48 protein-coding genes (2 of these 48 running past the window's edge) are annotated in these 57,671 nt (G+C 65.2%); 21 read left to right on the plus strand and 27 right to left on the minus strand.

Annotated features, from left to right (window positions below; translation table 11 throughout):
• On the plus strand, positions 1-1,740 hold the 3' portion of the coding sequence (locus SR3_RS00485; protein WP_068079884.1) for a phospholipase D-like domain-containing protein. It extends 126 nt beyond the left edge of the window; only the last 1,740 of its 1,866 coding nucleotides appear in the window; its start codon lies beyond the left edge, outside the window; the stop codon is at positions 1,738-1,740.
• Between the two features lie 43 nt (positions 1,741-1,783).
• Here SR3_RS00485 and SR3_RS00490 read toward each other — a convergent pair whose 3' ends face one another.
• Both SR3_RS00490 and SR3_RS00495 read right to left on the minus strand, forming a co-directional pair.
• Positions 1,784-2,668 carry a tyrosine-protein phosphatase gene (locus SR3_RS00490; RefSeq protein ID WP_068079533.1) on the minus strand — a complete coding sequence of 295 codons (885 nt, stop codon included), beginning with the start codon at positions 2,666-2,668 and terminating at the stop codon, positions 1,784-1,786.
• Between the two features lie 24 nt (positions 2,669-2,692).
• Entirely contained in the window at positions 2,693-5,044 is a 2,352-nt protein-coding gene (locus SR3_RS00495; protein ID WP_068079535.1) for a TonB-dependent receptor, read from the minus strand.
• Positions 5,045-5,104: 60 nt separating this feature from the next.
• Between SR3_RS00495 and SR3_RS31040 the strand changes: the two genes are divergently transcribed.
• On the plus strand, positions 5,105-5,314 hold the full coding sequence (locus SR3_RS31040) for a hypothetical protein (RefSeq protein WP_157098551.1): 210 nt from the start codon (positions 5,105-5,107) through the stop codon (positions 5,312-5,314).
• A gap of 246 nt (positions 5,315-5,560) precedes the next feature.
• Here SR3_RS31040 and SR3_RS00500 read toward each other — a convergent pair whose 3' ends face one another.
• The 6 genes from SR3_RS00500 to SR3_RS00525 form a co-directional block, all read right to left on the minus strand.
• Complete coding sequence (locus SR3_RS00500; RefSeq protein ID WP_068079536.1) at positions 5,561-6,376, minus strand: iron-containing redox enzyme family protein; 816 nt, start codon at positions 6,374-6,376, stop codon at positions 5,561-5,563.
• On the minus strand, positions 6,358-7,749 hold the full coding sequence (locus tag SR3_RS00505) for a cytochrome P450 (RefSeq protein WP_068079538.1): 1,392 nt from the start codon (positions 7,747-7,749) through the stop codon (positions 6,358-6,360). Before SR3_RS00505 ends, SR3_RS00500 begins: the two co-directional genes overlap by 19 nt.
• Positions 7,746-8,798, minus strand: coding sequence for an alpha-hydroxy acid oxidase (locus SR3_RS00510; protein ID WP_068079540.1), 1,053 nt, complete (start codon positions 8,796-8,798; stop codon positions 7,746-7,748). Before SR3_RS00510 ends, SR3_RS00505 begins: the two co-directional genes overlap by 4 nt.
• An 11-nt stretch (positions 8,799-8,809) precedes the next feature.
• Positions 8,810-10,369 (minus strand): NAD(P)-binding domain-containing protein, encoded by a 1,560-nt coding sequence (locus SR3_RS00515; RefSeq protein ID WP_218018733.1) that lies wholly within the window; start codon positions 10,367-10,369, stop codon positions 8,810-8,812.
• A gap of 152 nt (positions 10,370-10,521) precedes the next feature.
• Positions 10,522-13,152 (minus strand): glycosyl hydrolase, encoded by a 2,631-nt coding sequence (locus SR3_RS00520; protein WP_068079542.1) that lies wholly within the window; start codon positions 13,150-13,152, stop codon positions 10,522-10,524.
• On the minus strand, positions 13,152-14,477 hold the full coding sequence (locus SR3_RS00525) for a glycoside hydrolase family 28 protein (protein ID WP_068079544.1): 1,326 nt from the start codon (positions 14,475-14,477) through the stop codon (positions 13,152-13,154). The genes SR3_RS00520 and SR3_RS00525 overlap by 1 nt, the downstream gene beginning before the upstream one ends.
• Before the next feature lie 90 nt (positions 14,478-14,567).
• Between SR3_RS00525 and SR3_RS00530 the strand changes: the two genes are divergently transcribed.
• Positions 14,568-16,190 carry a glycosyl hydrolase family 28 protein gene (locus SR3_RS00530; protein WP_218018734.1) on the plus strand — a complete coding sequence of 541 codons (1,623 nt, stop codon included), beginning with the start codon at positions 14,568-14,570 and terminating at the stop codon, positions 16,188-16,190.
• Between the two features lie 36 nt (positions 16,191-16,226).
• On the opposite strand, the gene SR3_RS00535 is transcribed toward SR3_RS00530, so the two are convergent.
• On the minus strand, positions 16,227-16,850 hold the full coding sequence (locus SR3_RS00535; RefSeq protein WP_068079546.1) for a glutathione S-transferase family protein: 624 nt from the start codon (positions 16,848-16,850) through the stop codon (positions 16,227-16,229).
• A gap of 75 nt (positions 16,851-16,925) precedes the next feature.
• Here SR3_RS00535 and SR3_RS00540 point away from each other — a divergent pair, with 75 nt between their 5' ends.
• From SR3_RS00540 to SR3_RS00555, 4 genes are all read left to right on the plus strand, one after another.
• A complete protein-coding gene (locus SR3_RS00540; protein ID WP_068079548.1) occupies positions 16,926-17,648 on the plus strand; it encodes a helix-turn-helix transcriptional regulator in 723 nt (240 codons plus the stop codon).
• Positions 17,649-17,829: 181 nt separating this feature from the next.
• The gene (locus tag SR3_RS00545) at positions 17,830-18,516 is read left to right on the plus strand and encodes a TadE/TadG family type IV pilus assembly protein (protein WP_068079550.1); all 687 of its coding nucleotides are present in this window, start codon (positions 17,830-17,832) and stop codon (positions 18,514-18,516) included.
• On the plus strand, positions 18,510-19,139 hold the full coding sequence (locus SR3_RS00550) for a TadE/TadG family type IV pilus assembly protein (RefSeq protein ID WP_068079551.1): 630 nt from the start codon (positions 18,510-18,512) through the stop codon (positions 19,137-19,139). The genes SR3_RS00545 and SR3_RS00550 overlap by 7 nt, the downstream gene beginning before the upstream one ends.
• A gap of 11 nt (positions 19,140-19,150) precedes the next feature.
• Complete coding sequence (locus tag SR3_RS00555) at positions 19,151-20,845, plus strand: TadE/TadG family type IV pilus assembly protein (RefSeq protein WP_068079552.1); 1,695 nt, start codon at positions 19,151-19,153, stop codon at positions 20,843-20,845.
• A gap of 6 nt (positions 20,846-20,851) precedes the next feature.
• On the opposite strand, the gene SR3_RS00560 is transcribed toward SR3_RS00555, so the two are convergent.
• The 5 genes from SR3_RS00560 to SR3_RS00580 form a co-directional block, all read right to left on the minus strand.
• On the minus strand, positions 20,852-21,565 hold the full coding sequence (locus tag SR3_RS00560; protein WP_068079554.1) for an SDR family NAD(P)-dependent oxidoreductase: 714 nt from the start codon (positions 21,563-21,565) through the stop codon (positions 20,852-20,854).
• Positions 21,558-22,802: an MFS transporter gene (locus SR3_RS00565; RefSeq protein ID WP_068079556.1), complete on the minus strand. Its 1,245-nt coding sequence runs from the start codon at positions 22,800-22,802 to the stop codon at positions 21,558-21,560. Before SR3_RS00565 ends, SR3_RS00560 begins: the two co-directional genes overlap by 8 nt.
• A 104-nt stretch (positions 22,803-22,906) precedes the next feature.
• Positions 22,907-23,665, minus strand: a complete 759-nt coding sequence (locus tag SR3_RS00570) for an SDR family NAD(P)-dependent oxidoreductase (protein ID WP_068079558.1) — start codon at positions 23,663-23,665, stop codon at positions 22,907-22,909.
• On the minus strand, positions 23,665-24,186 hold the full coding sequence (locus SR3_RS00575) for a cupin domain-containing protein (protein ID WP_068079560.1): 522 nt from the start codon (positions 24,184-24,186) through the stop codon (positions 23,665-23,667). The genes SR3_RS00570 and SR3_RS00575 overlap by 1 nt, the downstream gene beginning before the upstream one ends.
• Positions 24,183-25,127: a fumarylacetoacetate hydrolase family protein gene (locus SR3_RS00580; protein WP_068079563.1), complete on the minus strand. Its 945-nt coding sequence runs from the start codon at positions 25,125-25,127 to the stop codon at positions 24,183-24,185. The genes SR3_RS00575 and SR3_RS00580 overlap by 4 nt, the downstream gene beginning before the upstream one ends.
• 183 nt (positions 25,128-25,310) lie before the next feature.
• Between SR3_RS00580 and SR3_RS00585 the strand changes: the two genes are divergently transcribed.
• Genes SR3_RS00585 through SR3_RS00595 form a run of 3 tightly spaced genes read left to right on the plus strand, consistent with a single transcriptional unit; the run spans position 25,311 to position 27,193 of the window.
• Positions 25,311-26,462, plus strand: coding sequence for an alpha/beta hydrolase (locus SR3_RS00585; protein WP_068079568.1), 1,152 nt, complete (start codon positions 25,311-25,313; stop codon positions 26,460-26,462).
• Between the two features lie 3 nt (positions 26,463-26,465).
• Positions 26,466-26,873, plus strand: coding sequence for a VOC family protein (locus tag SR3_RS00590; RefSeq protein ID WP_068079570.1), 408 nt, complete (start codon positions 26,466-26,468; stop codon positions 26,871-26,873).
• Between the two features lie 11 nt (positions 26,874-26,884).
• Positions 26,885-27,193: a putative quinol monooxygenase gene (locus SR3_RS00595; protein WP_068079572.1), complete on the plus strand. Its 309-nt coding sequence runs from the start codon at positions 26,885-26,887 to the stop codon at positions 27,191-27,193.
• A gap of 241 nt (positions 27,194-27,434) precedes the next feature.
• Here SR3_RS00595 and SR3_RS00600 read toward each other — a convergent pair whose 3' ends face one another.
• The 4 genes from SR3_RS00600 to SR3_RS00615 form a co-directional block, all read right to left on the minus strand.
• Positions 27,435-28,493 carry a VOC family protein gene (locus tag SR3_RS00600; RefSeq protein WP_068079574.1) on the minus strand — a complete coding sequence of 353 codons (1,059 nt, stop codon included), beginning with the start codon at positions 28,491-28,493 and terminating at the stop codon, positions 27,435-27,437.
• Between the two features lie 226 nt (positions 28,494-28,719).
• On the minus strand, positions 28,720-29,928 hold the full coding sequence (gene pcaF, locus SR3_RS00605) for a 3-oxoadipyl-CoA thiolase (protein ID WP_068079576.1): 1,209 nt from the start codon (positions 29,926-29,928) through the stop codon (positions 28,720-28,722).
• 13 nt (positions 29,929-29,941) lie between these two features.
• The gene (locus tag SR3_RS00610; RefSeq protein WP_068079579.1) at positions 29,942-30,592 is read right to left on the minus strand and encodes a 3-oxoacid CoA-transferase subunit B; all 651 of its coding nucleotides are present in this window, start codon (positions 30,590-30,592) and stop codon (positions 29,942-29,944) included.
• A 13-nt stretch (positions 30,593-30,605) separates the two neighbouring features.
• The gene (locus SR3_RS00615; RefSeq protein WP_068079580.1) at positions 30,606-31,289 is read right to left on the minus strand and encodes a 3-oxoacid CoA-transferase subunit A; all 684 of its coding nucleotides are present in this window, start codon (positions 31,287-31,289) and stop codon (positions 30,606-30,608) included.
• A gap of 112 nt (positions 31,290-31,401) precedes the next feature.
• Between SR3_RS00615 and SR3_RS00620 the strand changes: the two genes are divergently transcribed.
• Positions 31,402-32,184 (plus strand): IclR family transcriptional regulator domain-containing protein, encoded by a 783-nt coding sequence (locus SR3_RS00620; RefSeq protein WP_068079582.1) that lies wholly within the window; start codon positions 31,402-31,404, stop codon positions 32,182-32,184.
• A gap of 32 nt (positions 32,185-32,216) precedes the next feature.
• On the opposite strand, the gene SR3_RS00625 is transcribed toward SR3_RS00620, so the two are convergent.
• A complete protein-coding gene (locus SR3_RS00625) occupies positions 32,217-33,395 on the minus strand; it encodes a PrnB family protein (protein ID WP_068079890.1) in 1,179 nt (392 codons plus the stop codon).
• A gap of 10 nt (positions 33,396-33,405) precedes the next feature.
• The gene (locus SR3_RS00630) at positions 33,406-34,539 is read right to left on the minus strand and encodes an aminotransferase class V-fold PLP-dependent enzyme (RefSeq protein WP_068079583.1); all 1,134 of its coding nucleotides are present in this window, start codon (positions 34,537-34,539) and stop codon (positions 33,406-33,408) included.
• A 173-nt stretch (positions 34,540-34,712) separates the two neighbouring features.
• On the opposite strand from SR3_RS00630, the gene SR3_RS00635 reads away from it, so the two are divergent.
• Entirely contained in the window at positions 34,713-35,177 is a 465-nt protein-coding gene (locus SR3_RS00635) for an Lrp/AsnC family transcriptional regulator (RefSeq protein ID WP_068079585.1), read from the plus strand.
• Between the two features lie 215 nt (positions 35,178-35,392).
• Here the strand turns inward: SR3_RS00635 and SR3_RS00640 are convergent, their stop codons facing one another.
• The 5 genes from SR3_RS00640 to SR3_RS00660 form a co-directional block, all read right to left on the minus strand.
• Positions 35,393-36,214, minus strand: a complete 822-nt coding sequence (locus SR3_RS00640) for a hypothetical protein (RefSeq protein WP_068079587.1) — start codon at positions 36,212-36,214, stop codon at positions 35,393-35,395.
• Entirely contained in the window at positions 36,214-37,878 is a 1,665-nt protein-coding gene (locus SR3_RS00645; protein WP_068079589.1) for a hypothetical protein, read from the minus strand. The genes SR3_RS00640 and SR3_RS00645 overlap by 1 nt, the downstream gene beginning before the upstream one ends.
• Before the next feature lie 19 nt (positions 37,879-37,897).
• Positions 37,898-39,520 carry a tannase/feruloyl esterase family alpha/beta hydrolase gene (locus SR3_RS00650; protein WP_068079591.1) on the minus strand — a complete coding sequence of 541 codons (1,623 nt, stop codon included), beginning with the start codon at positions 39,518-39,520 and terminating at the stop codon, positions 37,898-37,900.
• A gap of 29 nt (positions 39,521-39,549) precedes the next feature.
• Complete coding sequence (locus SR3_RS00655) at positions 39,550-42,411, minus strand: TonB-dependent receptor domain-containing protein (RefSeq protein ID WP_068079593.1); 2,862 nt, start codon at positions 42,409-42,411, stop codon at positions 39,550-39,552.
• Between the two features lie 83 nt (positions 42,412-42,494).
• On the minus strand, positions 42,495-43,763 hold the full coding sequence (locus tag SR3_RS00660) for an MFS transporter (protein ID WP_068079595.1): 1,269 nt from the start codon (positions 43,761-43,763) through the stop codon (positions 42,495-42,497).
• A 58-nt stretch (positions 43,764-43,821) separates the two neighbouring features.
• Here SR3_RS00660 and SR3_RS00665 point away from each other — a divergent pair, with 58 nt between their 5' ends.
• Positions 43,822-45,024, plus strand: coding sequence for a cytochrome P450 (locus SR3_RS00665; RefSeq protein ID WP_245653665.1), 1,203 nt, complete (start codon positions 43,822-43,824; stop codon positions 45,022-45,024).
• A 78-nt stretch (positions 45,025-45,102) separates the two neighbouring features.
• Positions 45,103-45,786 carry a GntR family transcriptional regulator gene (locus SR3_RS00670; RefSeq protein ID WP_068079599.1) on the plus strand — a complete coding sequence of 228 codons (684 nt, stop codon included), beginning with the start codon at positions 45,103-45,105 and terminating at the stop codon, positions 45,784-45,786.
• 57 nt (positions 45,787-45,843) lie between these two features.
• Here SR3_RS00670 and SR3_RS00675 read toward each other — a convergent pair whose 3' ends face one another.
• Both SR3_RS00675 and SR3_RS00680 read right to left on the minus strand, forming a co-directional pair.
• Positions 45,844-46,815: a dienelactone hydrolase family protein gene (locus SR3_RS00675; protein ID WP_245653667.1), complete on the minus strand. Its 972-nt coding sequence runs from the start codon at positions 46,813-46,815 to the stop codon at positions 45,844-45,846.
• Positions 46,816-46,901: 86 nt separating this feature from the next.
• A complete protein-coding gene (locus SR3_RS00680) occupies positions 46,902-47,897 on the minus strand; it encodes a LacI family DNA-binding transcriptional regulator (protein ID WP_068079601.1) in 996 nt (331 codons plus the stop codon).
• 77 nt (positions 47,898-47,974) lie between these two features.
• On the opposite strand from SR3_RS00680, the gene SR3_RS00685 reads away from it, so the two are divergent.
• The 7 genes from SR3_RS00685 to SR3_RS00715 form a co-directional block, all read left to right on the plus strand.
• Entirely contained in the window at positions 47,975-49,153 is a 1,179-nt protein-coding gene (locus tag SR3_RS00685; RefSeq protein ID WP_068079603.1) for a cytochrome P450, read from the plus strand.
• Positions 49,150-50,271 carry a CapA family protein gene (locus SR3_RS00690; RefSeq protein ID WP_068079604.1) on the plus strand — a complete coding sequence of 374 codons (1,122 nt, stop codon included), beginning with the start codon at positions 49,150-49,152 and terminating at the stop codon, positions 50,269-50,271. The genes SR3_RS00685 and SR3_RS00690 overlap by 4 nt, the downstream gene beginning before the upstream one ends.
• Positions 50,268-51,296 carry a hypothetical protein gene (locus tag SR3_RS00695; RefSeq protein WP_068079605.1) on the plus strand — a complete coding sequence of 343 codons (1,029 nt, stop codon included), beginning with the start codon at positions 50,268-50,270 and terminating at the stop codon, positions 51,294-51,296. Before SR3_RS00690 ends, SR3_RS00695 begins: the two co-directional genes overlap by 4 nt.
• 64 nt (positions 51,297-51,360) lie before the next feature.
• Positions 51,361-54,024: a TonB-dependent receptor plug domain-containing protein gene (locus SR3_RS00700; RefSeq protein WP_068079607.1), complete on the plus strand. Its 2,664-nt coding sequence runs from the start codon at positions 51,361-51,363 to the stop codon at positions 54,022-54,024.
• Positions 54,024-55,583: a tannase/feruloyl esterase family alpha/beta hydrolase gene (locus SR3_RS00705; RefSeq protein ID WP_068079609.1), complete on the plus strand. Its 1,560-nt coding sequence runs from the start codon at positions 54,024-54,026 to the stop codon at positions 55,581-55,583. The genes SR3_RS00700 and SR3_RS00705 overlap by 1 nt, the downstream gene beginning before the upstream one ends.
• Positions 55,584-56,960 (plus strand): MmgE/PrpD family protein, encoded by a 1,377-nt coding sequence (locus SR3_RS00710; protein WP_068079611.1) that lies wholly within the window; start codon positions 55,584-55,586, stop codon positions 56,958-56,960.
• A gap of 1 nt (position 56,961) precedes the next feature.
• Positions 56,962-57,671 carry the 5' portion of an alpha/beta hydrolase family protein gene (locus SR3_RS00715; RefSeq protein ID WP_068079613.1) on the plus strand. It continues 667 nt past the right edge of the window, so 710 of the gene's 1,377 nt are visible here — the first part of the coding sequence; the start codon lies at positions 56,962-56,964; the stop codon falls past the right edge of the window.

The raw sequence follows: 57,671 nt of genomic DNA on the forward strand, positions 1-57,671 counted from the left end.
GCCGGTTTTACCATCCGCTATTCGACGCCCGATGGCAAAAGCCACTATCTCTGGAACAGCCTGGTCTACGAACATCCCGAAAATCATGCGCAGGTGGATGGCGAGCCGCCGCAATCGACGGCCAACGCCCCCATTCACAAATTCCGCTGGGTGCATGTTCCGGGCGTGATCCATCAGGGCGATACGCCCATGGCGGGCAACTACCTCTATGAGGTGACGCCGCGCTTTTTCGATGAGAACCAGCATATGCTGCCGCTCGATCATGCGCGGACGGCGCGGGTGGATGTGCAGGTCGGGCCGTTCCGCAAGGGCAATCTGGCGCTGGGCTTTACGCGCGGTTTCGTGCAGTCGGAGGCCTTTGTGCATCGCTTCGGCAAGGATGCGCTGCTGCGTCCCGCCGGGCATGAGCTGATCTTCGATACGTCGGCTCAGGCAGGCACGGGGCCTCTGGATGGAGAGCCCTATAGCTTTGCTCAGGCCTATCAGTGGCTGGGCTTTACTGCGCGCGATCTGGTCTTCGATCTGCTGCAGGCGGTGGAAACGACCGAGGGGTTGACGCTGGATGTCTTCGCCTATGATCTGACCGAACCGGATTTTATCAATGCGCTGGTCCGCCTGGCCGCCAAGCCGGGCAAGCTGCGGATCATTCTGGACAATGCCGCGCTTCACCACGCCGCAGACGGCAGCAAGCCAGAGGATCAGGCCGAGGCGCTGATCGCCAGGGCGGCGGGCGATGCCCAGGTCATCAAGCGCGGCCATTTCGCCCGCTATGCCCATGACAAGGTGCTGGTGGTCAGCGATGCCAGCGGACCGCTGAAAGTGCTGACAGGCTCGACCAATTTTTCGGTGAACGGACTTTACGTCAATTCCAACCATGTGCTGGTGTACGATGACCGGGAGGTGGCGGGCTGGTACAAGGGCGTGTTCGATGCCAGCTGGGATCAGGATGTGAAAGCCGCTGCCTTTATCGCCTCGAACTGGTCAACGGGTACGTTCACCACATCGGCAAGCGAGACGCCCAAAAGCGTGATCCGTTTCTCGCCGCATACGCAGGATACGGCGCAGGCGATTTTAGACGATCTGGTGACGCGGGTGAATGCTGAGAAGGATGCGCCAGCCGGGCAGGCTTCGGTGCTGTTCGCCGTGATGGCGCTGAATGAGGCCAAGGATGTGGTCTATCAATGCCTCAACGCACTGCATGCCGTGCCGGGCATCTTCAGCTACGGCATCTCCGACGCGCCCGAGGGTGTGACGCTCTATCCGCTGGGGCAGGATCACGGCGTGCTGGTCACCGGCAAGCCGGGCACCACCGATCTGCCCGCGCCCTTCGATCAGGTGCCGCCCATCCGCGAACATCAGGTCCATCACAAATTCGTGGTCTGCGGCTTCAATCGCCCCGATGCGGTGGTCTATTGCGGCTCTTCCAATCTGGCCGAGGGCGGTGAGCATCAGAATGGCGACAATCTGATCGCCATCGCCGACACCGACATCGCCACCGCCTTCGCCATCGAGGCGCTGGCGCTGGTCGATCATTTCGACTTTCTCGACGCCTATTCGAAGAACGCCAAGGCATCAGGCACCGATGCGCCCGCTGGGCCGGCCAAGGCGGCGGCGGCTCAAGCGGTCCACTGGTATCTGGGCACCACGGATCTGTGGATGCACAAATATTTCCAGCCGGGCGATCTGCACAATCTGGATCGCGAGCTGTTCGGGGCGGAAGTGGCGCCGGCCCACGCGTGACAGGGTACGGCGGCAGGCTGAAAGACCTGCCGCCGCCGGAACCTTACTGCGTGTACATGCTGCGCAGGCGCGTCAGATCGGCCTTCGACAGGCCCATCTCGTCGCGCAGATAGCCGTCCGCGCCGCCGGGGTGCTGGTCGATCACCTTGAAGGCCGCTTCGATATAGCTGCGATCGGCGGCCATCATGGCGCGCAGCACCTCGGGCGGCATCTTGGCCATGGCGGCAAGGCTGGGGTTGTTGGTCCTGGTGCCGGCATGCATCATCTTGCTGCCATCCAGATAACGGTTGGTGAGCAGATAATCCTCGATCACCGTCTCGCGCGGCACGCCCAGCGATGTCAGCACCAGCGCCGCGGCGATGCCGGTACGGTCCTTGCCCGCCGTGCAGTTGAAAGCCAGCGGCACGCGATGCGCCAGCAATTCGCCGAACATGCGGCGGAACTGGCCGTTGAACTGGGTCAGCATCATCGGATAGCTGGTGGCCATGGCGGCGCGGCCCTCTTCCGCCGTCCAATGGGCCATGTCGCCCTTGGGCAGGCTCTGCGCCATGTCGAGATGGTAGTCGTCGCTCAGCACCTTGGGGGCGTGGGCGGCGGGCCAGTTCACCGGCTCGGCGGCGCGCTCGCCGGTGTCGCGGAAATCGCAGACCACACGGATACCGCGCTTTTCGAGATAGGTGTAATCGGCAGGCGTCAGCCCGGCCATCGCGCCCGAGCGGAACAGCACGCCCCATTTGACGGTGCGCCCGTCCTGCGTGCGATAACCGCCCAGATCGCGGAAATTGCGCCCGCCCTGCAGCGGCAGCAGGCGCTGATGCGCGGCGCTCTCCACCTTGGCAGCGGGCTGGGCCAGCGCCTGAGGCGCCAGCGCGGGCGAAGCAACCAGCGCCAGCGCGCCCAGCAGCGTCAAAGCATTACGATAGATCATGGATCATCTCCTCAGCGAAGGATTTCAGAACTTGACGTTGGCTTCAAGGCCGTAGGTGCGCGCCTCATTGAACATGCCATAGGTGCCCAGATACTGGCTGTAGGCCTTGTAGAAGACATGCTGCTCATTGAGCAGATTGCGCGCCCAGGCCGAGATCGTCAGCCGCGCACCGCTGCCCGCCATGGCGATATCGGCCAACGCCAGACGACCGTTCATGATAAAGCTGGGATCGCCCTTGGGCTGGATGGCGGGCGCCGGATCGTTGGCGCTGACATAGAAGCCATTGTCGTAATTGGCGTCGAGATGCAGGCGCAGCTTCGCGCCCCGCAGCGGCATCTCATAATCCAGCGAGCCGCTGGCCGACTGGGTGGGCGTGTAGACCGGATAGATCTTCACCGGCGTGGAATTGATGACCGAAACGCCGCCCGACACCACCGGATAGGGGTTGGCGGTGTTGGGAATGTCGACATGGTTGTAGGCATAGCTGGCATTCAGCGTCAGCCCCGGCAGCGGGTTGAGCGTCAGCTCCGCTTCCACGCCGCGCAGATGGCCGGTGCCGGGCGCATTGGTGGTTTCCAGCGTGGTGCGGTTGCTGTTCTGCAGCACGCCATTCACATATTGCAGATAGCTGGCCGAGAAATCGACCTGCACATTCTTGTAGGTGCCGACATAGCCCGCCAGATTGAAGCGCGCGCGGTGGTTCCAGAACTCGGTCTTGGCGCCGATCTCGAACATGGAGACGGTTTCGGGATTGAAGGGCGCATAGGTCAGCGAGCGCGAATTGGCCCCGCCCGACTTGTAGCCCGTGCTCCACTTGCCATAGAGATGCACGTCGCGCGTGGCATCCACCGCCAGATTGATCATCGGATCGACCCGCGACCATGAGGCATTGAGATTGACCGGCGCCACCACGCCCGACACGCTGACCGGCGTGGCGCCGTTGATGGTGAAGAGCTGGCCCACCTTCTTGTCATTGCTGTAACGCAGACCACCGGTCACATGCAGAATGTCACCCGCGACGGCGGGCGTGTAGGTCGCCTGGGCATAGGCGCCGTAGCTGTCGGTCTTCACATGGCTGGCGCGGTCGATGGTGACGGTGTTGTAATCAACCGACAGCACCGTGGCCGACGTGCCATTCGCGTTCCACTGCATGGTGTTGGGGGCCTGCGCATTGTCCTGCACGCGCTCTTCGTAGAACAGGGCGCCGGCGGCGAATTTCAGGCGGGGCGTCTCGCCGATGATCTGCAGCTCTTCGCTGGCCTGATTCTGGCGGAACTGGGCAAGGCTGGCGCGGCTGAAGGTACCGCTGGGGCTGTAGACCGAGAGATTGGCCGAGCCATTGTCATACTGCGACTGGGTCAGTTCGCGATAGGCACTGATCGATTTGAGCGTCAGATGCGGCTGCACCTGCCAGTCCAGCGTCAGGCGATGGCCGCTGGTCTTGCCCACGCTGGGCAGTTCCGGCACGCCCACCGTGGCGACCGAGGCACGCCTGGGCTGCAGCGGCTGATCGGGCGCGCGGGCCAGAGAGCCCGCCGAAAGCGCCTGCACATAGGCCGAGGTGGAGGCATCATAGGAGGTGTCATAGGAATAATCGGCGCTGAAGTTGGGCGCAGGCTTCCACAGGGCCTCGGCATGCAGGCCGCGCTTGTCATAGGCGCCGAAATCCGAAGCGCCGGCCAGCGGGTTCTTCACCAGCCCGTCGCGATGGGCGATCACGCCATCGACCTTCACGCTGACATTGTGGAATTCGGGCAGATCGATGTGGGTTTCGGCCTTGTAGCTGCCGTAATTGCCCGCGCCCACCGTGGTGTTCATCGCGAATTTGCCGCTGGGCTTCTTGGTGGTGATGCTCACCGCGCCGCCTTCGGTGTTGCGGCCGAAGAGCGTGCCCTGCGGGCCTTTGAGCACCTCGATGCTGTCCACATCGAACATGGCGGTGCCGAGACCTTGGGCGCGGCCCATATAGACGCCGTCGATGTAGATGCCCACGCCCTGGTCGCGGGCGGGCTGGTTGCTGTCCGACAGCACGCCGATGCCGCGAATGTTGAGGATCAGCGCCGAAGGACGCGCGAAGAAGGGCGCGACGCGCAGCGAGGGGATCGCCCCGTCGCCCAGATCGAGCAGCGAGGTAACATGGCGGTTGGCCAGATCGTCAGCCTTGAGCACCGAGATCGAGATCGGCGTCTTCTGCAGGCTCTCGGGGCGCTTTTCGGCGGTGACGACGATATCGGTCAGGCCCTGATCGGCATCGGCTGCGGCGGCGGCCGGGGCGGCAGGCTCTGCAGCATGCGCGGCGGCGGGCATGGCACAGAGCGCCAGCGCAAGCGCGGTGGAGGTCGGTAACAGGCGGCTGACGTGACGATGGGCGAGCATATGTATCCCTCATGGCGACCGGTTGCGGGAAGGTCTCCTCCCGTCGATTCGCAGCCCCAAATGGAACGTTTGTATTTCAACCTTGTGACGGTTGCCGCACAGGCTGGAACATCTGTATTCAGCTTGGTCATGTGCAAGGGAGGCGGCATGCGGCGCCAGTACGCCCAGCTTGAGGCTTCACGCCTCGCTGTTCCGGAATGCATGCGCAATACCGATAAAATTATCGATACATCAATCTATTATCGCGTCACGATGACTTACAGGCCGTAACGAAAGAGGGCGCTGCTGCGGCACCCAGATCGGGCAGAAATTTCGCCATCTGCGCTCGCACCCCGCGTAGCAACACGGGCATGCCACTCCAAAATCCCTGCTGCCGTGCCGCTGCTATGGAACAGATGTTTCTCAAGGGAAGCCGCGAGACGGCGCGTGATGCTGCATTGGAACGCTTGTCTGGCCTCGATATCAGTGCGCCCCAACCTCACGTTCGGGCATGACTGGCGCAGGATATGCCACGTCTTACGCCCCTGCCCCGACCGGCGCCGCGCGGGCGACCAGCCTGTCCAGATAGCGTTCTGACGTATAGAGCGCGACCGCCAGCCCCCGCGCAATCGCCGCCTTCAGCGCGGGATTGGCGGCGATTGCGGGGGCGATCACCTCCTCGATCCATTCGCGGGCGTGGTCCTCGTCGCAGGTCATATGGAGGTCGACGAATTCCCTGTCGTGATCGTCGAAGCCAAGGCGGCGAAGGCCCCTGTTCATCCCGGCAAGCCGGTAAAGCGCGACCGCCTCGGTCATGTAAAGCGCGCCGACAAGCGCCCATGGGGCGCGGTAGAAGCCATGGTAGAAGATCAGCGTGCGCTCGGCGAGTTCGGGATAATCTTCAAGGCGCAGACCATCGCCGGCCCGCGCCTTCAGCGCCATCATCAGGCGGCGCATCAGATCGGCGTGAGGGACGGGATGCTGCTCATCCGCAATGTTGCGTTGAAGCGCATCGCGGGCGGTCTGCAGAAACTGCACCTCCAGCGCCCGGGCGGCCAACGGAAGGAAAGCCGGAAAATGCCTGTTTTCCAGCATAAAACCGGCGAATTCCTCCACCGATACACGATCGGCCAGCAGATGATACCAGCCATGACGATGCGCGGGGTGATCGAGCACCAACTGTGTCCAGCGCTCCACCGGTTCATCCTGCAACCTCGCAGCGAGGGGAGCGGCGCGGTCCAGCGCATCGCACCACCATGCCTGCAACCCTGTGGCATCCCCGGCGCTTAACGCCCCTTGCGGAAAAGCGGCGGCGCAACGGGCCAGAAGATCGCTCAGGGGGATGGCGCGCATCGGGTTTCTCCTGCGGGATGTGCCTGATGGAAGGGACAGCGCTGCGCCCCCTCGAAATGGTGTGTGGCAAGGCCCTCGCGCCTTGCGTGAAGCACCATGATGGTGCCCAGAACCAGCTGCTTCATGCCCCGCCCCACATCCTCCCAATGGTCGCGGATACGCAGCCATGCCAGCAGCAGCCCCACCGCGCGCGCCGGAACCGGCCGGGCGCGAGGCACCAGAATGCAAGGCCCGCGATGCGGGATCGGGCGCGTATGGCTCACCGAACTCTCGCAGCGAAAGCGCTCCAGCAGAGCGCGGGCAGCGGAGCGCATGGTGACCAGCGCGATGGCATGGGCCGGGCAAGGCCGGTTCTCGTTCACGCCGAAAGGAATATAGGTCTGGTTATGCCCGGCGATCCCTTCCCAGCGATCAGGATCGAAACGGTCGGGGTCGATAAAGCCGCTGCGCTGGTAATCGGCATAGTTGAAGCACAGCACCGACCCTGTGGGCAGTGTCCGGCCCGCCACATCGATGGGCGCCTGCGTGATGCGATGGGCGATGCCGAACAGCGGGAATTGCCTCAAGGTTTCGGCGATCACGCGGTCCAGCAGGCGGTCATCGTCCAGCCCGGACAGCACCCGCGCCTGCACCGCAGGATGCCGCGCCAGCGCCAGCATCAGATGCGTCATCGCTTCCGACATTTGCACCACGGCGGTGTTGAAGAACACACCTTGCAGATAAAGCGCCTGCTCCTTCAGCGTCAGCGTCACCGGCAGGCGACCGATCAGCGCGCCCTCCCGCAGGCGCTGTTCCAGCCATGCGGTCAGGGCTTCACGGCGGCGCATATGGCGCAGGCCCGATCCCTTGAGGGCGGTGACCACATCGTCGGCATGGCCCACGATCAGGTCGCGCACCGCGGGCGGGCAAGGCTTGCCGAACACCAGTTCGTGGTAGAAACTCGCCCAGACCGGCATCATCAGATCGCGCAGGCGGATCAGATGCAGATCGTCCCGCCCCTCATCCAGCACCTGCCGCATCGAGCGCGCCGCCAGATCGCCAGCCTTGTCCTTGCGCATGGCGAGGAAGCGCCGCGTCGCCTCCGCCACATCCTCATAGCGCTGGCCCGGTTCCAGATGCTCCTGGTGAACATCGGCCCCGGGCGAGAGCCAGTACCAGAACAGATCCGACAGAGCCGCCCCCTTGCTGCGTCCACTGGCCGCGGGATGAGCATAAAGCGCGCGAAACTGGCTGACCGGCACCAGAGGCCCGGGCACGGCGATGCCTTCCTCACCATTGACCCGCGTAAACACCCAGCCGCGCAGGCGAATGATGGCGGGCGGCAGCCAATAGGGCAGGCCGATCAGCAGCAGGGCAAGGCCCAGCCAGATCATGACCACGCTTCCCGCAGCAGCAGCGAGGGATCGAGATCGGCAGGCGAACCACAGCCGCACAGTGTCAACGTGTGCCTCAGATCGTCCTGCAAAGCGTCCAGCAGAGCCGCCACACCCGCCGCGCCGCCCGCCGCCAGAGCCCAGATCACCGGGCGCCCGATGGCCACAACATCGGCCCCCAGCGCCAGCGCTTTCACGATATCGGCGGCTCGCCTGATCCCACCGTCAAAGACGATGGGCACCTGCCCCGCGACCTCCTGCGCGATGGCGGGCAGCAGGCTGAGCGTCGGCGCCACGCCATCCAGCTGCCGCCCGCCATGGTTGGAAACGTAAATCCCATCCACCCCATGCTCGATGGCGAGCCGCGCATCGTGTGGATGCATGATGCCTTTGAGCAATATCGGCAGCCCCGTGCGTGCCCGCAGCCATTCGATATCGTGCCATGAAAGCGTGGGCGAAAAGGCGATCTGACGCGGCGGCGCACCGGGGGCTTCCCGCATGTTCTCGCAGGCAAAGCCGGATGGCAGATCGGTGAAATCATGAACCTGATCCCGCTTCCTGCGCCCGAAAACAGGGGAATCCACCGTCACCACCAGCGCCGGGCATCCGGCGGCCTCGGCGCGGCGGATCAGAGTTTCGGTCAAGCCAAGGTCGGGCTGGATATAGAGCTGAAACCAAGGGCACACGCCCGAAGCCACCGCGACCGCTTCAATCGCCTCGGTGGCGGCAAGGCTGAGGATCATCGGAATGCCCGCCTTCGCCGCCGCCCATGCCGTGCCGCTCTCGCCATCGGCATGGGCGAGGCGGTGGAAGGCCGTAGGCGCGATCACCAAAGGCATCGACATCGGCTGGCCCAGCAAACCGCCCGTCAGATCGGGCACGCCCGCGCCTCTCAACACGCGGGGCGCAAGGCTGTAGGCGCGATAGGCGCGCTCATTGGCCTGCAACGTCCATTCCTCGCCCGCGCCGCCCGCAACATAGTCGTAGATGGCCGGATCGAGGCGGCCACGGGCTTGCGCCTCCAGCGCGGCGATGTCGAGAGCGGCCATCGCGGCCTCCCTCAGACCGCCACCTCGGCGGGGGTGAGCATGCGTTTGAAGAAAGCCTCAAGCGGCTCGCGGTGATGCGGCCACACCCAGTCATTCTCAAGGTTTTCAGTGACGTGATGGGTGGCCAGCAGCGCGCCATCCTGCCACGCCCGCACCACGGGATGGAGATATTGCCCCTGCGCCGCCCGCTCGGGATCGTTCTGGGCGATGCGGGTGACGTTGAGGTCGAACGGGTCGACCTTGTCGTGATCGGGCCCATATTCCAGCGTGATGGTGAAATGCATGACATCGCCCGCCAGAGCGCCATCGGCCACCAGATCCATCGGCATTTCCTCACAATAGCAAGCACTGCCATCAGGCAGGATGCGGATCACATCGCCCAGAAAGCCGAACTGCTGCCACAGCGCCGAGCTGCGGTTGACGCGGGCGATCACCGCCTCCATCAGCACATCGGCTTCGGGTTCCAGCACCTCATGCGGCCATGCCACGCCGTGATAGCGCTCCTCCAGCACCCGGCTCAGCGCGCGAACCGCATAGCGGAAACCATGAATGAAGCCGCTGGTGGATTTTTTGAAATCGCGCATCTGGGTCAGCGTGCCCGCGAAATAGAGGCCGGGCACATTGGTGGATTCCCATGCAGGCGTCTGCTCGGGGAAGCGGTCCTTGATGACCAGTTTGGGGCGGATGGCGGGGTCAAAGATATCGGCGTCGAAGCGGAATCCGGTGCAACCGATCACGCGATCATAGCGCAGATCCTTCAGCACCTCGTTCACGCGGCTGAAACTGACTGTGACGGTGTAGCCGGACTCCTCCTTCGCGATGTTGACGATCTCGCCATCGAGCAGCGCATTCTGCGATTTCAGCTGATAACTGTCGAGCAGATTGTTGTTCACCGCCCGCAGATGGCCCACGAAATGCGTCTTCCACGCAAACCGGATCGGGCTGGGCCCCGCGACATGGATGACAGCGGCGGTTTCCATCAGATTATCAGCGGTTTCGAAGGCGGAATTGGCCTTGCCGATGATCAGCACGCGCTGGTTGGTGAAATCCTCGGGATCGACGGAAACGTCTGCATATTGCTCGATGCTCTCGATGCCGGGGATCGGCGGGATATAGGGCTTTGATACGCCCGTGGCGATGATCAGGCGTTTGGCCCGCCAGCTTTTGCCCTGTTCATCGGTGGCGATAAAGTCGCCGCTCTCGTCCTGCCGGGTGATATGGGTGATGCGCGTGTCATAGGCGACATTCAGCCCCAGTTTCTCTGCATAATCGGCCAGATAGCGCACCAGCACATCGGCAGGTGGGAAATAGCGCGGCGAATAGCGGGTGAAGAGCAGGTCCGGATCGTCGCTGAGCAGCGAATTCCAGTCCATGCGCAGATTGTGCTCGGGGTCGCTGCTGCCGGTATGCACCTTGTTGATGGAGATCAGCTTGCGGTGGCGGGGATAGCTCTGGAAGAATTGGCCCGGCGTGGGCCCGGCCTCGAGAATCTGATAATCGCGCCCGGCGCGCTGGAGGTGATAACCCAGTTGCAGACCAGCAGGCCCGGCACCAATGATCAGATACTCCACAAGAATCCTCCAGCCTGCATCGACATCCGGTTTCCCTGCCAACGCGGCAAAGGGACAACCGGGCATCATGCGGCACCGCGAAATCGATGGAGCGGCATCTGGTTACGGCAAAATTCCCGAAGGCATGGAACAGGCCCCCTTCCCGCCCGCCTTCACTGCGAGAGCAGGGTGATCGGGCCGCTCAGACCCGAAGGCTGCGCCGTGATACGATCCTGATCCTGGTCCTGAAATCTTTCGCCATAGCGCAAGGTCAACAGGCGGCGGTCCGCAGGAGGGCGCCCCGCCAGCGCATTGACCGCGCCATTCATCACCATGATATCGATCCGATTGCGGCCCTTGCGCAGCGCTCTGGTGATATCGAGCCGATAGGGCGGCGCCCAGAGCGTCCCCATGATCTCGCCATTGATGCGAATGATGGCGGCTTCGCGCACCGGGGAGGCGATCTCGGCCTGAGGCCTTGCGGGCGTTCCCTGCGGCTGGGGCAGCTTGGTGGGGCTCCCCAGATCGAGCAGCATGGCATGGCCCGCAGGCAGGTTTCGCAAGGTGAAGCTGCGCCGGTAATGCGCCGCGCCCGATATGGGGCGATCTTCGGGGTTATCCGTCCATGGTGCGATCCTCGCCAAGGTTTCCTGACGCGTGGGCAGCGCAAGGCTCCAGTTGGCGGAGAGGTCGAGGAGCGGCAGGGGTTCTTGTTCGGGAGTTATGGGCGCGGCGAAACCTTTGCCAAGCATCAGCACACGCGATTCATAAGGCGCCAGCCGCAAGGTGACAGGGCCCGCAGCGACGCCTTGCCTTGTGCCGGTCATCGGGTTCCACAAGGCGCCACCTTCCCGATCTTCCGCAAAATGGGCAGAGGTTTCAAGAGGCTGTTGGCCAGTGTTGACAAGGAAGTAGAGATCGCCGCCCGCAACCTTGCGCCGCACCACACCCAAGGCAGGCTCGGGCCGGGGCAGGATCACGTCCTGCGTGGCGAGGTGCTGCAGCGTGCCGCCCAACCCGGCTTCCGGCACGATCCGCACGGCTTGACCCAAACTCTGCCCGATCTCGCGCACCCTCGCGGTGGCCTCGGCCTGATCGCTTAGCCCCCCGGCCACAGCCGGCAGATGATCGAGGGCGACCAGCTTGCCGCCCGCCTGCACCCAGTTCTGGATCGCCTGAAAGGCCTCAGGATCGATGCGTTTCATGGGGGGCAGGATCAACACTTGCGCGCTCAGCCTGCCTTTGCGGATGGCGGCGGCGTCAATAAAGTCGAAGCCGAAACCGGCGTCCAGCACCGCGCCGATCAGGCTGCCCGGCACATGCAGCTTCATCGCCTTGTCCGCCGAGGCGTAATCGGGCGACATGGCGGCGAAGACATCCTCGGTGGGCAGATAGATCGCCACCTTGTTGGCGGGCTCGCCCGCGCGCAGCAGGGCGCTGACCCGCGTGAGATAGGCCGTCACCGCAGGCATCGCCGGATACCATGGGTTGTGATCGTTGAGCGAGGAGGCCGCATAGAAGGCCCAGCCCGGCTCCGCCGCGCCGGGCGGCGTATAGGGCCAGCCATGGCCGACCAGCTGGTTGATCCCTTGCAGGAAATGCCGATCCGCCTCGATCTTCATATCGAGCGGGGTGGCGGCCCATGTCGGGGAATGCAGCCATGTCCAGACTTCGGAAGACACCACCGGGCGGCCATAGAGATGCGCCGCCGATGTCGCCCAGCGGGTGGAGGTGAAGCTGCGCCAGTCGGCGCCCTCGCCTTCCGGCAGGGTGACCAGCGCGTTGGATGACAGCGTCGGCGGCGGAAAACCATAGACCTGGGCGCGAAAGCGGGTGTTGTGGCTTTGCGCCCATGCGGCGATCGGCGCCAGATAGCGCTCGTCCACCAGTTCGGAAAGGGTGCGGGACCAGTCATAGCGCACCGCCTCGCTTTCAGCGCTGTTCCGGATCAAAGCCGGGAGATGGTCGAGCACATCGTAACCCCGCCGCGCCCGGAACTGCTGGGGCAGATCGCCGGTCCAGTTCGAACCATAGGCCTCCAGACTGTCGGAGAACATGGCGTAAGGTGGCTGATCCCTGGGGAAAGCCTGAAGCAGCCGGTCGCCCACCACCGCCAGATGGCGCTGCACCGCCGAGGCATCGACATGATCGATCACGAAGCCCTCCGCCCCCACGGCGGCGCGCTTGACCTGCTGGCCGGTGCGGCTGGCCATGGCGAAATCGATCCGGCGCGGGTTTGAGGCGCTCGACAGACTCGCGCAGCCATTGGCCAGCGTGATGCGGCGGCCATCGGCATAGGCGGCCAGCAGTTGCTCTCCGGCTTGCGGCGCGGGCGCACAGACCGAGGTCTGGCCCTGCCCCAGATCGACAGGCACCATGCGAAGCATCGAGGCCGCCTCCGTCACCGGCACATGCGGCCCGCCAAAGGGCCAGCCCGAGCCGATCGTCACATCGATCCGCATGCCTTGTCGGCGCGCCGTTTCCCCCGCATGGGCAAGGCGGGCGATAAAGGCGGCGGAGAGATAGGGCAGATTGACGATGCCATGCGCCGGATCATCAGGCGAGAGCGGATAGGTCGGCTGCACCTCGAAACCGCCGAAGCCGCCGGATTGCATCGCGGTGATCTCGCGGTCGATTTCCTTGTCCTCCACCGCAGGGCCGAACCACCACCAGCGGACCATCGGACGCGCCTCGGCAGGAGGATGGAGGAAGGTGCTCCACAGATCGGGGGTTGCGGCACTGGCAGTGTTCGCCACCATCGAAACCGCGAGCGCGATGGCCAGCGATGCTGCCTTGCAAGCCATCAGTTCGCCGCCTTGGCCGGGGCGGCGATGGGCTGGCCATTCACCACCACATGGCTGAAGGCCACATCAGCGCCGGAAACGGGCAGATTGTCGCCCTTCCGCACATGGATATCGATGTTTTCGAGCCTGACGCCGGTGACCGCGACATGCGGATCGGGCCGCACCTCGCCCCATGCGCCGAAGGTGCCCGTGATGCCGCTCAGCAGCACATTGCGGACCTGCGAATGCGGCGGCGCGCTGCCTTTCAGATCGAGATATTGGGTCCATGGCCGGATCAGCAGGATGCGCCCGCCCTCGCTGGCCAGATGGATGCGCCGCAGCGTGATGTTCTCGTAAAGCTGCGGCGTATCGGCGCGCAATTTGAGCATCAGCAGATTGATCGGCCCGCTGACCGTGCAATCCTCGATCTGCACATCGCGGACGACCGTCGCCTCGCTGCCGCAGGAGAAGGCCTGATGGCCGCGCTTGAAGGTGCAGTGGCGGATCTGGATGCGCTCGACCGGAGGGCTGGCTTTGTCCTCCGGCGCCTGGAGGCCTTTCGAGCCTTTGGCGGCAATGCAATCATCGGTCACGGAGAAGAAGCAGCCCTCCACCAGCACATCCTGACAGCTGTCGATATCGATGCCGTCACTGCTGGGAGCCCATGCGTAATCGTCGGGCACGAGGAAGCGGGCGCCGCGCACCGTGACCTTTTGGCAAGCGTAGAGATGCAGGTTCCAGAACTGCGAATCCTTGAAGGTGACGCCCTCGATCAGCACGTCTTGTGAATTCTGGATCAGGGCCAGTCGCGCGCGGTCGATGCCGATGTTGGGAAAGTTGCCGGGGTCTTTCGCCTGTTCGCGCAAGGCCCAGAACCGCTCCCAGATCGCCATGCCGGAACCATCCAGCACGCCTTCGCCGGTGATGCGCAGGCCGTCGCAGCGCTCGGCGTTGATCAGGGCGGGGGTGAAATGCTCCTCGAAGTGGCCTTCGATGCGGGTGCGACCGCGTGGAAAGTTGGCCATGTCAGTGGTGCATTTCAGCACGCTGCCGCGCTCCAGATACAGATGGACCTTCGGCTTGAGGAAAAGCGCACCGCTCAGGAAGGTGCCTTGCGGGATGATCAGCGTGCCGCCGCCTGACTGCGCCAGATGATCGATGGCCGTCTGAATGGCGGTGGTGCAGAGCATGCGGCCATCCGGCTGCGCCCCGAAATCCACGACCGAAACCGAGCGTTGTTCCAGGCTGGTCGCAGCCGGTCCCCGGCTGGCGGGCCAGAGGGCGAGCGAGGCCAGCGTGAACCCCCGGCGTGACAGCAGCGGGGCCGTGGTCTGGCGCTTGGGCATCCTTCTCTCCTGTCTTTTCGTTGCGGCCAGTCTATTCATTTTTTGTGGCCATGCTACACAATATGATACCCGGTCTCAAATTGAGGGAATATGAGCGCCATGCTCACCATCGACAAACGCGGCCTGTTGCTGGGTTCGCTCGCCAGCGCCGCCGCCTTCGGGCCGCTGGGCAGAGCTGCGACAGCCCCCTCTCCGCAAGGTGCCACCGGCGATCTCAAGCTGATGAGCCCTCCCGCCGCGCAGACCGCCGACAGCATCGCCGCGCTGTGGGACAAGCCTCAAGGCGTAGCCGTCGAGCGCTATGAGATCCATCTGGACGGCAAGCTGGCCGGAACCTCGCATTTCACCGATTACACGCTGGAAGGGCTTGCTCCGGCAAGGTCTTACGCAATCGCGGTCACGGCCTATCTTGCCGATGGCCGGGTGCTGCGCAGCCCGATCCTGTCGATCGCCACCAAACCCCGGGGGACATGGCATGCCATCACCGCCTTCGGAGCGGTCGGCGATGGCCAAACCCTTAACACCAGGGCCATCCAGACGGCGATCGATGCCTGCGCTCCGGGCGATACGGTGCGCATCCCCAAGGGTATCTTCCTTTCGGGCGCGATCATCCTCAAAAGCGACATCACGCTGCATCTCGATGAAGGCGCCACCCTGCTGGGCAGCACCGATCCGCAGCATTATCCGATCATGCGCTATCGCTCCGAAGGCACGGAAAAGCCCTGTTACGCCAGCCTGATCAACACCGCCGACGCCAAAGGCGCCCGCTGGCGCAACATCGCCATCACCGGCGCGGGAACCATCAATGGCAATGGCGCCGCCCTGCGCCAGAACGAGCTGGCGCAAAAAGCCGCCGAGCGCGGCTGCGTCATCTGCATCCGCGATACGGACGGGGTTTATCTCAAGGGCATCACGGTGCGGCAGTCGCCCTTCTGGTGCGTCCATCCGATCTATTGCGACGGGCTGACCGTCAATGGCGTGAGCATCCACACCAAATATGACGAGGCAGGCAAACCCTACCCCCATATGGTCAATGGCGACGGGCTCGATCCGGATTCCTGCCGCAACGTCTTCATCTTCAACAGCCATATCGCCAGTCAGGACGATGGCATCGCCCTGAAATCGGGCCGCGATGCCGAGGGCCGCGCCGTGGGCATCCCCACCGAGAATGTGCGGATCAGCCATTGCCGTTTTTCCAGCGGTTTCGGCGTCGCCATGGGCAGCGAGATGGCAGGCGGGCTGCGCAACGTGCTGGTGGAAGACTGCAGCTTCGAAAACACCTTCAGCATCGCCAGCGTAAAAGCGCCGCGTGGCCGGGGCAATGTGATCGAGAACGTCACCTATCGTGACTGCACCCTTACCTACGCCAGCGACGAGCATCGCGATGGCAGATGGTTTCGCGGCGCGCTCTATGTCGATCAGTTCTATGGCGAGGTCGATCCCGATCCGCATGCCGCCCGCCCGCGTGATGCAGGCACGGCGATCATCCGCAACATCACCTTTCAAAACATCAGGCTGGACACGGTGGGCGGGCATGCCATCTATCTGGCGGGCCTGCCGGAAAGCCCCTTGCAGAACATCCGTTTCGAGAATGTCATCGCCAAAGGCGCCCAGGGCTTTGTGGCCTACAATGTGCGAGGGCTGGTGATGGATGGCCTTGCCGTCGAGGCGCGTGACGGCAAGGCGATGGAGGTCGTCAATGTTTCGGCGTGAGGGGCGGGATCGGCGCGCCGGTCCCGCCCCCTTCGTTCAATCCACCAGCGCCGCCGCCTGTTGCAGGCCAGACGCATCGTCCAGCGCCAGAGCGCGCTTTGCCGCCGGGCGGTTCTTGCAGCGCTCGACATAGGCGTCGATCACCGCGCTCTCGGGGAAAGCCTTGCGGCCGAAGTTCAGGGCGCTGGCGACCAGCACATCGGCGACGGAGAAGTGGTCGCCCAGCAGATAGTCGTGATGCTCCAGCCGGGTCTCCAGACGCTGCATCACCGCCGCATGATCGCGCTGCTTGAGCGGCGAGGCCGCCAGAGCGCCGGACATCGCCGCGAACATCGCCTGCTCCATCTCGCAGGCATACCAGCCCAGCCAGCTGCAATAGGGCCCGCGCCATGCCGAGCCGATGGCAGGCGCCAGACCGGCCTGCGGAAAGGTGTCGCCCAGATAGAGCGCGATGCCCACCGATTCCGTGATCAGCGCATCGTCATGCTCGATGGCGGGCACGCGCTGGTCGGGATGGGGATTGGCGGGATCGGGATCGCCCTGCCCCGTCATCGGGCGGAAGATGGAGACCGGCTGGATGGTGTAATCCACACCCAGCTCTTCCAGCAGCCAGACGATGCGCGAGGAACGGGATTGCGGCGCGTGGTAAAGCGTGATCATGAGAGGCCTCCTGTTGGTTGCAGCCCCCTTGTGCGCCACCCCTGCTGACAGCATACTGTCAGCAGGAGAAGACCGATGCGCCGTGCCGACAGATTGTTCCAGATCATCCAGATTTTGCGCCGCTCCACCCGGCCCGTCACCGCGCAGGACATGGCGCGGGAGCTGGAGGTCTCGCCCCGCACCATCTATCGCGACATCGCCGATCTGATCGGCCAGCGCGTGCCGGTGCAGGGCGAGGCGGGCTTCGGCTACATCCTCGAGGACAGTTTCGACATGCCGCCGCTGATGCTCACGCCCGAGGAGATCGAGGCGGCGGTGCTGGGCGCGCAATGGGTGATGGGGCGCGGCGATCCGGCGCTGGCCGGCGCGGCGCGGGATCTGATCGCCAAGATCACCTCGGTGGTGCCCGAGCATCTGCGCGCCGTCATCGCCCATCCCGCCACCGGCGTGCCGACACGGTCCTCCCCGGCCCCTGACGGCATCGACCTGGCCCGCGCCCGCCTGTGGATCCGCGAGGGCCGCAAGCTGGCCATGACCTATCGCGACGAAAAGGGCGCCGTCAGCGAGCGGGTGATCTGGCCGGTCATTCTGGGCTATTTCGAAGCAGCGCTCATGCTGGCCGCATGGTGCGAGATGCGGCAGGATTTCCGCCATTTCCGCGCGGACCGTATCCTCTCCACCCGTTTTCTGGAGGACCGCCACGGCCAGCGCCCCGGCGAATTGCGCCAGCGCTGGAAGCGCAGTCTGGACAGCAGACCCGAGCGGCAGAGACCTTCAGGGCCTGCGGGAAAGTCCTGATAATCTTGCCATCGCGTTCACCATCATAAACCACTTCCACCAAGCACTAAGGTAGTTTCCACAGGGTACGCCTTCAATCAATAACGAGGCCCTTGCGTTATGACCCCCTCACGGTTCGTATAAAAAGGGTCGGTCATTGACCAGAGGGTTAACAGGGCGGTGTTCATCTGCCGGCGCGGGCGTGGCCCGGCGCAGCGGCAAACGCCTGTGGCAAGCGCTGCTGGCGGACACATCCGGCGGCCCGGCCATCGAATTCGCGCTGGTGGTGCCCGCCTTTATCGCCCTGCTTCTGGGCATTCTGCATATCGCCCTGATCTATCTGGCGCAGGAAGGGCTGGAAACCGCCGTCGAGGCCGCGTCGCGCCTGATCCTGACCGGCAATGCCCAGACGATGCAACTGGGCAGCGGCACCTCGGCCTACACCGGCATGAGCTCCAGCGATTTCAAGACCGCCGTCTGCAATGGCCTTACCGGCAAGGATTCCAGCGGCAACAGCGTCACCTATGCCAGCGCGCTGCCGCCCTTTCTGGCCTGCAGCCGCCTCTATGTGAATGTGCAGATCATGCCGGCGGGCTGCACCAGCCCCACCGTCAGCACGCCCACCTTCAACTACACCAATGGCGTGCTGACCAGCAACAGCACCAGCTACGGCAATTCCAGCTGCGACGGCACCACAACCAGCAATTCGGGGCTGAGCGGATCACAGAACGATCTGGTCGTGGTCCAGCTTGCCTATCTCTGGCCGACGATCTCGGCGCCGCTGGGGCTGAACTTCATCAATCAGGCCAACGGCAACCGCCTGCTGGTGGCGACCTCTGTGGTCACCGTCGAGGGCTATGCCTGCGCCACGGGATCGACCACATGCTGAGGCGCCCCGCAAAAAGCCCGCGCCTGATCCATGACCGGCGCGGCACGGCGATGATCGAATTCGCGCTGGCCCTGCCGCTGATGCTGACCATGTTCGTGGGCGGCTATGTGCTGGCCGACATGATCTCCTGCGCGCGCAAGGTGACGGTGGCGACCCGCGCCCTCGCCGATCTGGTGAGCCGCAACGTCTCGCCCTCCTCTCCGGTCACCGCCGCGCAGCTGACGACCTATCTCAACTCCGCGCAGCTGGTGATGACGCCGATGCCCGCTGCGGTCACCCGCCTGCAGATCACCGAATTGCGGGTCTGCGACGCCACCCATGCCTATGTGGTGTGGAGCCAGGCCCAGAGCGCGGGCGCCACGGTGGCCTCCACCTTCACGGCGGGCAGCGTGGTGTCCATCCCGGCCAGCCTGATCACCTCGCCGATGGTGCCCACCTCGGCCGATGGCTCCAACGTGTGCAGCAACACCACCGCCGCCGCCAACAAGACGGTGGTGGGCACCGCCGGGGGTTATCTGTTCTACGGCCAGATCTCTTACGCCTACACGCCGCCCATCGGTTTTGGTTCGCTCATCACCACGACGCTGGGCGATCAGGACTATATGATCCCTCGTCTGCAGTAGACCCGCACGCCATGACGCAGCCCACTCGCCCTTCACCGCTCCACCTGCTGATCGACGGCCTGCGCCGCCTTGCCCGGGGGCTGCGCGCGGACAGACGCGGCAATGTGATGTCGATCATGGCCTTTGCCGCGATCCCGCTGATCTTCGCGATCGGTTTCGGACTGGATTACAGCCGGGCGCAGAAGCTGCAGACCAAGATGAACGCCGCCGCCGATGCCGCGGTGCTGGCCGCCGTGGTGCCGCAATTGCTCAACCAGAGCGACGCCATGGCCCAGACCGCCGCCCAGAACATGTTCGACCAGCAGGTCGCCGGTCTGCCGGGCATGACCACCGTGGTCCGCACCGTCACCATCACCAGCACCGTGTCCGCCACGCTGGGCCGGTTGCGCACCGCAAAGCTGGTCTACACCGCCAAATCCACCAACTTCTTCGGCGGCGTGCTGGGCGCGGCCACCCTGCCCATCGGCGGCACGGCGACGGCAAGCGCCTCGCAGCCGCCCAGCATCAATTTCTACATCGCGCTCGACACCTCGCCCTCGATGCTGCTGCCCACCACGTCCACGGGCATCAGCAATCTGATCGGCGGCGCCATCTGGCAGGGCGAAATGGCCTATTACGGCCGCACCGACGGCTGCGATTTCGCCTGCCATTCCAACAACATGCATCAATGGAACGCGGGCACTTACGTGATCGACACCAGCTCGCGCGCCATTTACCTCAACAACAGCTCCTCCAGCGGCACCAACCCCTTCTTCCGCGTGGACTGCTCCGGCAACGTCTTCAACAGCAGCGGCACCAAGCTGGGCACCAGCGGCACGATCGTGGGATCGGCGACCTATTGCGGGGGCTACAGCCCGCTGCCCAATCCGGTGGTGCTGTCCTATGTGCCCACCGGCCAGGTTCTGCCCACCACCGTCTCGGTGAATTTCCCCGACACCTGGTGGCTGGCGCAGAATTACAGCAAGGTCAATCCGGGGCAATCCGACATCAACCTGCGCACCGATGACGAAGGCACGGCGGCGGCAGGCGTGATCCAATACGCCTATAACATCCAACAGCAATTCGCCACCGCCACGGTGCCGCCGGTCTACAAGATGCAGTTCTTCACCTTCAATGTGGGCAATCCGGCGGCGCTCTCCACCTCGCCCTTCGGCACCATGACCAATGTGTCCACCTTGCAGAGCGCGACCTTCCCCGATCTGGGCGCGCAGGCCCCGCTGATGGCCGCCAATGGCAGCTGGACCAACATCCTGACCGTCACCGGCAATGCCGACACCAATTTCACCTATATGTTCAACTGGATGCAGTCCACCATGACGGCCTCGGGGACCGGCACGCCGGCCTCGCCCCAGAATGTGCTGCTGATCGTCACCGACGGCGCGCAGAACAACAACACCGGCGACGGCATGGGCCAGCTCAACGCCAACAACATCGCGCAATGCGCCGCGATCAAGGCCACCGGCACGCGCATCGCCATTCTCTACACGCAATATCTGCCCGCCACGATCAACTACACCAAGCACCCCACCTTCAACAGCTTCGCCGCCAACAATGTACCCTATATCCAGCAGCAGCTGCAGGCCTGCGCCAGCCAGAACACGGATGGCTCCTACCTGTTCCAGACCGTCTCGACCGACGGCAATGTGTCGACCGCTCTCAACAGCCTGTTCGCCATGGTGGTGCAATCGGCCAAGCTGGTGCGCTAAGCGGTCCTACCAGCCGGTGGCTCCGGCATCGATGGGAATATCCGCTGCTGTGACATAGCGCGCCTCATCGCTGCCCAGCCAGACGGCGGCCCAGCCGATGTCGCCCGGTTCGCCCAGCAGCTTGAGCATGTTCTTGGCCAGCACCCTGTCCTTCAAGGCCGGATCATGGTCGAGATGTCGCTGGGTGGCGGCGGTGCGGATGAAGCCGGGGGCGATGGTGTTGGCGCGAATGCCATGCGGGGCGCCCTCCATCGCCAGCTGGCGCGTCATGGCCAGCACCCCGCCCTTGCCCGCGCAATGGGCCAGAGCAGGCGAACCCTCCAGCGCATGGCGGGCGTTCGCGCTGGCGAAGTTGATGACGCTGGCCCTCCCGCTGGCCTTCAGCCACGGCCACGCCGCCTGCGTGGGCAGGAAAACGATATCGAGTTCGCCTGCCAGCGTGGCCTTCCAGTCGGCATAGGTCAGCGTCTCGATCCAGTCGAAGATCGCAAAGGCGGCCGCGTTCACCAGTATATCGATCCTGCCATGCTCCTGCCCGATGGCGGCGAAGAGCGCCTTCACCGCCGCTTCGTTCAGAAGGTCGCAGTCACGGTCGGCGCCTTGCCGGTCGACGCCGATGACCGTGGCGCCCTCCTGCCGGAACAGCGCCGCCACGCCCTGCCCGATGCCATTGCCCGCCCCGGTGACGACCGCCACCTTGCCCTTCAGGCGATCAGCCATGCGCCATTCCGTTCATCTTGATAGGCTGCTCGATCCGGCCAATGCGTCCCGCCACCAGCAGCACGACAAGCAGACCGATCATCGCCCCGCCCGACATCACCACAAAGGCTGACAGCAGGCCCCCCGTCCGTTGCGCGGCGAAGGTCACCACCACCGGGCTGAGGAACTGCCCCATGGCAAAGGCGGCCTGCCACAGCCCGGCGCCGCGCCCGCGAATGTCGAAAGGCAGCAGGCTCATCGCCCAGACCAGCAGGGTGGGCAGCAGCATCCCCGCGCCCAGCTGGTTGCAGAAACAGCCGATCAGGAAGCCGCCGGGGGCCGCAGCCTTCCCCATCATCAGAAAACCCACCGCGAGCAGCGCGAATTCCAGCACCAGCAGGCGCTGCACCGGCCAGCGCCCGATGCGCGAATAGATGAAGGTGCCCAGCGGCACGCCCACGCTGGCGATGGAGGTGAGGAAACCGGCACGCGCCGGATCGGTGATACCCAGCACATGCAGGCCGCTCGCGGCCTGGATCTGCACGGTGTAGAAGAACACCGAGCCATAAAGCGTGATCGCCATGATCACCGCGATGCGCCGCCATGGGAATTGCGCCCAGCTCGCGTTGCGGGGCGCTTCGGCCTTACCGTGATCGCTCGCCTTGGGATCACGGGTGAAGGCCATCACCAGCGCCATCATCAGCAGCGCTGAGCTGTAGACCCAGAAGGGCGTGCGCCAGCCATGCGACCCCAGCTGCCCGCCCACATTGAAGAAGACCAGCGCCGACATGGAGGCGAAGGCCGTCTGCCCCGCCAACCATTTGTCACGCGCGGCGCCGTGGTAATAGTCGCCGATCATCGTGGTGGAGAGGACCATGATCAGCGCCTCGGCCAGCCCCACGCCGACGCGGCTGATCAGGATCGCCGTCAGATCATGCAGGAACACCGGAGCGATGCCCACGATGCCATAGACCACGAAGCTGGCCAGCAGCAGGCGGCGGCGCCCGAAATAATCCCCCATCATCCCCGCGATCGGCGAGAACAGCGCCACGCAGAGCGCCGGGATCGTCAGGATCATCGGCACCCAATATTCATAGCCGGGCACGGCGCTGAAATTCTGCATGATCTGCGGCAGAATAGGCGCCAGCAGCACGATGGCCATGGTGGACAGCGTGATCGGCAACAGCAGCGACAGGCCGGTCATCACCGTCACCTGCCTGCCGCCCGATCCCGCCGGCGGGGCTTGATCCGCAGGCATGAGTCTCCCTTTCGATTATGGTTTCATGCAGACACGCCTTTATCGCGCCGCTGTCGAATTCACTCTAGCGTTGCCTGGCCATCCACGGAACGGGATGATGGCGCTTAGCTGCCGTCGGTGATCAGCGTGCCGCCATCGACCACCAGATTGTGCCCGGTGATAAAACCGGCGGCGCTGCTGGCCAGGAAGATCGCCGCCCCCGCCACCTCCTCCGGCGTGCCGGGGCGGCGCAGCGGGGTCATCGCCATGCGCCGGGCCATGAAGCTTTCGTTTTCAAGCAGAGGTCTGGACAGTTCGGTGGCGATAAAACCGGGCGAGATGGCGTTGACCCGCACGCCTCTTGGCCCCCATTCCACCGCCAGATTGCGCGCCAGCTGCGCCACGCCAGCCTTGGCCAGGGCATAGGCGTTGATCGCCCCATTGCCGCGCAGACCCGACAGGCTGGACATCAGCACCACGCTGCCCTGACGCTGCGCCATATGCGGCAAGGCAAGGCCGGTCAGCACCACCTGACTGCGCAGGTTGATCGCCATGACGCGCGCGTAATCGGCCATATCGATAGTTTCAAACCGCCCGGGCCGCCCGGTAATCCCGGCGTTGCAGACCAGAATGTCCAGCCCGCCCAGTTCCGCCACCGTGCCCTCGACCAGATGCTCCAGCGCGGCGTCATCGGATACATCGCAGGCGATGCCCGGCATGCCCAGCTGCGCGGCGACCCGCGCCGTGTGCTCAGCATCCTCGCTGGAGAGCATCACGCGCGCGCCCGCAGCGATCATGCCCTGCGCGATGGCGAACCCGATGCCGCGGGTCGAACCGGTGATCAGGGCGGTGCGGCCCCTCAGCCCGAAGTCCGGCATGCTCATCAATGTGCAGCGTGTTCTGGCTTGGCCTCATCCAGTGGCTGGCCGTCATGCAGATAGGCCGGGGCCTCGATCAGGATGAAGGCGATGCGGCACACCGTGTCGGTGGTGTTGCGCCACAGATGATTGGTGCCGCGCTGGATGATGATGCCGCCTTCGCGGATGGTCTTCTTGCGGCCATCCTCCAGCTCCAGCTCGATTTCACCCTTCAGCACGATGCCATAGTCGATGCTGTTGGTGCGGTGCATCGGGCTCTGCTTGCCGGGCAGCATATCGGTGATGCGGATCACGCTGCCGCGCTCCAGCGTGAGGCCTGTGGGCAGATCGCGCCCGTCGCGTTCGTCATTGTTGTCGGCGGGCACGGTTTCGGTGGCCCAGATGGTGAGGAAGCTGGCGTCGCCCGAGGCGATCATTTTTGTGGGCGTGATGTCCTCGGATTTGAAGATGGCGCGGCCATCCTCATTGTGCCCGGTGACCACGCGCTGCACGGCAGGCAAGCCGCTGTCGGAGAGGATGTCGCTCATGCCTTGATGACCTTCTGTTCGATGATGCCGAAGGGCGAGGCGCCCGTGGGGGTGACGGCTTCCATGCGCACGCTGTCGCCGAAAGCCATGAAATCGGTGCGCGGCGCGCCTTCGTCGACGATCTCGATCCCGCGCCGCTCGGCGATGCAGGAGGAGCCGATCTCGCGGAAATTCTCGTTGGAGACGGTGCCAGAGCCGATCACCGTGCCCGCCACCAGATCGCGGGTGCGCGCGGCATGAGCGACCAGTTCGTGGAAGCCATGGCCCATCGGTTCGCCGCTGGCCGCGCCGAAACGCTTGCCGTTCCAGTCGACCAGCAGGTTGAGGCAGACGCGGCCCTTCTTCCAGGCCTCGCCCAGTTCATCGGGCGTGACGGCAAAGGGCGCCATCGAGCAGGGCGGCTTGGCCTGCACCCAGCCAAAGCCGGTCTTCATCTCCGGCCCGGCCAGCTTGCGCAGCGACCAGTCGTTGATCTGCACCACCAGCCTGATGTATTTGAAGGCATCCTGCGCCGTGGTGCCCATCGGCACGGCGTCCACGATCACGCCGAATTCGCCCTCGAAATCGATGCCCAGATCCTCATCGGGAAAGCGGACATCGTCATGGGGGCCGTAGAACCGGTCGGACACGCCCTGATACATCAGCGGGCGCTCTGTCTTGAGCGGTTCGACCCCCAGCACCTTGTCCATCAACGCGCCATGGCTGGCAAAGGCCGAGCCGTCGAGCCACTGCCACGCGCGCGGCAGAGGGGCAGCCAGTTGGGCGTGATCCAGCGCCTGTGGGAAATCCGTGATCGCGGCCAGTTCGGCCGACACCCGATCCCATTGCTCCAAAGCCTGTTGCAGCGTGCCCACCGGGGCCTGCGCATAGCTCTCGCCATCGGGCGCGATCACGACCAGACGCCCATCGGCGGTCCCGTCGCGCACAGTTGCCAGACGCATCTTTCTCTCCCATCTCGAACGTGAGGGTCAGGCTAACGGCGCAGGCGGCGGGCAGCAAAGGCATCGCATCAATAGTGTGCCATCGATCCTATGCGTTGGTCCGCGCGGGAAGAGACGTGGCAGGACGCCGGGAAGACATGTTTCGCCCCGTCCATGCCGGGCGATAGATCTAAGGATATGAGGATGTTCGAACCCTTCCCCGGCAATTACGTCTGGAATCTGGCCACCAATCTGGCGCTGGTCTGCGGCGGCAACCACGGCGAGATCGACGAAGCCTGCCGCCCCGTGCGCGAGGCCGCCAAGTCGGGCGCCGATGCCGGTTCCGCCGCCCTGTTCGACAGCTGGATCGCCGTGGCCGATCAGGTGACGAAGAATGCCGACGCCGATCTGGTCGATGGCTATGCCCTGTCCGCAGGCACCAAATATCTGCGCGCCAGCGGCTATTACCTCGCCGCCGAACGCATGCAGAGCCGCGATTACGCGCCGCGCTGGGCGGCCTATGACAAGGGCATGGAGCTTTACCACAAGGGCTCCAGACTGCGCGGACTGCATGTCGAGAAGGTCGAGATCCCCTATGAAGGCTCCAGCTACACCGGCATCTTTGTCCATGATGGCAGCGGCACGCCGCGCCCCACGCTGGTGTCGGTCAATGGCCTCGATTCCATGAAGGAGCAGGTCAATATGGCGGGCCATGGCGCCTCCAATCTGGAGCGCGGCATGAACACGCTGTTCCTCGACCAGCCCGGCACCGGCGAGGCGATCCGCAAACGCAATCTGCCCGCCGTCTATGACGCCGAGCGCTGGGGCAGCCCCGCCTTCGACTATCTGCTGACCCGCAGCGATGTGGACCACCGGAAGATTGGCATCTTCGGCCTCTCCTTCGGCGGCTATCACGCGCCGCGCATCGCCGCCAACGATCCGCGCTATGCGTTGTGTGCCGTGATGGGCGCCAACCACGTCTGGGGCCAGCGCCAGCGCGAGCGGGTGACGAACGAGGGCGAAAACCCCGTGCCCCATTACTGGGACCATGTGCTGTGGGTCTTCGGCTTCGAGGACCGCGACGCCTTCCTCGATTACGCCGACCAGATCACGCTCGACGGGCAGGTCGAGAAGATCAGGGTGCCGTTCCTCATCACCCATGGCGAAAACGACCGCCAGATCCCCGCCTTCAACGCCCGGCGCAGCTACGATCAGGCCGTGAACAGCCCCGACCGCCATCTGCGCATGTTCACCAAATCCGACTTCGAAGTCGAGCATTGCGGGGCTGACAATGGCACCGGCATGCGCGACTATATCGCCGACTGGTGCGCCAAAACCTTCGCGAAGATGGGATAATCCATGGCCGATTTCACCTTTCACCACGGCGGAGTCTCCGTGCCCAGCCTCGACGAAGCGCTGGACTGGTACGGCAACGTTCTGGGCTTCGAGCTGGAAAAGCGCTTCACCATCGAGGCCGCGCGCAGCCGCACCGCCATGGTCAAAAAAGGCCCGCTGCGCTTTGAGATCTTCGAGGTTGAGGGCGCCGCCCCCCTGCCCGAGGATCGCCGCCACCCGCCCAGCGATCTGAAGACCCATGGCAACAAGCATGTCGCCTTCCGCATCGCCGATCTGGAGGTTTTCCTCGCCGAGATGGAGGCCAAGAAGGTCGATATCGCCTTCGTGGTGCGCGAGAGCTTCGGCAAGGGTTGCTTTATCCGCGATTGCGCGGGAAACCTGATCGAATTCGTCGAAGAACCCAACGATTGAGAGCCCCCGTCATGGTCACAGAAATCGCCCGCCTCACCATCGACCCCGCCCGCGCCGCCGATTTCGAGGCCGCCGTGGCTCAGGCCGAGCCTTTGTTCCGGGCCCATCCAGGCTGCACCGGCTTCGCTCTGGAACGGGTGGTGGAGAAGCCCGAGGTCTATCATCTGGTCGTCGGCTGGGTGAGCGTGGAGGCGCATCATGACGACTTCCGCTCCACCGAGGCATTCCAGCAATGGCGCGCCCTGGCGGGGCCGTTTTTCGTGGCCGCGCCTGAGGTGGTGCATTTGCGGTCGGTGATCGGACATGTAGAAGTGAAGTGACAAGCAGGGGGCGTTACGCCCCCTGCACCCCCATGACGTCTCCCGACGCCAAGGCAATGGCACACCAATGGTGCGCCCCACCTATCCACCTGCACGACACAAGGCGCCGCAGGCAGGCATGCCCGTCATTTAAAAGCCTGCGGCGCAGCGGCGTTGCTCTATGGCCGAACCCTGCGCGCAACGTAGACAAAAATGGGAGCGCGAGGGTGTAACACCCTCGCATTGCCCCTTCCAAATCCTCTTAAATCGCATGCTCATCGTCTTGGGTCAGCTGAGCCAGCGCCCCTTCGACAGCCCCTTTCTTGCGATAGGGCTCAAAGCTTTTGCGCTCGGCATCGAAGTGCATATCCCACGGAATATCCGCCCCCCGGAAGATCGGCGGCGCATTGTTCGCCCACAGCAGCGAGCCAAAGCGGAAGTCCCAAGCCCGCGGCACCCAGTTGTCATCGAGGTAGTCGGTGTCGGCGTGATACTCGGCTTCTCCGGCGTGGCCGGGCATGTCGCAATAATAGTAGATCGCGCTGGAGATGCGGTGACGGGAAATGCCGCCGCTGGAGTTCATCGACTCATTCTTCCAGCCCTTGGCTTCCATGATGTTGGCGCCCAGCATCACTTCGTCGATATCGTCCATGCCAAAGGCGATATGCATGAATTTGAAGTGGTCCGGGGCGATGGGCAGGTCGCAATTCACCCAGAAAATCGAGTGATGCTCAAAGGTGCCCGGCGCGCGGGAGAAGATGCCCACGCCGCGCGAATGGTCGATGTAGCGGAAGCCGAGGTGGCGTTCGTAGAACTCGAAGCTGCCGATGTAATCGGGCGAGAAGAAGACGACATGGTTGATCGTCTTGGGGATGGCGCGCTGCCGCCAGATGCGGTGCTGGTTGAAGCGCGGATGGCTGGCGGGCGTGTTGACAGGGCTGGCTTCCGACACAAAGGCCCGCTTGGCCCAGACGCGCAGGGCGATGGGCTGGCCATCGGGGCAGACGGCGTGGACGGTGCCATCGGCATCGCGGGTAACAGCAACTTCGGTGGCGAGACTGGCGGCAATGGCCTCCAGATCGTCCTGCGCGCGCACGCCCCAGACGGTTTCCTTCAACCCGTCGCCGGGGAAGGGATCAGGCGATGGCAGGCGCGCATCGCCATGCCGCAGGATCACAACACGGCTGCCCGAGGCGAGGCGGAACACCGCTTCATCCTGCGTGATGCTTTCCACCGGCAGGCCGAAATCGGTCCAGAAGCGGGCGTGCTGCGCCACATCCGCAACGCCGAAGACGGCGCTTTCTACACCCAGAATGCTCATAACATCTCCCAAGACTTTAGGCCTTGTTTATGGCGGGGAGCGAGCCGGGGCAGAAACGCAAAGCATCGAAGCCGAACTATTTGTGGAACCGCTACATGGCGAACCCACTCTTTCGAAGAGGTTCGCTACAGGCCCCTCCCCACCGGATCGCCGGCGGGGAGGAAGAGCCATCGTTGAAATGCTTTTGGAGAGCGGCACATGCGCGGCACTCCATAAGCGGCAGCGCTCAGACCCGCTCGACCGCCAGCGCCAGGCCGATGCCTACGCCCACGCACAGCGTGGCCAGCCCGCGTTTGCCGCCGGTCTTCTCCAGCTGATGCACCAGGGTCAGCGCCAGACGCGCGCCAGACATGCCCAGCGGATGGCCCAGCGCAATCGCCCCGCCATTGGCATTCACCTGCGGCGCATCGTCCGCCAGCCCCAGATCGCGCATCACCGCCAGTGACTGGCTGGCAAAGGCCTCGTTCAGCTCGATGGCGTCGAAGTCGCTGATGGTCAGGCCCAGCTTCGCCATCAGCTTGCGCGTCGCCGGGATCGGGCCGATGCCCATCACCCGGGGCTCCACCCCGGCCGAAGCAAGGCCCAGAATGCGCGCGCGCGGGGTCAGCCCATGGGTCTTCACCGAAGCCTCGCTGGCGATGATCAAAGCCGCCGCGCCATCGTTGATGCCCGATGCATTGCCGGCCGTCACCGTGCCGGTGGGGCCAAACAGCGGCTTCAGGCCGGAGAGCGCCTCAAGGTTGCTGTCCGCCCGGGGATGTTCGTCCAGCGTGACCGGCGTGACCTCGCCCCGCTTGCGGCCCGGCACGCTGACGGGGACAATCTCCTCGGCATGGAAGCCAGAGGCCTGCGCCGCCGCCGTGCGCTGCTGGCTGCGCAGCGCAAAGGCATCCTGATCCGCGCGACTGATGCCGTAAGCTTCGGCGACATTCTCGCCGGTGCGCGGCATGGTTTCGGTGCCATAGGCGGCAGCAAGCGCGGGGTTGACGAAGCGCCAGCCCATCGTCGTGTCTTCCAGCGTCTGGGCGCGCCCGAAGGCGGTGTCGGATTTGCCCATCACGAAAGGCGCGCGGGTCATGCTTTCCACGCCGCCAGCAAAGGCCAGATGCATCTCGCCGAGGCGGATAGCGCGGGCCGCCTGCCCCACCGCTTCCAGCCCGGAGGCGCAGAGGCGGTTGAGCGTCACGCCTGGCACGCCCGCAGGCAGGCCCGCCAGCAGCAGGCTCATGCGCGCGACATTGCGGTTGTCCTCGCCCGACTGGTTGGCGCAGCCGTAGAAGACCTCCTCGATGGCGGCGGGATCAAGGCCCGGATTGCGCTCCAGCAGGGCTTTGAGCGGCACTGCGCCGAGATCATCGGCGCGAATGCGGGAGAGGCCGCCATTGTAGCGGCCAATAGGCGTGCGAACGGCGTCGCAGATAAAGGCTTCAGTCATTTGGGAAATCCTCTCAGGCGGCCAGCTGGGCGGCGTCCAGCGCCAGTCCGGTGCTGCGGCGCGCCTCCTCGATGCTGAAACCGGGAACGAGATCGATGATGCCCGCGCCCTGCGGCCCCACGCTGAAGGTGCCCAGATCGGTGTAGACGCGCGAAATGCAGCCGATGCCGGTCAGCGGATAGGTGCAGCGTTCGACCAGCTTGCTCTCGCCGCTCTTGGTCAGCAGCTCCATCATGACGAAAATCTGCTTGGCGCCGATGGCAAGGTCCATCGCCCCGCCCACCGCCGGAATCGCGCCCGGCGCGCCGGTGTGCCAATTGGCGATATCGCCTGTGGCCGAGACCTGGAAGGCGCCGAGCACGCAGATGTCGAGATGGCCGCCGCGCATCATCGCGAAGCTGTCGGCATGGTGGAAGAAGCAGCCGCCATCCAGCAGCGTCACGGGCTGCTTGCCCGCATTGATCAGTTCGGGGTCTTCCAGCCCCGGCGCGGGGGCGGGCCCCATGCCCAGCACGCCGTTTTCGCTCTGCAGGAAGATGTCCTTGTCGGCGGGCAGATAGTTGGCCACCATCGTGGGCAGGCCGATGCCGAGGTTCACATAGGCGCCCTCGGGAATGTCGCGGGCGACGCGGGCGGCCATGGCCTTGCGGTCCAGTCGTTCCATTGTTCTTCTCCCTTCAGGCAGCCAGAGCCGAGGCGGGCATGATCGGCACCACGCGCTGGACGAAGATGCCCGGCGTCACCACGGCCTCGGGATCGAGGGCGCCCAGCGGCACGATCTCGGCCACCTGAGCGATGGCGGTTTTCGCCGCCATGGCCATGATCGGGCCGAAGTTACGGGCTGTCTTGCGATAGATCAGATTGCCCCAGCGATCGCCCTGCTGCGCCTTGATCAGCGCGAAATCGGCGTGGATAGGGTATTCCAGCACATAGTCGCGCCCGTCGATGTTGCGGGTTTCCTTGCCCTCGGCCAGCTGCGTGCCGAAGCCGGTGGGGGTGAAGATGGCGCCGAGGCCAGCGCCCGCCGCCTGAATGCGCGCCGCCAGATTGCCCTGCGGCACCAGCTCCAGCTCGATCTCACCGGCGTGATAGAGCGCGTCGAAATGATGCGAATCCGCCTGCCTCGGGAAGGAGCAGATGATCTTGCGCACCCGCTTTTCCCGCATCAGCGCGGCCACGCCTGTCTCGCCGTTTCCGGCATTGTTGCTGATGACGGTCAGGTCACGCAAGCCGCGCGCAATCAGCGCCTCGATCAGCTCGTCGGGCATGCCGGCGGTGCCGAACCCTCCGATCATGATGGATGCGCCATCCTGAATATCGGCGACGGCAGCTTGGGCCGAGGCCACGCTTTTATCGATCACGGTTCTCTCTCCTGAAACCTGTGTCCTTGCCTCCCGGTTCTGCCGTGCCCCCTCTTGAGTCAATCGATAAACGATATATTGTACGGTAATCGGTTATTGAAAGCACCAAAGTATGATGGACGATCTGCTCGAATCCCCCGGCGATCCAGAGTTCATGGCCTCGCTGGCGCGCGGTCTGGCGGTCATGCGGTGCTTCGCCGAGCAGGAGCGGGCCATGACCATCGCTCAGGCCAGCAAGCTGACAGGACTGAGCCGCCCCGCCGTGCGCCGCTGCCTGCTCACGCTGGTGAAACTGGGCTATGCCGCGCAGGATGGCAGCCATTACGCGCTGCGGCCCAAGGTGATGACGCTGGGCTATGCCTATCTCTCCTCCACGCCGCTGGCGCTGCGGGCGCAGCCGCTGCTGGACCAGTTGCGCGACGAGTTGGGCGAATCCTGCTCGCTGGGCATCGTGGATGACGATCAGGTGTTCTACATCGCGCGGGCCGAGGTTTCGCGGATCATGTCGATCGCGCTGCGGGTGGGCAGCCGCTTGCCGCTCTACACCACCTCGATGGGGCGGGTGCTGTTGGCCGATATGCCGAGGGAGAGCCGCGCCGCCTATTTCCGCCGCATCAATCCGACCACCCGCACCGATCTGACGGAAACCGACCCCAACCGCCTGCAGGCCATCTGCGACAAGGTGGCCGAGGAAGGCTATGCGATCATCGATCAGGAGCTGGAAATGGGGCTCCGCTCCGTGGCGGTGCCGGTGTTTGGACTGTCGGGCCGAGTGGTGGCGGCGATCAATGTGGGGACGCAGGCCTCCCGGGTCTCCATCGTGGATCTGCGGACGCAATTTCTGCCCGCACTGAGGCGCTGCGCCAGGGAGTTGAGCGCAACCGGGCTGCTTTGACGGACCAGCGCCTGCCGCCCAAGATCAGCGCGTCACCGGATGCCGACAAGCGCGCGAAGCCGCTCGATGTCCCGGTGGCGCGTGGGGATGTCATCACGCGGCGCCGCGCAACGATAGTCCCGCAACCGCTCAAGGCTGCGCAGCAGCACGTCGAGCGGCGGTCCACTCGCGGTGATGCTGCCCAGAGCGCGCGTGCTCACCTGCGCGGCGGGGCGGGTGATGAAGCGGTCGACCAGCATATCGTGATGCTGCCGCGCCGTCCGCCCGAACGTATCGCAGAGCTTGAGGAAGGCCCGGGCGTTGGTCTGGAACCAGGGCTGATCCGCCTGGCTGTCCGCCGCGAGAAGGAACGCATCGAGCATGTTCGGCGTCGCCATGCAGTCGCGCAATTGCGCCTGATCGCCCGGCATCATGAAGGGCATTTTTTCCAGCAGCAGTTGCGAATAGGAGGGATCGCTGGCGCGGCAGAGGCCGAGCAGCAGATCGATCTCGTTGATGCTGGGAAAGTCCCCGGCATTGGCGCCGCGATAGACATGCCGACCGACCCTGTAAGGCTTGTAATAGGGCCGCACGCTGTAGAAAAACCGGTCGACATCCAGCCTGTCGAACAGGCGCTGGTTGAAGCGGATGACCGCCTCCAGCGCGGCCCCGGCCTGCTCGAACAGCACGTCCGCGACCGGGCTGCTCACGCCGATGGCGACCAGCCGCCGCAAGGCATCCGCCGCGCATTGGAAACTCAGAATGCCGCGCGTGTTCTCGTCGATAAACAGGAACTCGTCAGGCAGCGCCGTGAAGCTCTTGCGCACCCCGTTCACGGCCAGATTATGCGTGGCCAGATGGGCGGTCGCAAAGCGTGGCGCCATGCCCGCCGCCGCACCGACATGGAGCGCCAGCGCGGAAGCCTCCTGATGCGGCGATTGCTCCTCGCGATCAGGATGGGTCAGTTCATGGCGGCGCAGCGCCCCCAGATAGAGGCCGACATTGCCCAGCAGATGGAACGCCGAGCCAAAGCCATCGGTGGTCCGCCCCTCCGCCAGCAGCGGGGCGATCAGCAGCCGTCCCTCTTCGCACAGCTGCTGCTTGATGCCTTCGCCGGCCCCTTCCACGGCGGAGCGGTCCTCGCGGGCGAAATAAAGCTCCTCCAACGCGGTGTTCATCGCGACGAAACTCGTGCGGATCCAGTGGTCGAAAGCTTCTGCGTTCCGTGTCATCGCGCCCTCCTCAACCGCGCGCCGCGGCGCGCAGGCCAGCAGCCACGCGATCGACATCCGCCTCGTCATTCCAGATGCCGAAGGACAGGCGCAGGCGCGCGCCCCGTCGATCGAAACGGACGCCGTCCGCTTTCAGCGCGGCCTCGTGATGCTCGTCGAGGGGGAGGCACAGCGTGCCGCCGCGCTGGGCGAGCAGGCCGGGATCGGCGTCTATCTGGCCCAGCAGCCTGCCGGAAAGGCGCAGATTGTGCGCGCGAATGGCAGGCACGCCGATCCCCGCGACAGCCCGCAAGCCCGCCGTCGCGATCGCAAGGGGCGCCACGGACGGCGTCCCGCCCCAGAGCCGACGCGCATCGGGCGCAAAGGCGAAGTGGCGAAGATCCATCTCAAACGGGTTGGCGTGCGAAAACCATCCGCGCTCGATCGGCGTGATGCTCTCGATGACCTCGGGCGACACCCACGCGAAACAGGCGCCGGGGCCGCCGCTCAGCCATTTCACGCAGGTGCCGACGACCGCATCGGCATCCCATGCATCGACGCTGATCGGCAGCACACCCGCCGACTGCGCGACATCGACGATCGAGAAAACGCCATGAGCCTTCGCCATCGCCGTCAGCTCGGCCACCGGGCTGAGGATGCCGGTGTTGGAGTGGACATGCATCATCACCACCACGGCGATGTCGGGATCGCCGATGCGCCGCCAGCTGGCAAGGTCTGAAGGGTCGCCTGTCACCAGTTCCATGCGGAAGCCGAGGCGCGAGAGCCCGTCCACGGCATAGGCCACGGAGGGAAATGCTTGCTCCGAGATCAGGATGACATTGCGCTCCGGGCGGCATGAGAGACCGGAGATGATCCGCGATATGGCGGCGGAGACGCCGGGTTGGGGGCACCATTGGCGCGCCTCGCCGCCCAGCAGATCGACCAGAGCGGATCGGAATGCATCGACCGCGCCAAGCCATTGCGACCATGCATCGCCCCCGGCAGTTTCCCAAGGGGTGAAGAACGCCTGTTCGGCACTGTCCCGCGCCGCGAGGGGGAGGAGGCCGACGCTGTGGGCCAGCAGGTAAGGCCCGCCTTCCGGCCGGTGAAACAGCTGCCGTGCAGATGGTGCGGCAGCATCGTCGCGGATTTCTGGATCGGTCATGGCCCTGGCTCCCTCTGCGGGGCATTGTAGGCATTCCGATGGCGAATGTTGTCCTTTAAGCCGCCATGGCGTCACACTTGTGCAGAACAATGTCCCGGCGTATGAGATTTTTCAGGAATATCTGTCAGACATACTCCGATCTGACAGACCGTTGGCGACCGGGAGATGATGAGGTGGACAGGTTCGATCGCGCCATTCTGGCCGAACTGGAACAGGATTCCCGGCAAAGTTTCGGAGCCGTGGCCGAAAAGGTCGGCCTGTCGAAGACGCCCTGCTGGAACCGTGTGCAAGTGCTTGAACAACAGGGCATCATCACGGGCTATCCCGCCGCCATCGATCCCTATGCCATCGGCCTCAAGCTCAGCGCCTTTGTCGAGGTGTCGGTCGAATTCGCCCAGCATCCGGCGTTCGAAGCCGCCATCATGGGCCACCCCGCCGTCCTCAATTGCTACACCACGGCGGGCGACGGCGATTATCTGCTGCATGTCGTCACCAGCGACGTGGAGGCGCTGGACGGCCTGCTGCGCGGAAACCTCAGCCGCCTGCCCGGTGTGCAGCGCTTCGCCACGACCATCTGCATGAAAACGATCAAGCGCGGCGCCCCGCTGATGGCCGCGGCGAGATTGGGGCAGCCATAAGGCCCATCCCGTCAACACGGCCTGATGACAAGACTGGAAACATAGGCTTCCGCGCCAACCCCGATCCCCAAAGCAGCATTCCCGCCAGCATTGGCCATCAGACGCCGGTCGGGCAGGCCGCCTTCAACGTCGGTTTTTGACAATCCCTCCAGCTTCATCGCCCTGTTCAAGCGTACCTTCGGCGCAACGGCAAGAGCCGCTGAAAATGCGCGCCTTCACCGTCCCCGGTTCGCCGGCTCCACCCTTATGTCCCCCCGCCGCGATGGCCAGCCGCCTGCCATGGCCGGGCCTTCATCGAAGTCCGTCGTCAGCCGCGCGGGATCAAGCCCCAGCCCGGTGATGATATGGCGCAGCTTGTCCGCGCGCTGGCGGGCAAGGCCGGGGGCTTCGCTCAGCAGCCTGCCGTCGTCCAGCCGCGATTGACCGCGTGTCGCCCGGATCGTGACATGGGCATGGGTGGCCTGCGCATAGCGCACCAGCGCCATCAGCGCGATCATGTCGCCCAAGGAACCCCGGTCGCTGTCGAAGGGGTAATAGACGGCCAGATTGCGCGGCAAGAACGGCGGCGTGGGAGCGGGTTCAGGCGCGGCATCCTTGTAGATCGGGCGGATCGAGAGCGCGGGATCGGCTTCCACCCGCGCCAGCATCGCGCTGGCCGCCGCCTTGCGTTCCGCGCTGACGGCGTTGGGGCCATAGGCCATGCCGGGGGTGGCGGGCACGATCCGGTCGCAGGCAGGATCGATCTCGGGCATGACCGAGAAGCGGCCCTCGACGCTCAGCCCGCCGCAGGGGGCGGGCCCATCGTTCACCCTGCCCTCGACCAGCACTTGATGGTGCAATTGCGCGCTGGCGTAATCGACCGGATTGGTGAGCGAGTAACGCTGCCCGTCATGCTCCACAAAGAAGCACAGATCGCTGTCGGGCCCGGTGTCCTGCGCCACCGGACAGGCAAGAAAGCTGACCGGCGTTCCCGCGGAGGGCGGCGCGGCGGCGGTGAGCGCCATGGCCAGCAAGGCGGTGGGCCTGACGGCGGGCATCACAGCACCTCCAGAAAGTGGACCAGATCCTGCTTTTCCTGCTCGGCATAGCCGATGTTGAAGCGGCGGTCGTAGAAATCCACCAGCTCGCGCAAGGATCGCGCCGAACCATTGGCGAAATAGGGCGCCCGCCCCGCCAGAGCGCGCAATTGCTGGGTCATGGTGGCCCCCACATCGAAGCATTTGCCGGTGATCAGCGCGCGTCCGGGATCATGCGTGTAGATATGCCGCCCCAGATAGGCCTGCGGCCTGGCGGTGGGCGAGCAGGTGATCTCGAACAGCGGCAGATCGGGCCGGTTGTTGGACCATGGCAGATTGTTCAGCCCCAGATCCATAAAGCCGGGGGCCAGATCCATGCCCATCATCAACGTGTTGTGGCAGCCCGAGGCGCAGGAGCGCTTGAAGGGATTGCCGATGCCCTTGTCGTTATAGGCGCCCACATCCTGAATGATGAAGCGGCGGCTGTAATAGAGTTCCGCCCCCCGCACGATGGACTGGCGGCGTTCGCTCTGGGCCGGGCTCTCACCGGACGCGGGCTTCGCCCACATGGCAAAGCTGCCGAAAACCTTGTTGACCGGATTGTTGCCCAGCCATGCCGGAGCGCCATCGCGCAGGCTTGCGGCGCCAAGGCCGGGCGGCGCGCCATTTCCGGTCAAAGCCCCCGCGACACCGTCCACGCCTTGCGCCGCATAGATCTGCCGCTCGAAGGCGACGATCCGGTCCAACTGCCGCGCGGTGGGTTTGCGACTGGCCTGAAGATGCGTCATCGCCGCTTCCAGCGCCTGCGTGCGCAAGGTCGGCTCACGCCCGTCGGCCATCAGTTGCAGCGAGACGAATTGGCCGGTCTGCGGGTCTTTGGGCAGCAGGCTCTTGTCATTGTAGAAAAAGGCTTCGTGCGGGGGCACGCCATGGGGCAGCTGGGTGAGATATTTGGTGTTGGCCAGCGGACGCGGGCGGCGGAACACCGAGACCATCGGGTTGGCGCTGTGCAGCCCATAGGTGGGATCAGTGTTGCAGGTGGTGGGGTCGCTGACCACGGCGATGGTGAATTCGGGTTGGATCGGCGTGCCATCGGCGGCGCGTGGCGGCCATGGCAGGAAGATGCGGAACAGCCCGCGATCCAGCAGCAGCGCATGCGACGCCCGCTCGCCCTGAGGCAGGCTGGGGCAGTTCGAGCCATCGATGGCGGCGAACAGCGGATCCTTGCCCTGCGTCTCGGCCCAGCGCCGGTCGATCGTGGCCACCGACAGGCCCATGCCATTTTCCGGCTGATGGCAGGTGACACAGGCCCGCCCATTCGCCCCCAGCGGGGTGAAGAAGGGATGCCCCTTGCTGGCCAGCGGACCATCGGCATTGAGCACCTGCATCCGCCCCGACGGGTCGGCGTAATCGGCCATGGCGGGCATGGTCCGCTGCTCGCCCGGGGCCCACCATGACGGATCGGCGGCGCCATAACCATCGCCTCGCGGCGCGGTATCGGCCACGGCCTGAGCCTGCCTGGTCTGGGCGGGAACCTGCCCTGCCGTGTCTCCCACCGCCCCCGGCCGCCGCGGCGCGCCATCCGGGGGTGCGGGCCGCGACAGGGCGATGCTGGCGCTGAGGCAGGCGATGGCGCCGATCAGGGCGGTTGTGGGCCACAGGCGGAGGCGGGAGGTCGATGTCACGCGCAGACTCCTCGGGAACTCAATAGGCTGCCCCGGCCCAGACGTAATGATCGTCACGCAAGGTGGCGGGCATCTTGCCGGCGAAGCTGGCCGGATCGTTCACATCGCCCTTGCCCTTGTAGGTGGCGCGGACGGGATAGGCGAAGACCGGGCGATGACGGGGCGTGCCATCGGGCAGCAGCGCGCTGGCCATGATCTGGTCGGGTGCATGCGCCTGTTCCACCCAGTTGACGATGGAGCCCAGCATATTGGCCTGATAGGGGATATAACCATCGCGACAGTGATACATGCCGGGCACCGGGAACATGCGGACAAAGGCACGCGCCGCATCCAGCCCGCCCACAGCATCGCGGAGGCGGGCATAATAGTCGGGCATGCCATCCACCCCGGCTGCCGGATCGGCGGCACCATACCAGATGATCAGCTTGCCGCCGGCGTCGCGCAGGGGTTTCAGGTCCGGATTGTCGGCATCATAGATCGCGCCATGCTTTTGCAGCGCCCGCAAGGTGGGCACGTCCCAGCCCCATGTCTTGAGCGTCACGCTTTCGGGCAGGGTGCCCAGAAACATCATGGTGCGCACATTCTCATCCATCATGGCGATACCCGCTTCGGTCAGCCCGCCGCGCCCGCCCCAGGTCAGCTCCGCGCCATAGGGCTCGCCGCCGGGATAAAGATGGACGCCCTGCGCATCGACGGGCCCCTGATAGAAGCGGCGGGCGACATCGGCCTGTTGCGGGGTCAGGCAGGCGTCGGCGCGCTGCGGACCGCAGACAATGGTTTTCGGATCGAAATGGCAGGCGCGGGGCTCATCGATCTGGCCGTCTTTCACGCCGTCCAGCCCATCGCAAGCCGCCATCACCGCGCCGTGCAGGGTTTCCAGCGCGGCTTTGTCGAACACCATCCTGCCCGCATCGTCATGGCCCCAGCGCGCTTCCCAGAGAAAGCGCTCCATCGCCTCGGTGATGATGGTGGCCGGCGAGCCCGCGACGAGGCCGTTGAAATCCGTGGGATAGCGCTGGGCCTCCATCATCGCCTCGCGCCCGCCGTCCGAACAGCCCTGAAAATAGGCATAGGCAGGTGGCTGACCGTAATAGAGGCCGATCAAGGCCTTGGCCGCGATGGAAAAAACATGGGCCGCGCGATAGGAGAAGTCCGCCCGGACCTGCTCGCCGCCCAGCGCCCAGATGCCGTCGCCCCCGGTGTGGCCGGAATCCTCGAAGCCCACGGCGAAGGCGCCGGAGAAGGCCTGCGCGTCATCGCAGGCGGGTGAAAAACCGGTGCGGATCGCGCCGCAATTGCCGCCGCAGCCGCCTTGCAGATAGCGCCCGGTGTAGCCTGTGGTGGGCAGATGCAGCTCGAAATGGATGTTGGGGGCGACATAGCCCTTGAGCAGGCACATCTCCGCGCGGCCCTTCGCAGCGGGCACCACCTCTGCCGAAAGCACCCGCGCGCCCGCATCGGGAAGCGTGGGCAAGCCGCGTCCGCGCAACGCCGCGCAATCCATCACCGGCGCCAGCGCCGCGCGCACGGGCAGCGCGGCGTAGCGCACCAGCCCGGCAGCGGGTTGGGCCTGTAGGGCAGGGGCCACGATCAGCCCCAGCAGCGAGAGAAAAGCCGCAAGCTTGCGCAAGACTGTCAGCATCAGGCCGGTCCTCCATCACGGAAAAGGGTTCAAAACCGCTTGGTCACCTGCAGATTGGCGACGATGCCATAGGGATTGGCATTCTGCGTATCCATGCCGTTCCCGTTCGAGGACAGCACGACCGGCGGCTGCTTGTTGGTGAGATTGCGCAGATTGAGCGCGACATTCATCCCCTTCGCCCAGGCCGGATTGTCCAGAGCATCGAAATCATAGACCAGCGTGAGATCATAGGTGGTCCAGGAGGGGATTTTGGCATTGGGCAGCGCCGCGCCATTCACCACGATGGGAATGTTGTTCACATAGGAACCGACATAATCGAAGGCCGGGGTGATGGTGAGCGGCCCCCAGTTCCACGTCACGCTGCCACGCCCGCGCAGGCTGACCGGGTAATTGACGATGTCCACCCCGTCGATCACCGCGCCGCCATTGACCACCTGCGTCTTGTTACCGAGGATCTTGGTGAAGCTGCCCGCCAGCGTGAGGTGGGACTTGTCCAGATCGAAGCGATAGCTGGCCAGCACATCGATGCCGTTCTGCCGCACGTCCGAAGCATTGGCGTTGCGGCTGTAGGTGATGGCCCGCGCCGTGCAGAGCTGGCTCTCATCGATGTTGGCCGGGGCATTGACCAGCACGGCGGCATAGAGCGGGTTGTAGGTCGCCCGGTTGCCGTTGACGCAGGTGCTCGGCTGGGCCGCCGCCACGATATAGGGCGCGTAAAGCGCGCGGTTCGCCGGGCTGGCCAGATAGCTGGTGCGATAGCTTTGCAGGCCGATGATCTGGTTCTGATAATGGATGTTGTAATAGGTGAAGGACAGGTTCAGCCCGCGCAGCAGCGAAGGCTTCACATCGAAGCCGAAGGAATAGTTGGTCGCGGTTTCGGGGAGAAGCTGCGCATTGCTGCCCGAAACGTTCAGCACATTGGTCTGGTTGGTCGCCGCATTGGTGAGGCCGATGCTAGGGTCACCCGAAAGATTGGTGATCGTGGCGAGGGCGACGTTGGAGAAGAAGGCCGGATTGTTCTCGATCAGATTGGGCGCGCGGAATGACGTGCCCCAGGCGCCGCGCAGCGACAGGCCGGTCACCACATCCCAGGTGAGGCCGACCTTGGGGTTGGTGGTGCTGCCCACATCGGAATAATGTTCGGTCCGCACGGCGGCATCGAGCATCAGGCGCTTGATGCCCGGCAGGGTGAAGCCCTCGCCCAGCAGCGGCACGAAGAGTTCGGCATAGCCTGCCTTGATGGTGCGGTTGGCATAGGCATAGGGCACATCGACCGTTGCCTGCACGCCGATCGAGCTGCGCCACTGGGTGATGTAAAGATATTGGCCGCCGATCGCGCCCTTGATCGTGCCGCCCGGCAGGTTGAACAGGCTGCCGCCGAAGCGCAGATCATACTGGCTGATGCTGGAGCGGTTCTTGTCGAAGGCGGCAGGGAAGATGGCCGCCAGCACCGATTGGGGCGCGGCTGTGGTGCTGAAGGGGTTGTAGGTGCCGTTGTTCAGCGCGGCCTGCAGCGCGGTGGTGTTGAGATTGCCCGCCAGCGCATCGATGCAGTTGGCGCAGTTCTTGTCGCGCGAGAAGTTGACGCCGGCATCGGCCTTCCAGTCGCCGAACATGCGATAGGTGGCGTTGAGCGAGCCCTGATAGGACACATCGTAGATGTGGGTGGTGCCGATGCCGACATCCTTCATCAGCGAGAAGTCGACCGTTTCCGCCGCGCCCGGAGCCACCCCCGGAACGCCCGCAATGTAATAGGGGCTGGTGGATGGCAGTGTGCGCACGGCGGACTGGACATAGCTGTGCAGCGTGCTCTCGCGCCGGTTGTAGAAGGCCAGCGCGGAAAGGTGGAGCCGCTCGCCAATGTCCTGCTCGGCGGTCAGCGAGACCTGATTGCGCACCGTATGCGGGAGGAAGGTGGTGGCATTGTTGGCGTCGGCCAGATTGGCCTGATTGTAGAGCAGATTGGCGGCGGTCAGCCCCGTGCCGGAGGCGGGGGAATTGGGGTTGATGCCGTAATAATCGAAAGCGCCCGCCGTGGGATAATATGGGTTGGTGCCCGAGCGCGGCACGACGATGTTGGCGTAAAGCCCCGCTGTGGCGGTGTTGGTGCGCACGCGGTTGTCCGGCCCGCCCACGCTGCGCAGATCCTGGCGCAGATAGGGGCTTTGGCCATACATCATCTCGCCCCGGTCGTCATGGTCATAGGCCAGCACGAAGCCGCCCGTGCCCCAGTCCTTGCCGGTGACGAAGCTGGCACCCCAGCCCGTATAGGCCGCCGAGCCCGTGCCGCGCAGCGTCAGCTCCATCCCCTTGAAGCGCTTGCGGGTGATGTAATTGACCACGCCCGCCACCGCATCCGAGCCATAGATGGCCGAAGCGCCGTCGGCGATCACCTCGATGCGTTCAATGGCGGAGGTGGGAAGCTGGTTGGCCTCGGTGAAGGAATAGACGTTGCCGGTCGGTGCGATGCGCTTGCCATCCACCAGCAGCAGCGTGGCATTGCTGCCCAGCCCGCGCAGGTTGACGGTAGAGCCGCGTTGCAGATTGCCGCCGCCGTTCTGGCCGACGCGGGGCGTTTCATCGAAGCCCAGCCCCTGCACCTGCGGCAGTTCACGCAGCACATCGGTGGGGGTGGAATGGCCCGAGGCAGCCAATTGCTCACGCGTGACCGACACGGCGGAGGAACCCACGGCTGTGATTCCGCGAATGCTGGTGCCGGTGACGATGATATCGGCGTTCGGTGGGCTGACCGGGGGCTTTGCGCTGGCCGCCTGCTGATCGGCTGCATCGGCCTCGGCTGGGGGAGGCGCGGTTTGCGCCTCCGCTCCGGTGGCGATGATGGTGATGGCGGCGGCACCAGCCAGCCACGCCCCACGAATGGACTTGTCCACGATCCTCTCCCCTGTTGTCGGCGCTGAACACGCCCTTCTTTATGATTGCTATATTGAGTAGCTAATTATTGTCAACAATCTATTCAGAGGCGTGATCGCAGAGAAGAGATTATCGGCGATTTCTCCAAGGGCAGGATCAACAGGACGGACAGGGCAAGCCAGCAAGCCAGCGCGACCACCGGCATGGCCAGCGCACCGCTTTTTTGCGCAATCCAGCCGATGGCCGCCGGAGCCACCACACTGCCGACGTTGCCGCACAGATTGATCAGGGCGATGGCTCGCGCCCGGGCTCCGGCGAAGCGCGCGGTGGGGATGGTCCAGAACACCGATTGCGCGCCGCCCAACCCCAGTCCACCCAGCATCAGCGCGCCCAGCGCAACAGCGCCGCCACCCACGAAACCGGCGACGGCAAGGCCGACCGCGCCCAGCAGCATGGCCACGCCAAGGTGGCGATAGCGTTCGCCCGTGCGGTCGGAATGGCGGGCGTTGAGCATCATGCCCAGCGCAATGGCGATCCACGGCAGCGCGGTAAGCACGCCGATGGCCAGCGGATTGCGGATGCCGGTGCCGCCAATCGCGCTGGGCAGCCAGAAAATCAGCCCGTTGGCGCTGGTCACCAGCACCAGCCAAAGCAAGGCGCAGCGCCACAAAGCGGGCATATCGAGCGGCGCGGCGACAGCCTTCGGCCCATCCTCCGCCGCCAGCGCGCGGGCAATCCACCACCTGCTTTCAGCACTGAGCCAGCGCGCCTGCGCCGGACCATCGACGAACCATGCCGCCGCAGCCAGGCCCGCAAGCACCGTCGCCAACCCCTCGGCGGCGAACATCAGACGCCAGCCCGGCAAGCCCGCAACCTCCAGCTTGAGCAGCCAGCCGCACAAAGGCCCGCCCAGAATCACCGACAGCGGAATCGCCAGCAAGGTCAGGCCGATCGAGCGCCCACGCCACGCCTCTGGCAACCACAGGCTGACGTACCACACCACGCCGGGCGCAAAGCCACTTTCGAAAGCACCGAGGATAACCCGCAGCACGAAGAACTGCCACGGCACCTGAATCAGGCTCATCGCCCCGGCCGTCAGACCCCAGCCGATGACGCTGAAAGCGATCCATCGGCGCGCACCGACCCTCTGCAACAGCGCCATGCTGGGCAGCTGGCACAGGAGGTAGCCGACGAAGAACAGCCCCGCCCCCAGCCCATAGGCAGCCTGCCCCAGCCCGATATCATGGCGCATCGCCATGGCGGCAAAGCTGATGTTCACGCGGTCCACCGAGCTCAGCACAATCAGTGCGGCAAGCGGCGCAACAACACGGGCCATAACGCGGCGATAGGTGTGGGTGGCCTGGGGGTCCATGGCTCTTCTCTCCCTGATGTCTTGACGAGTGGACTAGGTTGCGCCCATGAGAAGGTCAATGATATTGTCAACAATATGGGAAATGGCGGCGATGCAGGATTATGATCCACTGGCCCATGAAGAGTTCGAAACGCCGCATCGCGTCTTTGCCGATCTGCGCGCGCGCTGCCCGGTGGCCCATAGCGAGGCCTTCGGCGGCTTCTGGATGCTGACCCGTCATCAGGACATCCGCGCGGTGCTGGAAGATGCCGACGGGTTCACCACCACGGTGCGCAATGTGGTGCCCGGCAGTTCGGCCACGGGACGCCGCCCCCCGCTGCATCTCGACGCGCCCGAACACACGCCCTATCGCCGCGCCATCGACCGGGCGCTGGGCCCGCGCCGGGTGGAGGACATCGCCCCGGTGATCGAGGCCCATGCGCGGCGGTTGATGCGCGATTTCGTGGCGCGCGGCGGCGGCGATCTGGTCGAGCACGTCTCCAGCCCCCTGCCCGCCCTGGCCTTCGCCGACTGGTTCGCGCTGGACGAGCCCCAGACCACGCTGCTGTGGCGCACCGCGCAGGCCTTTGTGAAAGCGTGGGAAGCCTTCGATGTCGAGACCGTGGGCCGCACCAGCGAAACGCTCTACGATCTGGCGCGCGACCTGATCGCCTCGCGCAGGCAGGCGCTGCTCGATCCGGAGCGCGATCCGGTCAGTTCGCTGCTGCAGGCGCAGGACGATGATGGCGCGCCCCTGCCCGACGAGATGCTGGTGGGCTGCGTGCGGCAAATTCTGGTGGTGGGGCTGGTGGCGCCGCCGGTGTTTCTGGGCAGTGTGGCCGTTCATCTGGCAGGCGATCCCGATCTGCAGGACAGGCTGCGCCGTGACGCCACCCTGACCATCCCGGCCACCGAGGAGTTCCTGAGGCTCTATACGCCCTATCGCGGCTTCGCGCGCACATCGCGCCATGGCGTCACCTTGCATGGTCGCGCCATCGCGCCGGGCGAACCGATCGCCCTGGCCTATGCCTCGGCCAACCGTGACGAAGCCGTGTTCGAGGATCCGCACAGCTTCCGGCTGAACCGCCCCAACATCCGCGAGCATCTGGCCTTTGGCCGGGGCCCTCATCGCTGCGCGGGGATGGCGATGGCCCGCCGGATGCTGCAGATCGCCATCCGCGTGCTGCTCGATGAAACACGCAGCATCGCCATGGATGGCGACCCGCGCATGAGCGGCATGCCCGAGGTCGGCCCGGTCTACGCGCCCCTGCGCGTGACATGATCGACAAGAATGGGCCGCCGGTCCATAAGGCTCGCCCCGCCAACCGCTCCATGCCTCACCATCAGCCAGACAGAACCCATGCAAGACACGCAAAACCCCATCGGCGCCGATCAGACCACCCAGCGCGACGTGGCGCAATGGCTGCGTGACCGCATCCGGCGCGGCCTGCTGGTGCCGGGCCAGAGGCTGGTGGAGGCCGACATCATCCGCGACGCCGGGGCCACACGCAGCCGCGTGCGCGAGGCCTTTCAGCGGCTGGAAGGCGAAGGCCTGATCGTGATCGAGGAGTTCCGCGGGGCCTCCGTCCGCACCTTCACGCGCGAGGATATCCAGCAGAGTTATCGCGCGCGCATGGTGCTGGAAGGCATTGCGGCGCATGATTTCGCGATGTCCGGCGATCAGGAGGCGAAAACGGATCTGGCGCGCCTGCAAGATGAACTCAACGGCTGCGAGCGCAGCGGCAACCACCTGCGTTTTGCCGAATTGAACGATGCCTGGCATGCCACCATTCTCAAAGGTTCGGGCAATCGCTATATTGCCGAGGCGGTGGCGCGGCTGCGGCTGCCGGTGCATCGCCTGATCATCACCAGCTTCCACCGGGCCGAGCGGATCGACGACGCCAACACCGATCACCGCCGGATCACCGCCGCCATTCTGGAAGGGCGCGCCACCGAAGCCGAGCGCCTGATGCGCCGCCATATCAACGATGCGGCGCAGGCCGCGACCGAGCTGGACAGCGACCCGTCCACATCCGGCTTTTAGGGCCACATCCGGGCGGCAGCCTGATGATGACGCCGCCCGGATATGGGAAAAACGATCCTAGATCTTCTTGCGGTCCAGCACCCACTCCTTGTCGCGACACAGGCCGCAATCCTTGCCCGTGAAGGCTGCCCCGGCCTTGCTATCGCCAAAGAGTTGCCAGTTCAGCCAGTTGAGCGACACCTGCGCTTCCGAGCCGCCATCGGTCTGGTTGAAGGTGCCCAGATGGCCCACAGCATGGCTGGCGACCGCCACCGGCACATGATCGATGCGTTTCAGGTCGTCCATGCCGTTTTCATAGGCGATGTCGCGCGGCCCGCCCAGAATGTAGAGCACCGGCGTGTGCAATCCCCTGAGCTGGTCCTTGCTGGTGGCCTCGCCGGTGTTGGGCGCGCGGTCATCGTTGAAAAAGCCGGTGTGCAGGCCGATCACCGCCTTGATACGCTGGTCCGCAGCGGCCTGCAGCGCCTGAAGCCCGCCGCAGCTGGTGCCCGCCACGGCCACGCGCGCCAGATCGAGGCGGCCCTGGTAAGGCCCTGCGGCATTGGCCTTGTCCGCCAGATCCAGCCCGGCCAGCACATCGGCGGTCTGGCTTTTGCCCATGGCCTTGTCATCGGCCGGCATGGGGGTTCCGGGTCCGCTGAGGATCTTGCCGGGCGCGATCACCAGAAAGCCGTGCGAGGCGATCTCCTCAAGAAACAGCCGCGCCGCAGCGCCATCGCCGCGGCACCCGCCATTGCCCCACAGCAGGATCGGCAGCTTGCGCTTCACCGCAGCCAGCCGGGCCGGACGATAGATGACATGATCGGGGAAGGCCGGGTCCACCGCCTTGATCGCGGCATAGGGCCCGCTGCCGGGATTGTCCGGCATCGACCATTTGAGCGGGCGCTGCCTGGCTGAATCCTCTTTCAGCGCGATATCGCCGGGCAGAGGCGCGCGTTTGGGAGCATCTTGCGCCAGCAGGGCGCCCGGAAGGCTGGCAGCCGAAACACTCAGGGCCAGCCCGAAGGCGGCAGCCGGAATCACACGCATCACTCTCTCCCTGTCGGTTCCGGGAGAGATGCTGCCTCAATGCAAAAATCGATGCAAGCCCTTTCATTGGAGCTTGCAAGGCGTGACTAGGCGCTTTCCCGCGCAATGATGCGGAACCCCACATCGACCAGCAGGGAGGGCAAAGCCTCACCCGCCGCGCGGGCACGCAGGATGCGATGCACCTCCGAGGCGATCCGCGCGCCATCGATATCGACCGAGGTGATCGTGGGCCGCATATCGCCCGCCAGCCGCAGATTGCCGAAGCCCGTCACCGCCAGCTGGTCGGGCACGCGCACCCCGGCGGCCTGCGCCTCCACCAGCAACCCTTGCGCGATCCAGTCCGAACCGCAGACCACCACATCCGGGCGATTCTCCAGATCGGCCAGACCGCGAAAGGCCAACCGCCCCTGCCCGAAATGGCTGGGAATGTTGACCTCCAGAATGCTCGGCTGCTCGCCGCCATCGGCCATCCAGTGCTCGGCGAAACTGGAGGCACGGGCTTGCGACCGCCCCGAGCGCGGCACCACCAGATGCGGGCGGCGATAGCCCCTGCCGTGCAGGAAACGCGCCATTTCGCGCCCCACGGCGGCATGGGAAAAGCCCACGGCGACATCGATGGGGTCTTCGGGAAGACCCCATGTCTCGATCACCGTGGCCGACTGGCTTTTCAGCCTTTTGCGCGTCTCAACATCGCTGACGATGCCCGTCAGGATGATGGCATCGACCCGGCGTGACAAGGCCGCATCGATCTGCGCCTCCAGCCGGCGATTATCGGGTCCTGTCAAGGACATGACCACGCTGTTGCCGTCGGCGGACAGCTGCTCGATCATGGCTTCCATGGTGTCGTTGAAGATCGACTGGGCGATGTCGGGCACCAGCGCCGCGATCAGGCGCGAGCGGTTGGAAGCCAGCGCCCCGGCATTGAGATTGGGCAGATAGCCGGTTTCGACAATCGCCGTCTGCACGCGTTGCGCGGTCTGTTGCGCCACCATGGCGGGGTTGTTGAGAAAACGCGAGACCGTGGCGGTGGAAACACCGGCCAGCGAGGCCACCTCTTCAAGGCGTGGGGTGCGAGCATTCATGCGACATGGGTTAGCGATCCGGCAAAATTTTGCAAAGAGTATTGCAAGCGCTTTCATAGCCGCTTACACCCCGACTCATGGCTCATGATTTCGACCCCCTTCAGCCGGAAACCTTCGACAGCGCTCACGGCGACTACCAACGCCTTCGCGCCCAGTGCCCCGTCGCCCACAGCGAGGCGTGGGGCGGCTTCTGGGCGCTGATGAAGCATGATGACGTGGCCAAAGCCGCCGCTGACTGGCAGACCTTCATCACCTCGCAGCAGAATGTGGTGCCCAAGGTGGCCTTCACCGGGCGGCGGCCCCCGCTTCATCTCGATCCGCCCGAGCATACGCCTTACCGCCGCGCGCTGGCGCCCCTTTTCACCGAAAAGCGGATCGCCCGGCTGGAGCCCGTGGTGCGCGGCATCTGCAAGGCGCTGCTGGCGCCGATGGTGGCGCGTGGCGGCGGCGATGTCTGCGCTGATTATGGCGCGCCCATGCCGGTGTCGGTCTTCGCCCATTGGATGAATCTGGATGAGGAGGCCATCGCCTCCCTCACCGATGCGGGCAAGCGCTACAATGTCGCGGTGCAATCGGCGGATATGGAGACCACCAAGGAAACCAGCCTGTTGCTTTACGACATGGCCCGCGCCGTGGTGGCGCAGCGCCGCGTCGCCCCGCTGCCGGTCGATGAGGACGCCACCAGCGCCCTGCTGGCGGTGCGCGTCGATGGCGAGCCGTTGCCCGAGGAGATGATCGTCGGCACCATCCGGCAGGTGCTGGTGGTCGGGCTGATCGCGCCCAGCGTGGTGATCGGCTCGATTGCGGTGCATCTTGCGCGCCATCCCGATCTGCAAACGCAACTGCGCGCCCAGCCCGAACTGATGCCCGCCGCCATCGAGGAATTTCTGCGGCTCTATGCGCCCTATCGCGGCTTTGCCCGCACCGCCACCTGCCCGGTGACCATCCGCGACCGCACCATCCCGCAGGGTGAGCCCATCGCGCTGGTCTATGCCTCGGCCAACCGCGATGACGATGTCTTCGACGATCCCGACAGCTTCAGACTCGACCGGCCCAATATGAAGGATTCGCTGGCCTTCGGGCGCGGTCCGCACAATTGCGTGGGCGCGGGTCTGGCCCGGCTGGAGCTGCGCATCGCCATCGAGGAATTGCTGAAAGCGGCCCCCGCCTTCACGCTGGATGGCGAGCCCAAACCCACCCGCTTCCCCGAAATCGGCGCGCTGAGCGTGCCCATCCATTTCGCAGGTGACGCATGACCAAGCCGGGCATCGTGCTGGCCGTCGGCGATCTGGCGATGGACCGCGCGGACTACGACGAGAGCTTCACCGCCACCCGCGATGTGCTGAGCGCGGCGGACATCACCTTCGGCCAGCTGGAAACCAGCTTTGCGGAAACAGGCGTGCGCGCGCCGCAGGCCCGCCATGCCGTGCTGGCTCGCCCCGATGGTGCTGCAGCGCTCAGCCGAGCGGGATTCGACCTGATCTCCATGGCGGGCAACCATGTGCTCGACTGGGGCAATGACGCCTTTTTCGAAACCAGGGCGCATATCGAAAACAACGGCATGCAGGTGGTTGGCGCGGGCGCCACCATCGCGCAAGCCCGCCAGCCGGTGCATTACACCCTGCCCGATGGCTCGACGGTTGCCTTCCTCGCCTATTCCAGCATCCTGCCCATGGCCTATTGGGCCGACGAGCGCCGCCCCGGCTGCGCCCCGATGCGCGCCTTCACCATCTATGAGCAGATCGAGCACGATCAGCCCGGCACGCCGCCGCGCACCCATTCCTACCCCCATCGCGAGGATCTGGCCGCGCTGGAAGCCGATATCCGCGCCGCCAAAGCCTCAGCCGACGTGGTCTTCGTCTCGCTGCACTGGGGCATCCATTTCGTGCGGGCGACCATCCCGGATTACGCCCATGATGTGGCCCGCGCCGCCATCGCCGCCGGGGCGGACGCCATTCTGGGCGGCCATCCGCATATCCTCAAGGGCTGCGACATCATCGATGGAAAGCCCGTCTTCCACTCGCTGTGCAACTTCGCCACCGATCTGAAGATGGACGCGGCCCATGCCGCCTCCAAAAGCTGGAACGAGATCCGCGTGCTGGCCGAAACGTGGGAGCCCGATTTCGAGGGCCTCTACAACTTCCCTGAAGCCTCGCGCCTGTCGATCATCGCCCGCTTCGAGATCGCGCAGGGCCGGATCCAGCGCAGCGGTTTCCTGCCGCTCTACATCGATCGCGACGCCGTGCCGCGTCTTGTCGCGCGGGATGATCCGCGCCACGCGCAGGTGGTGGATTATCTCACCGCCATCACGCAGGAAGCGGGGCTGAACGCCCGCTACCGGCAGGGCGAGGATATGGTGGAGATCGTGGCATGAAAGCGCGGCTGAGCATTTCGCTGGAAGGCATCGTCTTCCTCTATTTCCTCTCCTATCTGCCCAACATCATTCTCACCAAGCTGGTGACCACCCTGCCCAGCGCGGCGCTGGGCCGCCCGCTGAGCGGCCTTGAAACCCTGCCCGCTTCGCTGATCCTCAACATGGTGATGACCTGGGCCTTTATCTGGCTCTCGGGCTGGCATCGCGAGGCGCATGGCGTGCAACTGGGCGGCCTGCGCCTGCCGGTGCCGACGCGCTACACCGTGCTGTCGGGTGTCGGCACCGCGCTGGTGCTGTTCACCGTGCCGCTGTCCTTCACCTTCAAGGGGGTGAGCATTCCCTTTATCCAGCTGTTGATGCGCGGCGACATCCTGATCATCGCCCCGCTGGTCGATCTGATGTTCGGCCGCCGCGTGCGCTGGTGGAGCTGGGCGGCGCTGGTGATGGTGGCCTTCGCGTTGTTCATCACCCTGCGCGCCCATGGCGGGCTGGCGCTGCCGCCGCTCGCGATCCTCGATGTAGTGCTTTACACGCTGGGCTATTTCATCCGCCTTGCCGTGATGACGCGTGTCGCCAAATCGGGCGAGGCCGCCTCGGTGCGCCGCTACTTCGTCGAGGAAAAGCTGGTGGCCCTGCCGTTGGCGGTGCTGGCGCTGGCGCTGCTTTCAGCCAGCGGCATCGGTGGACAGGCCGGGCAGCTGGGCATCGGCTTCGTGCAGGTTTGGAGCGACAGCGTGATCTGGTGGCTGGCGGCCATCGCCTTCACCCTCACCATCGTCTCGATCTTCTCCGCCGTGATCCTGCTGGACGCGCGCGAGAACGCCTATTGCGTACCCATGGAGCGCGCCTCCAGCCTTGTCGCGGGCGTGGCGGGATCGCTGCTGCTCGCGCTGGGCTGGGGCCTGCCCTGGCCGGGCACGCCCGATCTGGTCGGCGCGCTGATCCTGATCGCGGCCATTATCCTGCTGTCCGTGGCGCCCCGGCTGGGCGTTACGCGCCAGACCGCAAGGGCCGAAGCCCCATGACCTGATCCCACCATTCCCGTGACCCGCCCAAACGAAGGCGGCGCATGTTCAGAGAGGAGATTCCATGATGTTCGCAGACCCCATCCTGCTGCGCAAAGCCCCCGGCATTGCGCTTGGCGCGCTGGCCATCGCCATGGCCGCCCCTGTTGCTGCCCAGACGACACAGCCTGCACCGGCGCCGACCCAAGCCGCCGATCAGGCCCCCACCACCAAATCCGATACGGAAATCATCGTGACGGGCAGCCGCATCAAGGGCGTGGCTGCTGTGGGTTCCTCGGTGATTTCGCTCGATCAGACCAAGATCGCGCAGGAGCCGGTCACCTCGGCCAATGATCTGCTGCGGCGCGTACCTCAGGTCGTGGGGCTGGGGCAGAACCGCAATGGCGGCACGGCGCAGAACGCGGGCGCCAATGCCACCCGCGGCGCGGGGATCAACCTGCGCGGCATCGGCACCAACGCCACGCTGGTGCTCTATGACGGCAAGCGCCTGCCCCCCATGGGCACGCAGGGGCAATACACCGATCCTTCCGTGATCCCCTCGATCATGCTCAGCCGCGTGGAGGTGGTGGCCGATGGCGCCTCGGCCATCTATGGTTCGGATGCCATCGCGGGCGTGGTCAACTTCATCCTGCGCAAGAATTTCAACGGCACCGAATTCAAGGCCCGCAGCGGCTTCACCGACGATGGCAGCTATAACGAGCAATTGTTCTCCGCCATTCACGGTCAAAAATGGGACAGCGGCTATTTCACCATCGCGGGGGAATACACCCGCAACGCGCCGCTCTTTGCCCGCGACCTGTCATGGTATCAGGATGACAACCGCTATCGCGGCGGGCGAGACCTGCGCGTCAACACCTGCAACCCCGGCACGATCACGGCAGGCGGCAACACCTATGCCATTCCCGCGGGCGGGGTGACGAGCGCCAATGTCGGTTCGCTGGCGGCGGGCACCAGCAACAAATGCTTCTACAACAACCGCGATGCGGTGATCCCCTCGCAGCAGCGTTTCAGTGCGGTGGCCAATTTCAGCCAGAATCTGACGGACAATCTGCGCCTTTTCGGCGACGGCTATTATTCCTATCGCGACGGCCAGCTGTGGAGCAACAGCGACACCTTCACCGCCACCGTGCCCAACACCAACCCCTTCTTCGTTTCGCCCGTACCCGGCCTGCGCTCTGAAACCGTCACCTATTCGCTGGTGCCCGAACTGGGCACCGACGTCACGCCCTATCACGCCTATTCGTGGAACGCGACGGCGGGCGCCGAGCTGAAATTCGCCTCGGACTGGAGCGGCACCTTCTATTACGGCCATGGCGAGAGCAAGGATGTGTCCGACAAGCGCATCGGCGTGAACAGTGCGGCACTGGCTGCCGCTCTGGCCGATACCAATCCGGCCACCGCGCTCAATGTCTTTGGCGGGGCGAACAATCCGGCGACGCTGGCGAAAATCCACGACAATTACTTCCAGATCATCGGCGCCACCAAGCTGGATGTGGCGAACCTGCAGTTCAGCGGATCGCTGCTGCATCTTCCCGGCGGCAAGCTGCGCGTGGCGGTGGGCGGCGAATATCGCGTGGAATACACCTTCACCGATCTGGTCAGCGGCAATTCGGCCACGCAGGTCCACACATCGGACGCCGGTTCGCGCAATGTGAAGGCGCTGTTCGGCGAACTCTATGTGCCGATCTTCAGCGGCGAGAACGCCATCCCCGCGTTCCAGCAACTCACCCTCTCGCTGGCGGGCCGCTATGAGCATTACAGCGATTTCGGCAGCACCACCAACCCCAAGGTGGGTATCACGTGGAAGCCGGTGCAGGGCGTGACGGTGCGCGGTTCCTACGGCACCTCCTTCCGCGCCCCGACCTTCACCGAGGTTTCGCAGGTGGCGGGCGGCGCTGGCCTCTATTACGATACGCTGCCCGGCCCCAGCGGCAACCTCACCGGCATCGGCATCGCGGGCGGCAACCCCAATCTGAAGCCCGAAACCGCGCGCACATGGTCGGCAGGCGTGGAGTTCGCGCCCCGCGCAGTGCAGGGTCTGGTCGCCACCCTCACCTATTTCGACATCGACTACCGCAACCAGATTCAGGCCCTGCGCGGCACCTCTGGCATTCTGACCAATCCGCTCTATTCGTCTTTCGTCACCTTCAACCCCAGCGCGGCGCAGGTCAGCGCGCTAGTCAATTCGGGCCTGCCGCTCAACAATGCCATCAACACCTCGGCGGTGGCCTTTATCGTCGATGGGCGGCGGCAGAATCTGGGGCGCTCGCTGGTCAGCGGCTTCGATTTCGGGGTGAATTACGGCCACACCTTTGGTGACGTGAAGCTGGATGGCGGAGTGCAGGGCACCTATTACACGCGCTACAATTTTCAGGCGGTGCCCGGCTCGGCCTTCACCAGCGTCATCAACACCATCAACTTCCCGCAGCAGTTCCGCATGCAGGCCGATATCGGCGCAACATGGAAGAAGGTGCATACGCGCCTGACGCTCAACCATCTGGGCGGCTATGCCAACACCGGCGTCATCCCCTATCAGAAGGTGGCGTCCTACAACACGGTCGATGCCTATGTCGGCGTGGATGTGACCGAGCGCTTCAACCTCTCGATCGACGCGCGCAACCTGTTCAACCAGAACCCGCCCTTCGTCGACCAGACGCGCGGTTACGACCCGCAATCGGCCAGCCCGATGCCACGCCTGATCTCGCTGACCGCCGGGGTGAAGTTCTGATGCGCGCGTGGCTGGTGGCCGCTCCGCTGCTGGGCGCGGCATGGGCAACGCCCACAATGGCGGCCGCACCCGCCATGGCTGCGGACTGTTCGGGCCTGCAAGGCGCGCAAGGCCACGGCGTGGTGGTCACCGCCGCCACCGCCATCACCCCCACGCCGGGCCAGCCCTTCCAGCCCGACACGCCGGGCGGTTACAAGGCCGTGGCGGTGCAGGTGCCGCTCTGCCGGGTGGAGGGCACGATCGAGGGCAACATCGGCTTCGAACTCTGGCTACCGCTGCCCGCCGCATGGAACCACCGCCTGCTGGGCGCGGGCGTGGGCGGCGATGCGGGCGTGTTCAACTACACCGACCTTGGCCGCCGCGTCACCGAGGGCTTCGCCGCCGTCACCACCGACAGCGGGCACAAACTGACCAACAAGCGCTGGATGGCCGATCCCAAGGCGCGCAAGGATTACGAACACCGCGCCACCCATCTCGCCACGCTGGCCGCCAAGGCGCTGGTGACGCGCTTTTACGCCCGCCCCGCCGATCATGCCTATTTCCTCGGCTGCTCGGGCGGCGGGCGGCAGGGATTGAAGGAGCTGGAACTCTACCCGCAGGACTACGACGGCATCGTGGCCGGCGCGCCTGGCCCCTATATGCCGCTGATCTCGGTGCGGATGATGTATTTCTCGCTGCTGCAAAAGCAGAATCCGGCGGGCGCGCTCAGCGATGCCGATTGGTCGCTGTATGAGAAAGCCACCTTCGATGCCTGCGACGGCAAGGATGGGGTGAAGGACGGCGTGGTGGAAAACCCGCTGACCTGCAGCTTCAAACCCGCCACCCTGCTGTGCAAGCCGGGCCAGAGCGACAACTGCCTCACGCCACCCAAGCTCTCGATGCTGACAGCCATCATCGGCCCCATGCCCGACGAACACGGCAAGCCGATGGACAAGGGCCTGCTGCCCGGCGTGCGCACCCGCCCGGGGCCACCCTCGCCGCTGCTGCGCGAGATGTGGGCCGATGGCGTCTACAACAACCCCGATTGGGACGAGGCCAGCTTTCAGCGCACCGCCGATCTGGCCAAGGCCAACACCGCCATGCCCCAATTGCGCGCCGACAGCACGACAATCGCCCCCTTTATCGCGCACGGCGGCAAGGCGATCATCTATCAGGGCTGGCAAGATCCTTCCGTGATCGCGGGGCCCACCATCGACTTCTACCGCAAGCTGGGCGTCGCTCAGGGCGGCGCGCGGAAGCTGGCGGAGGCGGTGCGGCTGATGATGGTGCCCGGCATGTATCACTGCCAGGGCGGGCCGGGCGCGGACCAGTTCGGTGGCTCCAAGCAGGTGAATGCGCCGGGCGATGCATCGCATGATATCCTCTGGTCGGTGATCGATTGGGTGGAGCAGAAGCGTCCGCCCGAAGCGCTGACCGCAACAAAGCTTCTGCAAGGCAAACCGGTGTTCACCCGCCTGATCTGCTCTTTCCCCGACAGCGCGCAGTATGATGGCAAGGGCGATGCCAGCAAGGCAAGCTCATACACCTGCCGCCGCGATCCCGTGCTGGCCGCGCGCTAGATGCTGACCGACCGCCTCTGCGCCCATATCGCCCGGACTCCCGCCGGCGCTATCCCTGAAAGCACGCTGGCGGCGACAAGGCTGGCCTTGCTCGACGCGCTGGGGGTGATGCTGGCGGCCAGCACCCTGAGCCCCGAGGCCGAACCCTTCCGCAGTCTGGCGCTGGCCAGCGGCACAGGGCGCAGCACGCTGCTGGGGCGCGGCGAAAGCGTGCCCGCCCCGGCGGCGGCGCTGGCCAATGGCGCACTGGCCCATGCGCTGGATTTCGAGGATGCCTTCGACGCTGCCCCGTGCCACCCCAATGCCGCGCTGGTCCCCGCGCTGCTGGCGCTGGCCGAGGAGCGCGAGGCCACGGCAGAGAACTTTCTGACCGCCATGGCCATCGGCTGCGATCTGACCTGCCGCATGGCGCTGTCCCTCAAGCAGCCGATGGAGGCGGGCGGCTGGTATCCGCCGCCGATCCTCGGCGCTTTCGGCGCCACGGCCGCAGCCGCGCGGCTGCTGGGTCTGGATGCGGGACAAACGCGCGATGCCCTGTCTCTGGCGCTCTGCCAGGCCACCGCACCGGGCGAGATCAAACACAGCCACGCCACCACCATCCGCGCCGTGCGGGAAGCCTTCCCGGCCCAAGCCGCCGTCACCGCCGCCCTGCTGGCCGAGGCGGGCGTCATCGGTTTCGAGGAACCGCTGGAGGGCAAGGGCGGCTTCTATCGCCTCTACGCCGGGGGGCAATGGGGTGAAGGCGCGCTGCTGGACGGGTTGGGCACGCTGTATCACGGCGAAAACCTCAGCTTCAAACGCTGGCCCGCCTGCCGGGGCACCCACGCCTATATCGAAGCGGCGCTCGACCTGCGCGCAAGGCTGGGCGGCGCATGGCAGAACATCGCCAGCCTGACCATGGTGGTGGGCGACGTTCAGCGCATGCTGGTCGAGCCCGCCCCGCGCAAACAGGCCCCCGCCACCGCAATAGACGCCAAGTTCAGCATCTTTTTGACCGCCGCTCTGGCGCTGGTGCATGGCGAGGTGGGCCTCCACAGCTTCGACGAGGCCGCGCGCGCCGACCCGCAGGTGCTGACGCTGGCGTCCCGTATGCGGGCCCGGCACGATCCCGCCCGCGTGCCCACCGCTTTCGGCGGCATCCTCGATGCCACGCTGAAGGATGGTGCAAGGCTGACGCTGGATGTGCCGCTGCCCGCAGGTCACCCCTCGCGCCCGATCTCGCGCGCGGCCATGGTGGAGAAGTTCATCACCTGCGCCGGGCAGGCCGCTCAGCCTTATGGGCTGGACGAGGCCAAGGCTCTGGCCGAACACATTCTGACGCTGAGCGACGCCACGCCAATCTCCACACTGACAGGCAGAGCATCCGGGAAAGCTTGATATGGCCAGACATTTCGCCACCCTTATCGCCCTGCTGGCCACCGGCGCCACCTCGGCGCAAACTGTGCCGCAGGCTCCCACCCACCGTGAAGGACGCATGGCCAATGGCAATGGCTGGGCGATCGACATGCCCGCGACGTGGAACGGCACGGTGCTGCTGTTCAGCCATGGCTTCAGTTCGGCCCCCGGCAACCCGCCCCGCAACCGCCCGCATGAAGGGGCCGAGCAACTGCTGGCGCATGGCTATGCCCTGCTCGGCAGTTCCTACAGCCAGACCGGCTGGGCGGTGGAACAGGCCGTGCCCGACCAGATCGCCGCGCTCGACCGCTTCGAGGAAACATTCGGCAAGCCACGCCGCGTGATCGCCTATGGCGAATCCATGGGCGGCCTCGTCACCGCCGCGCTGGTCGAGCGCCATCCAGAACGGATCGATGGCGCCATGCCGATGTGCGCTTCGGTTTCGGGCGCGGTGGCGATGGAAAATCAGGCGCTGGATGGTGCATGGGCGTTGAAAATGCTGGTCGATCCCGCCGCGCCCTTGCGCATCACCGGTGTCTGGCAGCCGGGCGCGCCGCAACCGCCGATCCGCGAGGAAGGCGCGGCCGTCGATGCGCTGCTGGCCAAGGCCATGGCCTCACCGCAAGGGCAGGCGCGGCTGGCGCTGGCCGCCACGCTGGCGCAGTTGCCCGATCAGCCCGATGACAAGGCCCC

This window comes from Novosphingobium rosa NBRC 15208, assembly GCF_001598555.1.
GTDB lineage: Bacteria > Pseudomonadota > Alphaproteobacteria > Sphingomonadales > Sphingomonadaceae > Novosphingobium > Novosphingobium rosa.

Excerpts from the sequence above, each read along its gene's own strand:
- SR3_RS00490 (WP_068079533.1), bottom strand. The coding sequence starts at position 2,668 with ATGATCTATCGTAATGCTTTGACGCTGCTGGGCGCGCTGGCGCTGGTT.
- SR3_RS00495 (WP_068079535.1), bottom strand. The coding sequence starts at position 5,044 with ATGCTCGCCCATCGTCACGTCAGCCGCCTGTTACCGACCTCCACCGCG.
- SR3_RS31040 (WP_157098551.1), top strand. The coding sequence starts at position 5,105 with ATGGAACGTTTGTATTTCAACCTTGTGACGGTTGCCGCACAGGCTGGA.
- SR3_RS00500 (WP_068079536.1), bottom strand. The coding sequence starts at position 6,376 with ATGCGCGCCATCCCCCTGAGCGATCTTCTGGCCCGTTGCGCCGCCGCT.
- SR3_RS00505 (WP_068079538.1), bottom strand. The coding sequence starts at position 7,749 with ATGATCTGGCTGGGCCTTGCCCTGCTGCTGATCGGCCTGCCCTATTGG.
- SR3_RS00510 (WP_068079540.1), bottom strand. The coding sequence starts at position 8,798 with ATGGCCGCTCTCGACATCGCCGCGCTGGAGGCGCAAGCCCGTGGCCGC.
- SR3_RS00520 (WP_068079542.1), bottom strand. The coding sequence starts at position 13,152 with ATGGCTTGCAAGGCAGCATCGCTGGCCATCGCGCTCGCGGTTTCGATG.
- SR3_RS00525 (WP_068079544.1), bottom strand. The coding sequence starts at position 14,477 with ATGCCCAAGCGCCAGACCACGGCCCCGCTGCTGTCACGCCGGGGGTTC.
- SR3_RS00530 (WP_218018734.1), top strand. The coding sequence starts at position 14,568 with ATGAGCGCCATGCTCACCATCGACAAACGCGGCCTGTTGCTGGGTTCG.
- SR3_RS00535 (WP_068079546.1), bottom strand. The coding sequence starts at position 16,850 with ATGATCACGCTTTACCACGCGCCGCAATCCCGTTCCTCGCGCATCGTC.
- SR3_RS00540 (WP_068079548.1), top strand. The coding sequence starts at position 16,926 with ATGCGCCGTGCCGACAGATTGTTCCAGATCATCCAGATTTTGCGCCGC.
- SR3_RS00550 (WP_068079551.1), top strand. The coding sequence starts at position 18,510 with ATGCTGAGGCGCCCCGCAAAAAGCCCGCGCCTGATCCATGACCGGCGC.
- SR3_RS00555 (WP_068079552.1), top strand. The coding sequence starts at position 19,151 with ATGACGCAGCCCACTCGCCCTTCACCGCTCCACCTGCTGATCGACGGC.
- SR3_RS00560 (WP_068079554.1), bottom strand. The coding sequence starts at position 21,565 with ATGGCTGATCGCCTGAAGGGCAAGGTGGCGGTCGTCACCGGGGCGGGC.
- SR3_RS00565 (WP_068079556.1), bottom strand. The coding sequence starts at position 22,802 with ATGCCTGCGGATCAAGCCCCGCCGGCGGGATCGGGCGGCAGGCAGGTG.
- SR3_RS00570 (WP_068079558.1), bottom strand. The coding sequence starts at position 23,665 with ATGAGCATGCCGGACTTCGGGCTGAGGGGCCGCACCGCCCTGATCACC.
- SR3_RS00575 (WP_068079560.1), bottom strand. The coding sequence starts at position 24,186 with ATGAGCGACATCCTCTCCGACAGCGGCTTGCCTGCCGTGCAGCGCGTG.
- SR3_RS00580 (WP_068079563.1), bottom strand. The coding sequence starts at position 25,127 with ATGCGTCTGGCAACTGTGCGCGACGGGACCGCCGATGGGCGTCTGGTC.
- SR3_RS00585 (WP_068079568.1), top strand. The coding sequence starts at position 25,311 with ATGTTCGAACCCTTCCCCGGCAATTACGTCTGGAATCTGGCCACCAAT.
- SR3_RS00590 (WP_068079570.1), top strand. The coding sequence starts at position 26,466 with ATGGCCGATTTCACCTTTCACCACGGCGGAGTCTCCGTGCCCAGCCTC.
- SR3_RS00595 (WP_068079572.1), top strand. The coding sequence starts at position 26,885 with ATGGTCACAGAAATCGCCCGCCTCACCATCGACCCCGCCCGCGCCGCC.
- SR3_RS00600 (WP_068079574.1), bottom strand. The coding sequence starts at position 28,493 with ATGAGCATTCTGGGTGTAGAAAGCGCCGTCTTCGGCGTTGCGGATGTG.
- pcaF (WP_068079576.1), bottom strand. The coding sequence starts at position 29,928 with ATGACTGAAGCCTTTATCTGCGACGCCGTTCGCACGCCTATTGGCCGC.
- SR3_RS00610 (WP_068079579.1), bottom strand. The coding sequence starts at position 30,592 with ATGGAACGACTGGACCGCAAGGCCATGGCCGCCCGCGTCGCCCGCGAC.
- SR3_RS00620 (WP_068079582.1), top strand. The coding sequence starts at position 31,402 with ATGATGGACGATCTGCTCGAATCCCCCGGCGATCCAGAGTTCATGGCC.
- SR3_RS00625 (WP_068079890.1), bottom strand. The coding sequence starts at position 33,395 with ATGACACGGAACGCAGAAGCTTTCGACCACTGGATCCGCACGAGTTTC.
- SR3_RS00630 (WP_068079583.1), bottom strand. The coding sequence starts at position 34,539 with ATGACCGATCCAGAAATCCGCGACGATGCTGCCGCACCATCTGCACGG.
- SR3_RS00640 (WP_068079587.1), bottom strand. The coding sequence starts at position 36,214 with ATGCCCGCCGTCAGGCCCACCGCCTTGCTGGCCATGGCGCTCACCGCC.
- SR3_RS00650 (WP_068079591.1), bottom strand. The coding sequence starts at position 39,520 with ATGCTGACAGTCTTGCGCAAGCTTGCGGCTTTTCTCTCGCTGCTGGGG.
- SR3_RS00660 (WP_068079595.1), bottom strand. The coding sequence starts at position 43,763 with ATGGACCCCCAGGCCACCCACACCTATCGCCGCGTTATGGCCCGTGTT.
- SR3_RS00665 (WP_245653665.1), top strand. The coding sequence starts at position 43,822 with ATGATATTGTCAACAATATGGGAAATGGCGGCGATGCAGGATTATGAT.
- SR3_RS00670 (WP_068079599.1), top strand. The coding sequence starts at position 45,103 with ATGCAAGACACGCAAAACCCCATCGGCGCCGATCAGACCACCCAGCGC.
- SR3_RS00675 (WP_245653667.1), bottom strand. The coding sequence starts at position 46,815 with ATGCGTGTGATTCCGGCTGCCGCCTTCGGGCTGGCCCTGAGTGTTTCG.
- SR3_RS00680 (WP_068079601.1), bottom strand. The coding sequence starts at position 47,897 with ATGAATGCTCGCACCCCACGCCTTGAAGAGGTGGCCTCGCTGGCCGGT.
- SR3_RS00685 (WP_068079603.1), top strand. The coding sequence starts at position 47,975 with ATGGCTCATGATTTCGACCCCCTTCAGCCGGAAACCTTCGACAGCGCT.
- SR3_RS00690 (WP_068079604.1), top strand. The coding sequence starts at position 49,150 with ATGACCAAGCCGGGCATCGTGCTGGCCGTCGGCGATCTGGCGATGGAC.
- SR3_RS00695 (WP_068079605.1), top strand. The coding sequence starts at position 50,268 with ATGAAAGCGCGGCTGAGCATTTCGCTGGAAGGCATCGTCTTCCTCTAT.
- SR3_RS00700 (WP_068079607.1), top strand. The coding sequence starts at position 51,361 with ATGATGTTCGCAGACCCCATCCTGCTGCGCAAAGCCCCCGGCATTGCG.
- SR3_RS00705 (WP_068079609.1), top strand. The coding sequence starts at position 54,024 with ATGCGCGCGTGGCTGGTGGCCGCTCCGCTGCTGGGCGCGGCATGGGCA.
- SR3_RS00710 (WP_068079611.1), top strand. The coding sequence starts at position 55,584 with ATGCTGACCGACCGCCTCTGCGCCCATATCGCCCGGACTCCCGCCGGC.